Source organism: Streptomyces sp. NPDC031265 (assembly GCF_055570295.1).
On record NZ_JBVIHM010000044.1, the window covers coordinates 1 to 52,370 of the forward strand.

The window sequence follows — 52,370 nt, forward strand, 5'->3', positions numbered from 1 at the left end:
CCCCGATACTGGTTGTATCGGGGCGATCCCGACAACGCGGCGAGCGTGCGTGCCAGACGCCGCCGGGCAGACGGGACTTTCGAAACACGCCCTAGGGGGAACGCCCTGACCGCCTTCGGGCCGGAGCCCTGACGTATCCGGGGAGGATGGGGGTAGGGCACGGGAGCGAGGCGGCGTTGGCGCGTCGCCGTGTCCGCGCAGAAGGAGGAGAGCCGATGACGTACCAACAGCCGCTGCCGCACCCCGAGTCGGCGGAGGAGGGGCCCACCGAGGCCGAGCACGCGGGGCGGGCGGCAGTACGTCGCCAGGCCCAGGGAATGACCCATCATGAGGCGGCCAGCGCGTTCCACCGGCTGGCCGCGCGTGCGGACAGCCCGGCGCCGGAGGGCATCGGGGAGCCGTCGGCCGAGCCGGACGGCGGACGCCGGGTCGCCGAGCTCGCTGAGTGGGAACGCATCGTGGAACAGCTGGCCGGCCACGCGGGCACCTACGACGTCGAGTTGGACCCGTACGTACAGGGCGAACGCGCCGCTTCCGGCGAGTCATAGCGGCAGGACCTGGAACGCGGCGCGGGGCGCCGTCGCCATGACGGTGCCCCACGCAGTTGTTCGCACCGGCTCAGCGGCGCCGGCTCGCCCTGCTGTTCGCCGGGGCATCGGTGGGCGGCGCCTCCAGCTCCGGGGTACGGCGCCTGGCGTGATGCGGCACGCCGCCGGTGGCGTGTTGGGCGGGATGGTCCTGGATCGTGTGTGAGTCTTGGCCGGTTGTCCGCAGCCGCGCCGAACGGGTGGGTGCGTGATGGACCGTGCCGCCGCGGGCGAGGACTCCGCGCTTCCTGCCCTGTGCGACCTGTGCCAGACGGCGGTCGCTCCTGGACAGGCTCTCTATGGGCGGGTGCGGGACTCATCGGTTGCTGCCCGCCGGGCGGTCCAGCCGGGGCGCCGACTGGCCGCCGTGGGGTGACGGCGGCCGGTTCGGCGGTGCGGCGGCCCTGGTCGGACCGGACCCCGGCCCCTGGCGCTCAGTGCGAGGAGCGCTGAGCCAGCGGCAGCACGGTGGCGTCGGGGCCCGTACCGTCCGGCGAGCCGGGCGCCGACCGCTCGGCGCGGCGCAGCAGCAACGCCACCGCGACGGCCGCGACGACCGCCACCCGAGCCGCTCAGCAGCGCCAGGGGCATCCCGTCGGTGAACGCGGCCCAACCACGCAGCCATCATCGGCAGCAGTAGTTCCGTTTGCGGCTCGGGCGGATGGGTGTGCGGAGCGCTTCGAATCACAGGTAGGAGACGGGATCCGGACGGCTTCTGGGCGGGCGGCCTCTCACTGGTTGGCGGCATCTCCTTGGCGGCCTTGAAGCCGTTGCCGAGACAGCAAGTCCTCCAGGTCGGTGCTCAGTCTTCGGTGAGACGTCCGACGACCATCTCGCCGATCCCCGCGAATGCGTCGATCTGCTCGGCATCGAGAAGATCGATGAAGTGCCGCCGCACAGAGGCCACATGGAGCGGCGCCGCGGCCTCGATGGTGCGCAGCCCCTCTTCGGTGAGCGCGACGATCGCGCCCCGGCCGTCGGTCGCGCATTCCTCCCGGGTCACCAGGCCGCGCTGCTGCATCCGGGCCAGATGGTGGGAGAGACGGCTGCGGGACCAGAGCATCCGGTCGGCGAGCTCACTGATGCGGCGGCGGTGGTCGGGGCTGCCGCTCAGGTTGGACAGCACGTCGTAGTCCGGCTCGGAGAGTCCGCTGTCCTTTCCGAGATCGCGCGACAGCTGGGCGTTGAGCAGCAGAAACATACGGCGGTACGCCTGCCAGGCGCGCTGTTCCTGCTCCGTCAGCCAGCGTGGGTCTTGGTTCATGGCCACAGCCTAGCCAGATCTGGTTGACGTGTCACCCACCTCCTCGTACCGTCATACATGACACGTCAACCATCTGGGAGTTTCCGTGGCCAGGCCGCTGTACCTGTTCTCAGGGCTGTACTTGTTCGGCGTCAGCATCGCGCTGATGATCGCCGCGGGACTTGGCGTGCCCTCCTGGGATGTGCTGCACCAGGGCATCGCCCACCGCACCGGCCTATCCTTCGGCTGGGTCGTCAACGCGGTGGGCGCCCTGGTGCTGCTTGCCTGGATACCGCTGCGGGTCCGCCCCGGCATCGGCACGCTCTGCAATGTCCTGGTCGTCGGGCCGGCCGCCGACACCACGCTCCGGCTGCTGCCGGAGCCCAGCGCCCTGGCTGCCCGTGTCCCGCTGCTGCTGGTGGGCGTCGCGCTGAACGCGCTGGCCACCGGGCTCTACATCGGCGCCGGCCTCGGGCCCGGCCCGCGGGACGGCCTGATGACCGGCCTGGCCGCACACCGGATCTCGATCCGCGCCGCCCGTACTGTCATCGAGGCGGCCGTCCTGGCCGGCGGCTGGCTCCTCGGCGGCACGGTCGGCGTGGGCACCCTCCTGTTCGCCGTGGCGATCGGTCCGCTCGCCCAGCCGGCCATCCGCCACTTCACGCTCCGCAAGACCGCATCCCCTGTCGTGTAAAGGATGAACTCCATGTCCCGTCTGTATGTCGTCTCGGCCAGCACCCGTCCTGCCTCGGCGGGCCGCCCGCTGGCCCAGTGGGTCGCCGAACTCGCCGGTGAACACCAGGCGTTCGAGACCACGCTCGTCGACCTGGCCGAGGTCCGGCTGCCCTTCCACGAGGAGCCGGAGCACCCGTCCACGGGCAGCTATGTCCACCAGCACACCAAGGACTGGAGTGCGGCGATCGACGCCGCCGACTGCTTTGTGTTCGTGATGCCGATGTACAACGGCGGCTTCAGCGCCGCGCTGAAGAACGCCATCGACTACCTCCACAAGGAGTGGCAGAGCAAGCCGGTGGGTCTGATCAGCTACAGCTCCGGCACCTCGGGCGGGGCTCCCGCTATTGAAATGCTCCGACCGGTGCTGGCACGCGTCGGTCTGCGTCCGGCGGCCACCCTGTCGGTCCCCGGCATTGAGCACCGCAGCGATACGGAAGGCCGCTTCCTCGCCGAACCCCTGCTTGCCCAGGAAGCCCATGGGGTGCTGGACTCCGTCGCCGACGCGATGAAAGGAAGGCGTGCGTTCGAAGGCGCTCACCAGGGATGAGTGACCTTCGGGCGAGTCTGCGCCCCGGACAAGTGGGCTCTGGAGATCGCCGTGTCCACGACCAGCAGCACGCCCGCCTCCACCCCGGGCAGGCCCACGCCGTCTGCTCCGGCCTGGACGCCGTGCGCCACCCCGAAACAGCACCCCACCGGGTGGCCCAGCGCGAGCGAGCCCAGGCCCTGCACCAGCGCTGCCGCGACCTCGCCCCAGGCGAGCCCGTCTTACTGGAGGAGCAGGTGAGCGTGCCTGCTGGCGGCGAGAGTGATCACCTCGGTACGCCAGCGACCTGCCTCCGAGAGCGGACGGCCAGCTCGGTGAGCAGGCACCTGGCGCGCTCGGCACCGTCGCCGGGAGACCAGTGGACCCGGCGTTCCGGCCGAGCGACCGCTCCCGCGAGCAAGGCGGGCCATTTCTCAGGAGCGAGTGAGGGTGTCGGCATCCACATCCGGCCGACACCCCCTGCGTCGCTGGGTCAGCCGGGCCAGGTGCCGGTCAGACGGCGGGTGGCGGTGGCTCCGCCGCGGTCGACGGCGGCCTTGACCACGGCGAAGATCGCGCCCTGCAGCGCAGCGGCCAGCACCACCTCACTCCACGTGCGCTCCTCGTCGGTGGCGTCGGGGGCGTCATCGTCGTGGCGGAGGGTCTTCCACGCCTGCTTGAACAGGGCACTGGCGACCACGCCGCTGACGGCTCCAAGGGCCAGGCCGACCGGCTTGTAGAGGATCTTCGATGTCTTCATTCGGGTCACTCCTTCCGGCGGCAGGCCAGCCACAACAGCACGGCTGTGCCGACGGCCGCCAGCAGCAGGCTCCGGTTGTCACGAGCCATCCGCGCACCCTGGGCGGCCTTGTGCCGTACCGGTTCGGGGGCCGTGTCATGCCAGAGCCGGCCGGCCTCGGCGGCCTTGGAGCGGGCCCGCTCGGCGGCGTGGGAGGCCTTGTCCCTGACCGGCTCAGGCAGCTTGTCCTGCGCTTCATGGGCCATGTCGGCAGCCTTGGCCTTCAGTGCGCCGGCCTTGGCGTGGCTTGTTCCCTGGCCGCGGTGGCCTTTTCCTGGGCACGGGTTTTGACGTCGGCCTTGGCAGCGAGCGCCGCGACCGTCTCGCCGAGCTCGGCGCGGGTCTGCTCGACGTGCTCGCGCAGTTCCTCGGGCCCGGCGTCGGTGGGCTCATCGTGGGGCTGGGTCATCGCTGTGCGCTCTCCTTGATCTCGGTCACGTCGGCCTTCACGCTCTCGATCGTCCGTTCGGGAACGGGCGGCGCGGCCTGGGTGACCTGCCTCTTTCCGACGACGGCCAGCACCGCGGCGATCGCCCCCAGCACAACGGTCACGATCAGCGCCGCAGCCCAGACGGGCAGCGGCACGGCCAGCGCCGCGATGACGGTGGCCACCAGTGCCTGCAGCATCAGGAAGCCGACCACTCCGGCGCCGCCGAAGAGGCCGCCGCCCTTTCCGTAGCGTTTGCCCTTCTCCTTCATTTCCGCCGTCGCCAGGCGCATTTCACCGCGCACCAGCTCCGTCAACTGCTCCGAAGCACGGCGCACCAGCTCGCTCACCGGCTCCTGGCCGGTGCGGTGCGGGCTGTCGTCGACCCCCGCCTCCTTCGGATACGGGCCCGTCATGGCGGTCACCTCCCGTCCCTCTCGTTCCGCGGGCCGGGGAGCCCGACCCTCCCATGGCTCACGAGTACCCCGAACATCGCAGTTCAGTGGACAAGTGGTGCAGTCGGCACAGAAAACGACCGTCCGAACGGCCTCACAAGCCGCCGGGCGCACACACGGCAACCATGATCAGACCAGGGTCTCCTCATTGCGGGAGGCAGCCCACCTGCGGCCACGCACTGAACCCAACGCTTCACAAACCTCGGCGCAGCCGGTTACACCGCGGCATACGGGTTACTCGGCACGGTGACGCCTCTGGGACGCCGCGGCGGCGGCCCCGGATGGCTTGTCCCGGGTGTGCTCGGCGGTGTGGGGCTGCGGGGCACACGGCGCCGGCCCGCCCAGCAGATCCGAGCGGGCCGGCAGGCGCCTGACACGCACGCCCCTGACACGTGCCGCGCCGGCCCACACACAGGCAGACGTTTCTGCGGAGGTTGGATCGGGAGCGGACTTTCCACGTGATCAACCAACCTTCGGCTGGACCCGCCAGCGGCGAATCCACCCCGCGCACCCCACGGGGCCGTGTGGGCTCGGCCCCGGCGACGGCTGCTGCACGTGGCCTCTCCTGCAGACCACGTGCAGCGGCACGTCGGCTTCACCGCACAGCCCTGCTGCGGCGAAGCCGACCTGGCACCACCAGTGACCACCGCACCCGCGGCGAGAGCAGTCCTCCGCCCGCCCCGTCCGCAATCGTGGCCTGGCCCGGGCATCCCGCCCGTGACGGAAGGACCGCCCGGCACCACGCAACAGCACGGCCGTTCCCGACCGCCGGCTGCCTCTCCCGGCGCACGGAGCCCGCGAAGCTGCGGACGGCATAGGGCTGTTGGGCTGACTCCAGCAAGGAGACCTGGCCAGGGGCTGGGAGTCAGCGGGCGCGGGTGACGGTGACCGTGACGTCGGGGCAAGCGTGGAGGGCGCCACGCAGAGCCGCCTGTTCGGGCCGCCCTCGGCTCGGCGCCGTACCGTCTCCTCGGCTCCGGTCACGGCCAGGCCTGTCCAGTGGGCGGCGCGCCTCCCAGTACCAGGAGTGCGGCGTCGAGGCCGGCCATGGTCAGGATGACGACGAAAGGCCCCCGGCCGCGCACCAGAGCGGGCGGCCCGGCCGCCGCCAGAACGCAGAGTGCGACAGTCACCGCGATCACACCCGCGCCGGCCAGGGATACCCGGCCGGTCGGACCGACCGTCAGCACCACACAGGAGACGAGGGCCAGGATCGCGGCCGACGCCACGGATCCGCGTCGGCCCACTCTCTGCGGGAGGCCACGCACCCCGCCCTTGATGTCGTCTTCGAGGTCCGGCAGGACGTTGGCGAAGTGGGCGCTGGTCCCAAGGAGCGCCGCCGCGACGGTCAACCACAGTGGTGGCCACGGGTGGGTCGGGAGAGTCAGCGTCAGGAACGCGGGGAGCAGGCCGAAGGCAAGGGCGTACGGCAGCCAGGAGAGGACGGTACGTTTGAGCCACAGGTTGTAGGTCCATCCGGCGGCAACGCAGCCGAGGTGTACCGCGCCGGCCAGGGCCCCGGAGGCCAGCGACAGCGGGATGCACACGAGTAGGGCCGCACAGGCCGCCGTGCCCACCGTGGCGGGCCTAGCAGCCCCCGTGGCCAGGGGTTTGTCCCGACGTCCGGCAGCCCGGTCGCGCCGCAGGTCCAGCCGGTCGTTGCACCAGCCGATCGACAACTGGCCCGCGATGACCGCGGCCACTGCCGTGGCCGCAGAGGCGAAGTGCAGCCCGAACGCAGCGGACAGCAGCGCTGCGAGGACTGTCACCGCCGCCGCCGGCATCGGGTGGCTCGCCTTCAGAAGGCCCGCGACGGCCGAGTGTTGTGCCGAGCCGGGAACACCCGGGGCGGCGAGGCGGGGGTTTCCTTCATCGGTCGTGGAGGGCATCGCACCACGCTAGGCGACGGCGCGCCCACGAGCGCCCGGTTGAGGGCGCCGAGGTCTCAGTGTCCCTATGTTGGAGCAATGACCCGCGTCCTTGCGGTGAGTACGGTGTTCCCGCCGCACCGCTATATGCAACACGAGATCACCGAAGACCTCGTCGCCGGCCTGCCGCCCGGATCCGACGGGGAACTCGTGCGTCGGCTGCACGCGGCGGCCGGCGTGGAGAGCCGTCATCTCGCTCTGCCCCTCGACCGTTACCGTGATCTCGGCACCTTCGGCGAGACCAACCGCATCTTCGTCGAACTGGCCACCACCCTGGGCGCTGAAGCCGTCGAGCGGGCACTCGACGATGCCGGTGTGCGCCCGCAGGACGTCGACCTGATCGTCTCGACGACCGTGACCGGTATCGCGACCCCCTCCCTGGAGGCGCGGCTGGCCGCACGGACAGGCCTGCGGCCCGACGTCAAGCGCACGCCCCTGTTCGGGCTCGGGTGCTCCGCGGGCGCCGCCGGACTGGCCCGCATCCACGACTTCCTCGACAGCCGGCCGGGCAGCACAGCGCTTCTTCTGTCCACCGAACTATGCTCGCTCACCTTGCAGCGCGCCGACATGTCGATGGCGAACCTGGTGGCGGGCAGTCTGTTCGGGGACGGGGTCGCCGCACTCGTGGCCGTCGGCAGTGACCCTTCCCGTACGCCCTCACGTACGCCATCGCGCCGGTTCGGATCCTCCGTGCCGACGGTCATGGCGGCACGGAGCCGCCTGTATCCGGGGAGCGAGCACCTGTTGGGCTGGGACGTCGGCGACTGGGGCTTCCGCCTGGTGCTCGGTCCGGAACTCCCCGAGCTCGTCAGGCTGCATGTGAGCGAGGAGGTCGAGTCCTTCCTCGCCGGACACGACCTCAAGCCCGCGGACGTCACGGCATGGATCTGCCACCCGGGCGGCCCCAGGATCCTGGACGCGCTCGCCGATGAACTCGGCCTTCCGGACTCGGCCCTCGCGGCAAGCCGCCGCGCGCTCGCCGCCCACGGAAACCTGTCCTCCGCGTCGGTGCTGCACATCCTCAAGGACACGCAGAACGATCAGCCCCCACCCGGAACGACTGGACTGATGATCGCTTTCGGGCCCGGCTTCTCGTCCGAACTCGTACTCCTGGCCTGGTGAGAGTCCCGTGACGCCGTACACCCTCTTGGTCCTGCTGGTCGTCGCCGAGCGGTTCGCGGAACTCGCCGTGGCGCGACGCAACGGCGCCTGGAGCCGAGCCCTGGGCGGCCGTGAGCACGGTGCCGGGCACTATCCGGCAATGGTCGGCCTGCATACCGCGTTCCTCCTAGGCTGCCTCGTCGAGCCCTGGGCGGCCGACCGGCCCTTCCTGCCGCTGCTCGGCTGGCCCGCCCTCGGCCTCACGCTGGCCGCGCAAGCGCTGCGCTGGTGGTGCATCAGCACCCTCGGCCCCCGCTGGCACACCCGCGTGCTGATCGTCCCCGACCTTCCTCTGATCACTTCCGGCCCCTACCGGTACCTGCGGCACCCCAACTACGTGGCCGTCGTCGCCGAGGGCATCGCCCTCCCCCTGGTACACACCGCCTGGCTGACCGCCCTGGCCTTCACGCTGTTGAACGCGACACTGCTGACCGTGCGCATCCGCTGCGAGAACGCCGCGCTGGCGCCGTCACGGGCCCTCTCCTGCCCCGGTGACGCGTCGTGATCGACCTCCTCATCGTCGGCGGCGGCCCGGCGGGCCTGGCCGCCGCGATCCACGCAGTGCAATGCGGCTTCGACGTCATGGTCGCCGAGCCGCGCCCTTCGCCCGTCGACAAGGCATGCGGAGAGGGTTTGATGCCCTCGGCGGTGCGCGCCTTGAAAGCCCTCGACGTGAATGTGCCCGGCCAACACCTCCAAGGCATCCGCTACCTCGACGCCACCGGTGGCCGACGCGCCGAAGCCCGATTCCCCATGGGACCCGGTCTCGGCACCCGCCGGACCGTGCTGCACGAGGCACTCACCGCCCGCGCCGCCCAACTCGGCGTTCCGGTCATCCCGCACCGCGTTCGCCAGGTGGCTCAGTCCGACGCTTACGTGACCGCTGACGGCATCACCGCCCGCTATCTCGTGGCGGCCGACGGACTGCACTCCCCCACCCGACGGTCGCTCGGCCTGACCGAGCGACCGGCCGCCACCCGGCGGCGCACGCTCCGGTACGGTCTGCGGCGCCACTACGGCGTCGAGCCATGGACCGATTTGGTCGAGGTGCACTGGGCCGCCGACTGCGAGGCGTACGTCACTCCGCTCGGACCGCGGCAGGTCGGCGTCGCCATCCTCACCTCACGCCAACTGCCCTACGACGACCAGCTGGCCCGTTTCCCCCTCTTGGCCAGCCGACTTCTCACGGCCGACAGGACACCGGTCAGGGGCGCCGGGCCGCTGCGCCAGCAAGCCCGTTCCCGGGTGGCAGGCCGAGTGCTGTTCGTGGGCGACGCCGCAGGATACGTCGACGCGCTGACAGGCGAGGGCCTGACTCTCGCCCTGACCGCGGCGGACGCCCTCGTACGTTGTCTTCGCGAGGGCCGCCCGCAGGCATATGAACGCGCTTGGTGTCGCTTGTCTCGCAGCTACCGTCTCCTGACCAGCTCCCTCCTCTGGATCCGGAATCAGCCGCAGCTGGCGCCTATGGTCACCCCGGCAGCTGCCCGGTTCCCCGGCCTGTTCCAGAGCGCCGTGAACCTGCTCGCCTGACCGTCGCCGTCAGAAGGCAGGGGGAAGCAGCGGCACGACCCCCAGGCCGCGGACGGACGACATCATGAACGGCGTCAGGCTGACCCAGGCCCGGTCTTCGAACCGATCCACGACCAGTCCCCCGGGCAGCAGGCGCTGGACGGCCTCGGCCTCGTACCTCCAGTGCACCATCGCGAGCTGCTCCCACCGCATGGTCAACAGCGGGAAGGCGACGGCGCCAGGGACACGTCGGGGCGGCGTCCTCATCAACACCTTCTCCAAGCTCACAAACCGGTCCTGCCCACGGACTCAGCCACCAGGAGCACCTCGATCAGCCCTCCGGTCACTGGCCCCATGCTCCGCCGTACCGCCCTTCACAGCCAGCAGCGACACGGCCACCGTCGCCGACTCCGCGGCGCGATAACTGGAGTGCGAGCGGGTTGCTTCGCCCCCAGCGGGGTCACATTGCGCGCTGTGCGAGCCGACCGGATTCTGGACGAGGCACGCGACACGGAGGACCCCGTCCACCTCATCCGTGTCTTCGGGATCTCCACCACCACGGCTATGAAGTACCTCTACGCCGCCCACCCTCACCGAGCCGGCTCGATTCCTCGTTGACCATGGCCTAGGTACGGTGGCGGCATGGCGACGATCCTGCGGCACCCTCGCCCTGGATTCACCTGGGACCGGTGGGCAGTCGACGCCGAGGGCTTCCTGGTGCAGTTCAGCGGCGGGCCTGCCCCCGAGCACCTGCTGGCGCATGTGGACTGCGTCGACGCCGCAGCCGCGTGGGCGGAGGAACACCGCCCTTCCTGGTTCAACCTTGATCCCCTGCCGCTCCACGCTTTCCGCTGCAACGGCGAGTTGCCGACCTACACGCGGAACCGTGTCCCGGACTTCCCGTTGCGGTTGTCCGACGCACCGGCAGCCATCGCGGAGGTTGCGGTTTTGGTCGCACTTGACAAGGCAGTGAGAGAGTCCTGGACGATCTACCTCGACGAGGGTTGGGTCTAGCCAGCTCTTCCGGGTCACCTCACCGACCAGGCCGCGTTCTCGTATAGCTGCCGCCACCCGTCATGTAGCAGAACGTGATGGTCCTGGGTGCGGTTCAGCGCTTCCCTACTCTCCCCCGTCGGCGGAATGGAGCTGGAAGTCGACCACGACGCAACCAACCTGTCCGTCATCGGTGCGGCCGATCCAGACGGGGTAGGCCCCGTCGCCCCGGCCGGCACGGAAGGCGATGAGGTTCGGCTCGGGCTCCGTGCTGGGCAGTTCGACGCTGAATTGGCTGTCGAGGGGTATGAACAGGTCCTCGTCCAGCTGGTCTTCGATCACCGTCCGAGTCGCATCCATGAAAGCCGCTGTGCCGGTATCCACGCCAACCCCGTAGAACTGGCCCTCGCCGAGCAGCCCGAGGTCCTCGTCGGGCCGGAGGACCATTTCCCACTCGCGGGGCGAGATGTCCACGAACGTCACCCTGGCCGCGGCGACGCCGGCCCCGCGTGCCGTGCGCAATAGCGACAGCGTGACCGGGAACTCGCCCGGTGGCACAGCGACGGTCCGCGGGTCTCTGATCCAGCCGGGGTCCGAGACCGCCAGCTGCCCTGACGTGATCCGCAGCACGCCGGCGTCAACGGGCTCGACGACGGCCGGCCCCTCCGGAGTGTCGCACGCACCCGGACTGAACAGTTTCTCAATTCCGGTGGCGCGCAGCGGTCCGGACCCTTCGTCCACCGACACGTCGCTCAGGACTACGGTCGTGGCGGGCTCGTGGCCCTGCTGGGCGAGGAGCGGCGCGAACACCTGCCAGTCGCCGAATTCCGGTACGGGGCAGAGGAAGCTTTCGACGGGCGCCGCGAACCGCCGCACGGGGACGCTCGACGGGCCGGATGTTCGAGCGTGCAGTGGCTCCGTCGACGCCCCCCTCGGCCCGGCGAACTCGGACCTCACCTCGACCTGCCCGTCGGCCGAGACGGTCGTGGTCTCCTGAACATTCCACTTCGAGGACGAGTACTCCTGCTCGTTGGAAAACTGCCATCGGGTGTTCCGCTGAGCCAGCAACATCCCCGTGCTGTGCGGCTTGAGGTCAATCATCTGCATGCACCAGGACCTGTCGTCGAACAGATACACGCGCCACATCCGGCGCGGCCAGTATTCGACCAGTGCCAGCGGTCGCTCCCACGCGGACAGCAGAACCGCGTAATCCATCCCGGCAGCATGCTTGCGTGCCGCGAGCGCGCGCGACATCGGGTCCGGATGGGTCATTCCCCGATAGGAACCCCACATCTCGCCGTACGACACATCAAGACTGTCGAAGATCACAGCCGCGCATCTCCCCCCGTGGCACCAGCCACCCCCGAGCAGCGGCGCTCGACGGGTTACCCTGCCGCAACGCCCTGCCCTTCCGAAGCTTCGTTGTGCCGCCAGTCTGCCACTGAGGTGTGACACACAGGATCGTGGAGGCCAGCAACCTGGGGTCACCGACGTAATGGGCCGCCCCAGGTGACGAAACACAGTCGGTTCGGCGGGCCCCATCGGTGATGCGTGCGTTCGTGTCCTGTCGCACCGAACCTTGAGCGTTCTCACTGAAGGTTGAGTGGCAGGTTCGAGCGCCGTAGTTCGTGTCGGCCGACGTGGTGGTGTCAGTGGTCGGCGACTCGACGGCGGGGATGTCGCGGATCTTGCGGAGGCCGTAGGCCGTCGACTGTAACCCTCGGTGGGTATGAGGAGGCCAGAATCGATGAGGCCCGCGATAGCGGCGGCCCACTCCGGTGGGTCCCGGTCGCGGGGGGAGGCGCTTCCTCGTCGTGCGCGTGGAAGAGCGTCGTGGCGTCGAGGCCGGTGAGGGCGTCGCGTTCCAGGGGAAGGCGGGGCTTGCTCCAGGCCAGGTTGTGGTCGGCGGGGTGGAGCCAGGTCATCTGTGTGTGAGGACGTCGTTGCCTGGGCTGAGGGTGAAGCGGTGGGGCGCCGCACGGCGCAGGGCTTGGGCTGCCGCGCTCGGGGCTGCCCGGGCGTGGGCGACGGTGACGCTTCTTCGCGGACACCGGCTGACCACGAGCTCCACCGAACGAACCGGGCCCGGTCTGTACCCCGGGGCAATCCGGGTGCAGACCGGGCTCGGTCGTTGTCAGTTTCCGAGCTGGGCAACGACCTTGGCGTGGGCGAGGTCATCCCTCTGGGAGGCCCGGACCTCGGCGTCGAAGTGCAGCACGATCAGCTGGAGCTCCATCCTGTCGCGCAGGAGCTTGCTCTTCTCGCGATACTCCGTGTACGCCGGGGACCAGACGAACAAGGCGTACTTGGCGCGCTCAGAGCCGATTTCCTCAGCTTCGAAGCGGCGGTAAGCGAAACGCACATCAGTTTCGTATTGCGGGAGCATGACACCCGCATTGGCGTCGTCGGGCGCCAACCGGCCGCAGAAGGCGTCGTAGTCCGAGTCCACGCCCACGTGATCGACGGTGAGCTGACCGGGGCCGCCGTAGGCGAAGACGGCCCACGTAAGGTCGCCCGCCCTGATCGCTTCGTACGTGGGTTTGATCTCATGGTCAGGCACCGCCATCGGTTTCCTCCTACAGGTTGACTTCAGGGCTCATGTCGGGTCAGACATGCCCAAAGTGTCGTGATCACCGGGCGAGATCTCCCCCCGAGTCACCAAAGAACACTCGATCGGGTAAAGCCGCTCTCCCGCTTTTTCGTGATCGGCTACCTACCGGCTCCGGCATCGGTCGTGGCCGTACGGGCAGTGATCCACTCAACCTTCAGTGAGAACGCTCAAGGTTCCGTGCAACAGAACAGTTCGCGCCAGCGCCGACGCTCAGGAGCGGGAACGTGGGCACTCCTGAGCGGGAATCCAACCGGGCGGAAGCCACGTTACGGCTGGTCAACGAAATTCCGTCGGTTGCCCCAAAGAGGCGGAGCGACTGACCGCCTGGCTCGCAGGCTGGAAGAGGGCGGCGCCTCCATCCGCTGGAGCGCCCGAAGTTCGGCGACCTGCTGACGTGCGCGCGGCCGGGCGACACCGTGCACATCTCCGAGATGTTCCGCCTCGTACGCGGCACCCAGCACATCCTCGACGTGCTCAACGTCCTGCACCAGAGCCGCCTCGCCCTGCGCATCCACGACGGCGCGTTCTCCGCCATGGACCTCATCGCCCGCCACCCGTTGTCACTGACACGTCCAACGGACTACTCGCCCAGCCTGCTCGACCACGAACCCACCACGCTCAGAGCTGCCGATGACGCACTCACGCGCGGGTTCCTACGACCTCTGGTCCAGAAAACGGCGAACCCGCCTGCTTCGGGCGCCGGGCACCTCGCCGCCTGGACGGCGACGTGCGCCGCAGCCACAAGAGATCTTGCCGGTATCGGTGGTATCCCTCGCACAACCGGAGCGAGGCCGCCGGACGGACTGCCGCCCAGCACCGCCTGCGTGTTGAGGCTCCGCCGCGGCAGATCCGGCATGTACTGCGGCGGCCACCCTGGCGGACCGCCAATGCCCGGAAATCCGATACGGCAGCGAGCAGGGCAAGCCCGACAGTGACCGAACATCGATCGGTCCCGTATCGGACCAGCCAGCGGGCTGTCTGGCGAACGCGCTCTGTGTCCGCACGCTCCGCCACGGCCGCGATGTGCTCGTTGGGGCGATGCGGGATGCAGAGTCGTGGAAGGCATCAGCCAATTCATGGGGCAGGGTGAACCTCACCCTTGACCGGCGCGCGCACCAGGCGCCGATCCTGCCGTCTGCCTCCGCCCTACGCGGCGCCGCCGATCCCGTCCCTCAGCTGAGCCGGATGGACTGCAGGGACCGGAGCACCGCGACAACCCGGCCGAGGTCCTGCATCATCATCCCGCTCGCTTGTCGCGCAAGGACGCCATAGAGCTTCTCAGAGCCCCGTGTCGTCAGCTCTGGCTGACAAGCGCCGAGTGGGGTCTGGGTGGATATCCCACCGCCGGTCCGCGACAGCACGGGTCAGCTCCGCGTCGTACTGCTCCGCGTCGAAGTGGAAATCCAGCGGCAACCGATCCCGGTACGGCCCCTCCCAGCCGGACCAGACCACCAGTCCTCCGCAGCGTTGCACCACAGCGGACAGATACCCGCAGCAGCCGCCGGTGCACTCGGGTTCGCCCAGCCTCAGGCGGCGGGCTACGCGGGATGCCACAAGCGGACTGGGCCGATCCGTCCGCAGGACGTCCATCGCGAACGGTCCACGCCCACCCTCGTGGACCGCTGCTTCCACCACATCGCAGCCATCCACCCAGAACCGCACCTGACAAGGCCACCGAGGTCCCGGTGGCGACACGGTTATTGCGAGCCGATTGAACACACGGCCACCCTAAACCGACCAGCCTGACTTTGAATGCCGTCGCCCGTCGGTTTCAACAGCGGTCCAGGGGAGGCTCCCGAACCGGTCGTCCCTCGCGACACGGCGTTCTCCGAGAAGATCAGCACATGTGGGCCGCATAGGTGCGGGCCGCCGTCACCGCTTCCCCGCCACCTCCCGCAGATACGCGCCGAAGCGGGCGATCGCCGACGGGTTGCGGGGGCTCTCCACCAGGTCGGCGTAGCCGAGCGTGAAGATGCGCCGGTTCTTGACCGCGGAGACGTCCCGCAGGGGAGCGTAGGAGAGCAGGAACTCCTTCTTCGCCTCGGCGCTCACATCGCCGTAGTCACAGATGAGGATCACGTCGGGGTTGCGCTGGACGACGCTCTCCCAGCCCACCGTGGTCCAGGAGTCCGCCACGTCGTGCATGACGTTGACGCCGCCGGACTCGGTGATGATCTGCTCCGGAGCGGCGTAGCGGCCGGAGGTGAAGGGCTGGTCGCGGCCGCTGTCGTAGAGGAAGACCGTGGGCCGGCCGGCGCCCCGGGGGGCCTTGGCCCGCACGTCCGCGACGCGCTTGTTGAAGTCGGCGATCAGCCGGGCGGCCCGCTCCTCGACGCCGAAGAGCTTGCCCAGGTTGGTCAGGTCCGTGTAGAGCGCGTCCAGCGGCGGCATGATGCCCCGCGAGGACTTCGTACGGCTGTTGCGGCAGGACTCGGTGAGGACGTATGAGGGGATGCCGAGCTTGCGCAGCGCGTCGGGGGTGAAGCCGCCGTCTTCGCGGAAGCCGTAGCTCCACCCGGCGAAGACGAGGTCGGCCCGGGCGTCCAGGACGTTCTCCTTGGTGAGCTGGTCCTTCGAGAGCCACTTGACCCTGTCGTAGCCGCCCTTCCAGGGCACGCCGCTCAGGTCGCCCTTGTCGTCGGGCATGGCGAAGCCGGCCATCCGATCCTCAAGGCCCAGGGCCAGCATCAGTTCGGTGATGCCGACGTCGTTGGTGACGACCCGTTCCGGGACCTTGTCGTAGGTCACCTCGCGGCCGCAGTTGGTGAGGGTGACCGCCGCGGACTTGGTGTCCTCGGACTCGGACCGCTCGACGGACGCGCCGCAACCGGTGGTCACGAAGAGGCAGAGGGCGGCGGCGAGCAGCTTGCGCATGGGCGTCCTTACGGTGTGGGCCGGGTGGGCCTGGGGGTGGGAAGCAGGTCGAACAGGAGCTGGACGGCGCCCGTGAGGGGATGCCGTACGCGATGGGCGCGGACGCCGAACACCTCGGCGAGCAGCTCGGGTTGGAGGACGTCGTGCGGGGGCCCGGAGACCACGATCCGGCCCCCGTCGATGACGTACAGCAGGTCGCAGTGGGCCGCGGCGAGGTTGAGGTCGTGCAGCGCGGCCAGCACAGTCACCCCGCTCTCGCGGACCAGGGACAGGACGTCCAGCTGGTGGGCGATGTCGAGGTGGTTGGTGGGTTCGTCAAGGACGAGCACCTGCGGCTGCTGGGCGAGCGCGCGGGCGATGAGCACCCGCTGCTTCTCTCCGCCGGACAGACCGAGGATGCCGCGGTCGGCGAGGTGGGCGACGCCGGTGCGCTCCATGGCCCGCTCGCAGATCTCGCGGTCCGAGGCCGCCGTACGGCCCTGGTGCGGCAGCCGTCCCATGGCGACCACCTCGGCCACCGTGAAGTCGAAGTCGGCCGAGGACTCCTGCGGCAGCGCCGCCAGCACGCGGGCGGCGGCCCGGGGATCCATGGCGTGCAGGTCCTCGCCGTCGAGCCGGACCGCTCCCCCGGCGGGCCGCAGCGCCCGGTACACAGTGCGCAGCAGCGTCGACTTCCCGCTGCCGTTGGGGCCGACGAGCCCGACGAACGCCCCGCTGTCCGCGGTGAGCCGGACGTCGTCGACCAGCCGGGTACGAGCGGCCTCGACCGTCACGCCGTCGATGTCGATCCGCACGTCAGCGACCTCCGAACGCATGGCCGCCCCGCCGCATCAGCATGACGAACGCGGGCACACCGACCACCGCGGTGATCACCCCTACGGGCAGTTCGGTAGGGGCGAGCAGCAGTCGGGACAGCACGTCGGCCCAGAGGAGGAGCACCGCACCCGCGAGGGGCGCGATCACCAGGACGCGCCGGTGGTCGGCGCCCACCACCATCCGTACGACATGAGGCACCATCAGCCCGACGAACCCGATGGCCCCGCTGACCGCGACGACGGTCCCGGTGACGGCGGCGGTCACGAGGAACAGCTCCCGGCGCAGCCGCGAGGGCGGCACGCCCAGCGCGGCCGAGGTCTCGTCCCCCATGGCGAGCGCGTTGAGCGCTTCGGCCCGCCACCGCAGCCAGACCCACCCGGCCGCCACGGTCACGGCGGCAATCGGCAACTGCGCCCAGGTCGCCCCGCCCAGACTGCCCAGCAGCCACATCATCGCGGACCGGGCGGCCTCGCCGCGGGCCGCGCCGAACACCATGACGGTGGTGATGGCCTCGAAGCCGTACGCCAGGGCCGTGCCCGTCAGGATCAGCCGCAGCGGCGTCAGTCCATGGGACGAGCGGGCCACGGCGTACACCAGGACCATGGCCGCGAGCGCGGAGAGGAACGCGGAGACGGACAGCGCCCACACCCCGAGCCCGGCGAACGCCCCCAGCAGGATGACGGCGTTGGCGCCCACGGCGGCCCCGGAGGAGATGCCCAGGACGAACGGGTCGGCCAGCGCGTTGCGGACCATCGCCTGCACAGCAACACCGACGCCCGCGAGGCCCGCCCCGACGACCGCGCCGAGCAGCACTCTCGGCAGGCGGATCTCCCAGACGATGGTGTACGAGGCCGCGTCGGCCGCCGCCACAGTTCCGCCGGTCAGTCCGGCCCACAGGAAGCGGAGGGTGTCCGCCCAGTCGACGTCGGCGGCTCCGAGCCCGACGCCGCACACGAGCGACGCCGCGAGTAAGAGCCCAAGGCCGAGGCTGAGCGGCAGCACGGGTATCCGGCTGGGGGCCGTACTTCGGCGCACGGTGGGGACCGTCCTTCACATGGGCCGCCTGCTGGACGGCACACAGGAGACAGCCCGTACGGCCGTGGTCCGACCGCGCGGTCCCCTCTCGCAGTCCACGGCGAGCAGTCAGCGGGTCGCAGGCCCCCCACGGGCGATCGGGCTCGCACGGAGGCCGTCGGGGCAGCCGTGCACACCGTTGCGGGTCAGCGCCGGAATCCCACCGGACTTCCCCCACAGGAGACGAAGGGAGCCTAACAAACGCCGCGCGCGGTGTGTTTGCGGACGGCGTATGCGGCCGATGGGTTATGCGTCGTGCATTCGGCGGCGGTGAAGACGCCCTGGATGAGGGTGGCGAGGATGGCGTCGACCGGTTCGTGGCGCGGTGTGTCGTCCCCCTGGCCGCCCCTCCCAACCCGCCTGGAGCAGGGCCCCAAACGTACGGCGGGCCCACACCAGGGGCAGGGTGGCGCCGGCGGTCTCGCGCACCCGGTCGAGGACCGCGTCAAACGGGGCCCGCGGCGTGCCTCACCGCGGGCCCCGCCCACTGGGCCTTCGGTGCCTGGCGCGCATATCGCGATCGCATACCGGACCAGCGCGGACCCTGAGAGGTCCACTTCACGCAATGGCCCTTGGGAGCCGGCCCCTCGAAGTGGGGTGTTGCCGGGCGGCATGACGCGATCAGTTCGATCAGCCGCCTCCTGGCCGCCGTCAAGGAAAGGGGCGAAGCTGCCGCACCCACCTGACCGCCACGTGCACGGTGCCGCGCGCTCCGGTTCCTCGTTTGACGGGTGTCGAAGACGGCCTCGGCTGCCGTGTCGGAAGCGGGGAACCGAGAGGACTTGAACGGAGCACTATCGTTATGGTCATGTCACGCCGATCAACGGCGGGGGACGTACGGAGGTCGCCGTGAACAGTTCGACTGCCGGTCCGCTGTGCTTCCTCGATGTGGACGGCCCGCTCAACCCGTACGCGGCCAAGCCACACCGACGCCCCGCCGGGTACACCACGCATCGGATGATGCCGCCGAGTTGGGAGGCTCGGCAGGCGCACAAGCCTGTGGCACGCCGTAAGCCCTTGAGGGTTTGGCTCAATCCCGGGCACGGGCCGGCACTTCTGGCGCTCGCCGACCGCTTCACCCTGGTGTGGGCGACAACCTGGATGGGCGAGGCCAACTCCTTCATCGGCCCGGCGCTGGGCCTGCCCGCCCTGTCCTACGTCGATTTCGGCGACGCGGCGGACGCCCAAGCGCGGCACGGCGGGCTGCACTGGAAGACAAAGCCGCTGGTGGCCTACGCGGCAGGGCAGGCCTTCGCATGGGTGGACGACGAGCTCACCGACCAGGACCGGGCATATGTCGCCGCTCACCATCCCGGGTCCGCCTTGGTGCACCCCGTCGATCCCCGGCTCGGGCTGCTCAAGGATGACTTCGCTGCGCTGGCGGCCTTCGCGGGTGCGGCCGACTCCGTATCTGCAGCCTGAACTTGGGGGTGTGGTGATTGCACCGCAACACCCTCCACCCTGCGTGTCAAAGGGCTCGCAGAACCGCAACGACCTTGCCCGGCACTGCAAGCAGCGCCGGGCGTCAAGAAGGCCGGTACGCCTACCGCGTGGCGAGTTCACGTACCGTCGCCATGTCGCTGAACGGCAGCAGTTCCCCGTTGACGATCTGGTAGGGCTCGCTGCCTTTGCCCGCGATCAGGATGACGTCGCCGTGCCCTGCGGCGGAGAGGGCGAAGGAGATGGCGCGGCGGCGGTCGGCGAACCGCTCGAAAGTGGTGCCGCTCGCGAGCAGGCCCGGGACGATCTGATCCATGATCGCCCGGGGGTCTTCGTTCCGGGGATTGTCCGAAGTGAGAACGCACAGATCGGAGTAGGTGCCGGCGATCTCCCCCATCCGGGCGCGCTTGGTGACGTCCCGGTCCCCGCCGCAGCCGAAGACCGTGACGACCCGGCCAGAGGCGAAGCCGCGGATGGTGGTCAGCACCTTCTCCAGTGAGTCCGGAGAGTGCGCATAGTCCACGATGACGGAGGTACCGTCCGGGGTCTCGTAGCGTTCGAACCTTCCCGGGATCGGAGGCATCTGCTCGAGTGCGGCAACCAGTCCGGCCAGATTGTGCCCGAGGAGGTGGCAGGCTGCGACAGTGGCCAGTGCGTTGGAGACGGCGAACCGTCCAGGCAGGGGGATCGCCGCCGGATACTCGTGGCCGGCGTGATGCAGGGTGAAGCGGGTGCCGACGGCGTCCATGACGAGGTCGGTCGCCCGGTACTCCGCCTCCGCGTCGATGCCGTACGCGACGACCGCGCCGGGCATCATCGCCCGGATGCAGGCTCCGACCGGGTCGTCGGCGTTGACCACCGCACGTCGGCAGAGCCCCTGGAACAGACGCAGTTTGGCGTCCCGGTAGTTCTCCATGGTGCCGTGGTCGTCCAGGTGATCCTGCGTCAGGTTGGTGAACACCCCTACGTCGATGAACGAGTGGTCGAGGCGGTGGGTCAGCAGGCCCATCGACGTGGCTTCGAGTGCCACGGTGTCGACACCGCGGTCGCGCATGCACCCGAGCAGATACTGGAAGTCCGGCGACTCCGGTGTGGTCAGTACCGATCTCGGCATCGGGATCAGTTCGTCGCCGATCCGGCTGCCGCCCGTTCCGATGACCCCCACCCTGGCGTGCTCGGCGACCCTCAGCACCGACTCCACCATGGAGGAAACCGACGTCTTCCCGTTGGTGCCCGTGACAGCCACCATCTTCATCTGCCGGCCTGGCTCCCCGTGGTAGCGGGAGGCGACGACCGCGGCCGCCTTGCGCGTGTCCGCGACGGCTACGACGCATACACCAGCTGCCGACGCCCAGGTCCCGACCGGAAGTCGCGCCGTCGCGGAGTCGATGAGTATCGCCACCGCGCCGCGTGCCAGAGCCGGTCCGACGGACTCGGGGCCGCCCTCGCGATGACCGGGTACCGCGATGAACAGGGATCCCGGAGCGACGCGGTGGGCGTCGAAGCAGGTGCCTCCGGTGATCCTCGTCTCCGGATCGCCCTCGATGACTTCATGATCGTGCCCGGCGAGCAGCTCGCTCAACTTCACAAGGGTCCTCTCGAAGATGCACCGGCTGCCGGTCGTCCGGCGGTCGGCGCGCAGGCGGCGCCAGGGCACCAAAGGATGACAAAGCAGGAAATCGTGGCGAGGACCGTCGCCGTGCGGTTACAGAGGCGGGGAGGGGTGGTCGCGCAGAGAATGGTCCGCCTGCAGGGGCGGAATGATCTGGGAAATGCCGAGAATGCCCGGAATCGCTAGCCGTGGCCGTGCAACGCGCGACAGTAGATCGCCGGCGCGTTCACCGGGTCGACGGCCGTCCCGCACGCGGCGGACGGGCCCAGGGCATGAGCGGCCCGGAACAGGCACTCCCTCACTGCGCATGTGCGACCCATGTGTGGAGTGTACGTCCAGCCACGGGGGCGATCGCCCGCCGCTCGTTCGCACATCTGCGTTACTGCTGTCGCGCTGTCTCCGGCACCGACGCCGCGAGGAACGCCGTGCGGTGGCGCAGCCGGTTGCCCGGCGACTCGTACAGCCGGATGGCGTCGGTGTTGCGCGCGGAGGTGTGCAGGAAGGGCCAGCCTCTCGTGGCGGGCACGGACGCCGGGGAACCACCGCCAGGACCAGACGGGCGGCCAAGCCCTGCCCGCGGAAGGCCGGGTCGATGCCGACCGCACTGATCTCCGTCGCCGGAGCGGATCCCGGTTCGCCGCAGCGAACTGGACGCGCTCGCCTAGGAGCTGGCCAAGCAGCTGCAGGAAGTGCGGGCCGAGCGGGAGGAACCGGTGATCGCCGAGCGGGGCCCTGGTCCGGCCGGCCGAGCAGGACCGGGGCCGCCGCGGCCGCCGCCCCGGCTCCAGCCCGGGTGGCGGGGCGGCCGGTGCTGTTGGTCCCGCACCGCAGCGAGACCCCCGACGAGGCCGCCCTGCCCGGCGACTACCGCGTCCTCGCACTCGCGGTCCACGGACTCGCCAAGGCTGTGGGCGGCGGCGATGACGGGGTGGTGCATGCGCCCTCGGCGGGGGTGGGCGCGGACGGCGACGGATCGGGCCTCCCGGCCGCCGGGAACGGATCCGGGGCAGGGGCCGGCGAGGGGAAGCGGAAGGGCGGGAAGGTGGCACCGATCAAAGACCTCGGGCTCGTCAAGGCTTCGGGGTTGCCTGCACCCGGCAGGTCAGGCTGGCAAGGCGTCCGGGTTTCGACTGAATCCCGCGGCCGAGCGGTCACTCGTCACGTGTCAGCCCGTGGCAGCGAGTACGCGCCCGGTGAGCTTCCCGTCGGGGGTGAGAGTGAAGGCGGTGGGGTCCATGCTCGTGGTGCCGTGGGCGTCCTCGCCGTACGCCTTGAGCGTGATCGACTCGGCCTTGCCCATGTGGATCTCCGCCTCGGCAGCGTGCGCCCACGTGTTGACGCGGATATACGCCGACCAGTGCAGCACATCCTCGGACCGCCAGCCGCTCCACGACGCCTCGGGAAGGAGGCCCGCCGCCGGGCCCTGCCGGACCGCAAAGGCGCCGCTGGCCAGCAAGACGGCGGCCAGGACGAGGTAGATCGCCGTCACGCGGGACGGGTGGCGCAGCACGGGCACGGAGGGCTCCTGTCGGTCGGTCCACGGTGGCCGGCTCTCGTCGCACCATCCGGGGGGAGAGACGGCAGTGCGAGGGCGAGCGTTCCCGATTGACGGCGTGGCCTGGTCGCGGACGGAGTCAGCCGGCCCGAGCCAAGGCTTCGAACCGGTGCCGACGTCCCTCCGTGCTACCGCTTCCGCAGTGACATCCCTGATGTCCAGCCCACTGACAGCCGGTGCCCAACCTGCCCCGCCCGGGCAGGGCGAGGCCATCGAGCCGACCCACGCGGTGGACCTGGCAGAGGGGTGGGCGGCAGGGAGGTCAGCGGGCGCGGGAGATGCTGATCGGCTCGTCGGGACAGCGCGTCAGCGTCTCACTCAGAGCGGCTTGTTCGGCCGGGTCGATACTCAGTCCCCAGCGGATCGAGTCGACCGCCCAGTCCACGACGTACCGGCACCGGCAATCCACGGCCGACGGCAGCCCCGTCGACGGGTCCTGGTCAGCCTTGGACCGGTTCGGCTTGGCCGACACCGCGATCAGAGCGCGGTCGCCGCGGAGTCACTCCGGGGCCGGCGGATGAACACCAACCGCTAGGTCATCATGAACGGCCCCAGCTACGGCCCGAATCAAGCGCCTCAAAACCCCACCGACAAGCCCCCTGGCAAATGCCCGGTCTCAGTCCCACCAGTTGAACATCAGCTCGCCGACCGTGCTCGGGCGCCAGTAGCCCACCTGTTCCAGCTCTTCTCCGGCGAGCTCACTGGTGTCAGCCGAGGCCAGCGGCATGCTCAGTTCATCGACGTCCAGCAGCCGGAAGCCGCCCATCTCAAACGCGGCCGCCCACGCCGGCGGGGGTGTGAAGTCCGGCAAGGGCGCACCAGCCTGCGGCGGGCTCGCCACAAAGGCGACAACCGGGAGCACCTCGTGGCACAGGACTGTGAACGACCAGATCCTCGGCTTCACGGGCTGTCTCAGCCTCCTGCGCAAATACATCAACCAAGGCCGCGCGGACGCCGACCGCAGCCACATCTCCCCGCGCCGGCCCGCCCGGATACTTCTCACCCGGCCCGACAACCTCAAAGCCGGGCAATCACGACCTCCTGGCCAAGCTCACCGCCGCCCGCACCGAGATGCCCCAACTTGCCGCCCACATCCGGGCCTTCGCCCAGCTCCTGAAAACTCACCAGGAAAACACCGAAGCGCGTCGAGCAGTGGATCACCCAGGTCCGCACAGCCGATCTGCCGCATCTGCACGCCTTCACCCGGGGACTGGAACGCGATCGCAACGCTGTGATCGCCACGGTGTCAGTTCGCGCCCGGGTCCCGTCACGGTCGCCGCTCCCCCGGCTCTGTTGTGGACGCGACCGGAGAGCGTCACCCCCGGGGAAATCAGGAGTACCGGATTCCCCAGTTCTGGGTGGCGGGCACAGGAGAGGCGCAGTTCCACAGTGTGATCACGGTGCCGTTGGACGTACCGTTGCCATGGCCGGTGAAGCACTTGCCGGAGTTGGCCGCCGGGCTGACGGTGCTTTCCGAGTACGCGTGGGCGGGAGGCCGGCGAGCGGTTCGCGCGGGGTGAGAAGACCTCGGTGATCGCGAAGGAATTACGGGTGAGCGAGCGGTCGGTGGAACCGTCGGCGAAAGCGACTTCCGACATGAGCGCGGCGGCGATCTGGTGCCGTGAACGCAGCCGCCCGCGCAGCGCGACGGCGGTCTCCAGCAGCGCGTTGCGGACCACGGCTGGTCCTTGCCAGTGGCGTCTGTGGGGCCTCCCGCACCCCTTTCGGCGGCGGTTGAACCGGGCTCAGGCACGTATCTCCTGAGGACGATCAACAGGCCTGTCGCTGGTTACTGGGAGTGACTCCGTGCGCCAGACCTTCGGTTCGCGCCGGGACGCGGTCCATCGTGCGGCTCATTCGATGGCGTAGGTGATGAGGACCGCGCTCAGCGGACGGCCTGGGCCTGGACCGTCCACGTGGTGTGAAACGTCATCCCTTGGCAGCGGATGTCGGAGTCTTCCTTCAACTTCACAGCGGCAGGCAGCACGAATGGCAGGTTGGCCTGGCTGAGGTCAAGCGTGGGCAGGGGGCCCACGCCGACTGCGGACAGTTCGATCTGATCGTGGCAGTACGTCATGTCGTCGGCGTTCGCAACGGTGTCGATAACGACATCGCCGGCGGCAATGGAGGTCAGTTGGGCCCTTACGTTGCTGTTCGGGTTGGTGAAGGTGAGGGTGACGTCTGCGGTTTCACCGGGCAGCAGCGTGGCGGTTTGCGAGCCGGTGACCGTGATGGGGATGAAGTGCTCGGTGGAGCCTGTCACTGGGCCCGATGTGCTCTGCTGGATGAAAGGCATGATGTGCCTCCTGCTCAGACGGACTGGATGTGCGTGGGAACGGTCTGTCCTCGGCGGCCCGTGCTTCACCGACGCTCGTCAGCGATCAGTGGGCGCTGCTGTGGATTTCCTTGCCGGGGCCTGGAGTCGGCGGCTCACAGCCGCCCGGGAGCCCGATCAGCCGACGTGGCCACATCGGCCTATGGGCCTGGGAAGGGGCCAGCGCTCTGTCGCCGAGAACGCGGACGGCCCTCCCGCTCAGGCCGATCGAAACAGGGGTGAGGGAACACGCCGACCCGAAACCGCTGCCTCTGCGGGCATTCAGGAAAACGGTCAGGACGGCAGCCGAATCCCGGCCTGGAACGCTGTCCCTGGGCCGACAGTGGGCCAGCTGCCACTCTCCCGTGGAGGGACGGGCGGCCCACCTGTTCGGATGCGTACAGTAACCCATTTGCACCACATCGTTGACAAGCATATTGACGTCACGTCACCCGAACGGTGGAGCGCTCGGAGTCGGCAGCCCGCGGGAAGTGCGCCCTTCGGGTCGTCCCGCATGCGATGGCCTGACAGGGCCTGGCCGGGGCGCGCCCGCGACATGGGTGAGGGCCGGCCGACGGCCGTCGCTCCCTGAGCCGGCCCCTGTGTCTTGTATGCGGCCGTCATGCCCTCACGGGCGGCCGGTTCACGGGTATTGAAGCTTTTCGTTTTAGCGTCAGATTTGGGGTGATGGTCAGTCCGGTCTCTGCCAGGCAGCCGTCGATGAGGTCGGGGCGGTGCTGGATCTGGCTCAGTGCCCGGCGCAGGGTGCGGGTGAGGTGGTCGGGGTCGGTGAAGGCGACGTTGGCCAGGGCTCCGCGCCGTCACGAAAATCGCAGGCCGACGAGGCAACTCTGCGTATGCATCCCTGATGCGTCCGAGCGCGTGGAGGACCTGCCACCAAGAGTGATGGTCCTTCGATGGGACCACTGTCCACCGAGTAGCCCAGCGACCGCCGACACCTCGCCCGGAATCCCCCAGCCAGGCCTGAGGATCTACCGTGCCGACCGCCTGTCCTGCGGTGGTGGGCCCGGCGTGCCGTCGCTGACGCCTCAGCCAGCCCCGGCCGCCGGGAGGCTCGCGCCTGATGAAACAGACTCCGGCGCGCCTCCTGCGCCTCCGTGCGCCTCGCGCCATGGCTGGATCCACGACCGCGGCCCCACACTCGTACCCACCTCGCTGTTCGCACGGAACCCGACGCTCTCCGCCGTCCGCACGATCCGCTGCCGGTGCGCCCTGTGCTCGTCCGCCAGCACCGCCTGGTGCCGCGCCTCGTCCTCGGACCGCTCGTGCACAGCCTCCCGACGGCCATTTCGCTCCCGCAGGTACATCCACGCTGATCTGGTCAGCGGTCAGGCCCTCGAAGGCGTCCTTGGGCTTGGACGGGCTCGCGCTGGGAGACCTCTGCCCGCCGAAATCCGCCGGACAGCGCCCCGAGCAACCCCGGATGAGACACGCCCCGTACGACCACGCCGGAAATCCCGGACACCCGCCCCGGCCGCGACCCGCAACTCACCCTCTGGTGAATCGCGGATCGGTCTTAGCAGCGGGCGAGTGTCCCGCTCTCCAGGGTGGATTTGTCGCTGAACAGCCAGCCCTCGGTGTTCGTGCCCTGGATGCGGGCGTAGATCCACTTGTTGCCCTGGGCATTGGCGGCGTAGCAGTGGTAGTAGACCTTCACTCCGGACTTGACCGCCGTCACATAGGAGCACGCCGCGTACGGCCCGGTGTAGAGGTGGGTGTTCTGGGCCACGTAACCGTAGCCGTCGCTGCGGTTCGAGTGGGCCCAGCCGGTGCATGCCGTCGACACCGGGACGGGCTCCTTCACCTTGGAACTGGGCGTTGCCTTCCGCGATTCGGACGGGTCGGCGGCCGACTCGCCTCCGTCCTTGCCGGGCTTCGGTGTGGGACCTGCCTCTCGGTCCCCGTCCTTCTTCGCGGGGGTGCTGGACGGCGTCTCGCTGGGGTTGATGCGCGTCAGGTCTCCCGGGGAGGTCGGGCCGTCGGTCGTGCCACCCGTGTCGGACATGTCACCGTCGGCGGGGGTACTCGCCGTGGAAAGCGCCGGGTTCGACCCGCCGCCCGCGTCGCCCTGCATGTCCACTAGAGCGCAGGCGACTCCGCCGCAGGTGACGACGGTGGCGGCCGCCACCGCGACGACGGTACGGGTGCGGCGGCGGCGCGTGCGGACGGTCGTGGCACGGGTCTCGGAACGGCTGTCGTGACCGGCGGGCGTGCCAGGCGCCATGCCCGACTGCGGAGGGGCGCCGTAGGCGCCGGTCGGTGTGTAGGAGGCGACGGTCTGAGGGGTGGGCTGGGAGAACGGCGCGGCGGCGGGACCGAAGGCCGACGGAGTGACGGGCTGGAGGGCCGGTGCCGGCGCGAGGTCCACCGTCCTACCCCCGGCGACCGCCTCCAGCATCTCGCGCGCCTGCCCGGCGTCGGGCCGCTGCATCGGGTCCTTGGCCATCAGCGCCTGCAGCACCGTGGTGAGCGGTCCGGCTCGCCGGGGCTCCGGCAGTGGTTCACCGACGATCGCCGCCAGCGTGGACCACACCGACGTACGGCGGAAGGGCGAAGAGCCCTCCACCGCCGCGTACAGCGTCATGCCGAGCGCCCAGATGTCCGACGCGGCACCCGGTTCCCGGCCCTGTGCGCGCTCCGGCGGCAGATAGTCGAGGGAGCCGACGATCTGACCGCTCTGGGTCAGCTTGGCCAGGGCCTCATCGCCGGAGGTCTCCATGGTGGCGATGCCGAAGTCGGTGAGCACGACCCGGCCGCTGCGCTCAAGCAGTACGTTGCCGGGCTTGACATCCCGGTGGAGGACCCCGGCCCGGTGTGCCGCGTCGAGCGCGTCCATCAGCTTGGCGCCGATCGCGGCCGCTTCGCGCGGGTCCAGCGGGCCGCGCTCCGCCAGCACGTCGTCGAGGGAGGGCCCGTCGACCAGCTCCATGACGATGACCGGCAGCCCCTGCTCCTCGACCACGTCGTGCACCGTGACCACACCGCTGTGCCGGATACGGGCGGCGGCCTGCGCCTCCCGCTGCATCCGGACCCGCAGATCGGCCAGTTCGACCGGGGAAGCGTCGGTGTAGGCCCGCAGGACCTTGACGGCGACCTCGCGGTTCAGCAGCTGGTCCACCGCCCGGGCGACCACACCCATGCCACCGCGCCCGATTGTCGCGGTCACGCGGTATCGCCCGCCCAGAACCTCTCCGACCAGCTCCGCGCCGTTCGCCCCCGTCACCTGTCACGCTCCGTTCGTCGCACTGTTCCAAGATCCGCCACGTGTCGGGCACCAGCGTAGGGGTCCACGTGCGGGCGGGTTCACACGGCCCGCCCCTCGGCGCGCAGGTGCACCTTCCAACAGTCATGATCATCCAGTTGTCTGACGCAAGATCATGAGACTCATGCCGTTCCCCCCGCGAGCCCGCCCGTTCGACCAGGAGCCAGCCCGCCGGAGCCATTGCGACTGCGGCCCCCTGCTGCCCGCAATGCGGGAGGCGGTTCGGCAGGGCATGGCCCGAAGCGGTGCGACCCAAGGGTTCCTGGAGGTACTGGAGCTAGGGCGTGTTTCGAAAGTCCCGTCTGCCCGGCGGCGTCTGGCACGCACGCTCGCCGCGTTGTCGGGATCACCCCGATACAACCAGTATCGGGGCGACCCTCCGCCTTGCGATCGCACGCACCAGACGCCGCCGGGCCCGCCCTTCGGGCGGACGACGCTACTTTCGAAACACGCCCTGGTGTCCTGCACGGAGTGGGGTCCACCTCATGGCGGACGGTCGCCGGGAGCGTTCACACACCTCAGGGGCTGGTCCCGGCGAGTGGACTGTCACCGTGGCCTCACGCAATGGCGACTGGTGGCACTACACCGGGGGCGCGTTTCAATTCCTCGCGGACCTGATCAGCGGATCTTTGGAACTGTGGGAGCTACCTTCAGTACGGCCTCACGTCGAGGCCTTCTGAGCGAACAACGCCTCTACGACTCGCTCGTGTTCAGCGTGTCGTCGCCCACGAAGCGACAGCAGCGACAGCCCGGCCCCAGATACCACCTCGTCCCGTGTACAACGGGAGTGTTGCCGTCACCCCGCTTCATCGCCACGCTGAGAGGCGTCCGACGATCGCGAAATCCGAGCCGGGCTTGCCCCGTCGGATCGCCACGGTGCGCGTCCCAGCTCCTGGGGGACGGCGCCGGGCCGACAGCCTCTGTCGGGAGGGTGCCCGCTGACAGCGGGGCGGGGCCCTGACACGGGAGTACCCAGGGGCGGCGGGTGTCGACGCCTTCTACCGGTGGGCGGGAGTGCCTGGCACGTCAGGGCCCGGGCAGGGTCGTGGCCGTTACGCCTGCTCTGCCTCGCGATGGTCTACCGCCGCCCTCGACTGATGGTCCGGTGTGAGGCGGTTGATGCGGTATACGTCCGGAACGCAGAGGTTGAGGATGACCGCAGCAGCGATCAGCGCGGCGCATGCCAGGAGCACTGCCTGGCTGTTCCACGAGTGCGCCGCAAGGGCGGTGATGAGGTAGCCGAGAGGGATGGCGAGGCGCTCCCCGACACCGTTGAACGCGCTCATACGGCCCTGTTCCGACTGGGGCACATGCTGTTGAAAGGCGGTAGTCCAGGCAACGATCGCGACATCGAGCCCTACCCCTGCCAGCAAAGCAGTCACCAGGACGAGCGTCAGCGGCGCGCTGCAGGCCATGGCGGCCAAGGGGAGCGCGAGGGGCCCGCTTGTGGCGACCGCGACGGTGAGCAGTCGGTAGGGTTTCCAGCGCAGGCATATGAGGGTTCCCGCCAGCAGGCCGAAGGCGAAGGCCGCCTGGATGAGGCCCCAGTCGCGTGCCCCGGCGTACTGCCGTGCGGCGACGAGGGGGCCGAGGAGCTGGAAGCCCGCCAGCCACGCCGCGACGAGGACCGTGCCGGCGGCCGTATAGGTCCACAACCAGGTACGCGACCAAAAGCTCGTCCAGCCCGCCCGCAGGTCGGCCAGGGCGCTGTCGGTTGTGGTGAGCGGGGCATCCAGGCGCAGACCGAGAAGCAGGACGGCCGCAGCGGCGAACGTGAACGCGTCCCAAGCCAGGGCCCACGCCGCACCACTGGCAGCGACGACGAACCCGCCGATGACCGGACCCAGCACCTTGACCGCATTGGTCGGCAGCCTGAGCAACGCGTTGGCCTGCTGCAGGTGTTCCGCTGGAACGATCTGCGCAACGGCACCCTGCGTGGCCGGCACGATGAACGACGCCGCGGTTCCCGAGACGAAGCCGCATGCTGCGATCGACACCGTCGTCGCATGCCCGGCTGCCACAATGACGGCCAGCACACCCTGCGCGCCCGCCGCCAGCAGATTGCCGAGGCCCAGCAGCCGGCTTCGGGACAGGCGGTCCGCGAAGAGCCCTCCCACCAGGAGGAACACGATCGTGGGGACCATGGTCGTGGCAAGCACGAGGCCGAGAGACCCAGCCCCTCCGCCCTGCCCGATGACGGAGTATGCCAGTGCGACGGGGGCCATCGCAGATCCCGTAGCCGAAATCAGATTGGCTGACACGAACCGTCGGAAAGCCGCGACCTTCAACGGCGTGCTGATGACCATCGGTGACTCCGGGGCAGCCTTCATGATCTCCCTGGTGCTCCGCGCAGCGAGCACCCTAGTGGAGCCGGACACCGTGTGGAGCGCGATTGAACACAGTTGGCCGACAGCCCCCCTGGGCCCGAGGCGCAGACTGCCGCCAGCACCGCCACCACTGCGGCACCCGTCCGCCACCACCCCCGCATCACCATGCGAGGCGATGCTAGCGGGCGGCGGGTGCGGTCGGCCGCGCCCCCGCTATTCAGTCGGCGGCGCGCCGGGCGAAGGACCGGTGCTACAGCCGGTCCTGGAGACCGCGGCGCGCGGGCCTGTCCCTCCCTGGGTGCCCTGTCGGGGCCCCGCGCCGTCCGGGCAATTCGGAACCTGGGGCGCCGCGGAGAGGAATGACGCTCTGTGGCTCGGAGAATGACTTGATGCCTCCAGGGTCCCGGGCCCGATTGTCAGAACCGGCCTTTAGAGTCCCGACGGATGGGGCCGGTACCGGGGCCACCAGCACCGCAGACACGGCGCCTCCCTGGTCTGCTCGGGGGTGGCCACAGACGAACCAGCGTCCAGGCTTCGCAGAGGGCCACGCGTGCGGCCCGCCGGCCCCGGCCCCATCCCCACTCGCGCGCCGGGCCAGCGTGACATCTCCAACGCGGAGCTCGTCCAACTCGGTACGTCCCGCACTCCGCTGAGCCGCTGGTGCGCCGCCCCCGCATCAGGCCGCGGCACAGGACGCATCGCGCACGGCCGCGACAACGGCCCAAAGGGTATCCGAGCCTGGCTGCACCTGCGCCACCGCGCCCTCGGCTCGGAGCTGGCGCTGGGGTTTTCCTCCGCCTCCTCCGAGTGCGCCACGGTTCGGTGTCCGCCCTCGACATCGTGTGCACCAAGCTGGAGCAGCTCGGCCTGGACGTGGGCCATCGCCGACGGGACGGTGCGGACCGCGGCGCTGCACCGCGGGCCGGCCCTTCCGACGGCCGAGGAGCTGATGGTCACCGCCCCGTTCCACATCCGGAACAAACAGGTGGACCACTTCGGGAAGGAGTGGACCGCGTACCAGCCTGCTTCCGAACAGGCGCTGCGCGAACGGCTCGTGAACCACCACGAGACCGTCGGCCTCACCCCCTCCCAGAGCCCTGCTTCCCGTAGGGATGGTGGCCCCTCACCGCGCTCGCTTTCCTGTCCCACGGCTGGCAGCTGGAGACGCGGCCCGCCTGTCTGCCCGAATCACTGCTGGGCAGCCCGCCGCAGCAACCGCCCCCTCCCCCGCGCCCCACGGGCCGGATCCCGCCCAGCAGACAGGGCAATGAAAAGGTCAAGCGTTACCCATCCAGGTCAAGATTCGTGCTCCTACGGAATTCACCGGTGCCCATCGGAATAGTCGCCTGGGGAAACAGGTTTGAGTCACACGTACCCAGCCCAGGTGCAGCCGTCGACCTCTTCCCGCCTCCGGAGGCCCCGTAATGTCCCAGCCGACGACCGACCAGGAGGCCGCACCGCGCGGCATACGCGGTGTCGTCCCCGTACTCGCCTTCGCCGGCATCACGGTCGCGGTGATGCAGACGCTGCTCGTGCCGGTCATCAAGGACCTGCCCGAGCTGCTCAGCACCTCACCCTCCAACGCCACCTGGGTCATGACCTCGACGCTGCTCGCCGGCGCCGTGGCCACCCCGATCATGGGCCGACTCGGCGACCTGTACGGCAAGCGCCGCATGCTCCTGTCCAGCCTCGCCATCATGGTGGTCGGCTCGCTGATCGCCGGCTTCACCAGCGAACTCCTCGTGATGATCGTCGGCCGGGCCCTTCAGGGCTTCGCCATGGGCGCCATCCCGCTCGGCATCGGCTTGATGCGCGATGAGCTGCCCCGCGAGAAGCTCGGCTCGGCGATGGCCCTGATGAGCTCCTCCATAGGCGTCGGCGGTGGACTCGCACTGCCGGTCGCGGCCCTGGTCGCCCAGCACATGAACTGGCACACCCTGTTCTTCGGCTCCGCGGGCCTCGGCGTAGTGGCCATCCTGCTCACCCTCCTGTTCGTACCGGAGAGCAAGGTCAAAGCGGAGGGCACCTTCGACGTGCTCGGCGCGCTCGGCCTCTCCCTGGGTCTGATCCTGCTGCTGCTCCCGATCACCAAGGGCAGCGACTGGGGCTGGGGATCGACCACCACGCTCGGCCTGCTCGGCTCGGCGGTCCTCGTCCTCGTCCTGTGGGGCGTGATGGAGCTGCGCGTCAAGGCGCCGCTGGTGAACCTGCGCACCACCGCCCGGCGCGAGGTGCTGCTCACCAACCTCGCCTCCATGATGGTCGGCGTCGCCTTCTACGCCATCTCACTCGTGCTCCCGCAACTGCTCCAGCTGCCCTCCGCCACCGGGTACGGCCTCGGCCAGTCGATGGTCGTAGCCGGTCTGTGCGTGGCCCCGCTCGGCCTGACGATGATGCTGACCGCCCCGGTCTACGCCCGCCTCTCGGCCAAGTACGGCCCCAAGACCACCCTCATCCTCGGCATGCTGATCATCGCGATCGGATACGGGGCGGGTCTCGGCCTGATGAGCGCGGCCTGGCAGACCATCGTCATCTCGGTCGTCGTCGGCGCGGGCATCGGGCTCGCCTACTCCTCGCTCCCCGCGCTCATCATCGGCGCGGTCGACCCGTCCGAGACGGGCGCGGCCAACGGCCTCAACACCCTGATGCGCTCGATCGGTACATCGGTGTCGAGCGCCGTCATCGGCATGGTCCTCGCCAACACGTCGCAGAACTTCGGTTCCGTCGCGCTCCCGACCATGCACGGCTTCCGCGTCTCCTTCCTGATCGCGACGGCCGCGGTGGCCGGTGGGCTGGCGTTCGCCGTCTTCCTGCCCAAGGGCCGTCCCGCCGCCCAGCCGCAGCTCCGGGCCAGCAGCGAAGAGGACGCGGCACTCGAACGGGCCGCCGAGGTACTGGCACCTTCCACGGCCGCGTCGCCGGCGCGGCCGGCGCGGCCGTAGCCCACCCCAAGGCCACTCTCGGCGCGACCTGCTCATCCTCGAATTAAGGAGGCCGTGCCTCGGGTTGGAGTATCGAACCACTTCGATTGGGCTCGCCTCGACGACTCCTGGGGGTGAGATGTGCGGCCGGCACGCGAGAGGCACCCGCTGGGTCCGGCTCTGCAGGGGCGCTTCCGGGCGTGGAGCGGGGGACCTCGCGTCGGGGTGTCGGACTCAGGCCGGGTAGGGAACGTCGGCCTCACCGGTGCCGGCGGGGTTGACGTGCAGGGCGCCGTCCGGGCCGCCGATCCGCAGCTGCCAGGGATGCGGGCAGTCGGTGGTCACCCGGAGGCGGTCGCCCGTGCGGCGCAGCTGGAAGCGGGCAGCCTCACCAGGGCCCTCGGTGCGCGGGATCACGACGGTGCGCTCGGCGCCGTCGGCGAAGGCGTGGACGCGCAGCTCGACTCCGTCGGCCCAGGCGGAGACCGGGTGCTGGTCGTCCGCCCCGAGCGGGATGACGGAGTCGGGGCGGGCGAGGAGCGGCAGGGTGTGGAAGCCGTGCCGTTCACGGACCCAGCGCGGGCCGGTGACCTGGTCGCCGGTCAGGATGTTGGTCCATGTCCCCTCGGGCACGTAGTACTCGACCGTGCCGTCCTCGGTGAAGACCGGGGCGACGAGCAGGTCGTCGCCGAGCAGGTACTGCCGGTCGAGCGTGGCGGCGGCCGGGTCGTCCGGGAACTCCAGCACCATCGCGCGCATCACCGGGAGGCCGGTGGCGTGCGCCTGCTGGGCCGCGTGCTGGAGGTAGGGGGCCAGGCGGTGCTTGAGCAGCGTGAACTCGCGGGTGACCTCGACGGCCTCCTCGCCGTAGTCCCACGGGACTCGGTAGGACTTGCTGCCGTGCAGTCGGCTGTGCGAGGAGAGCAGGCCGAACTGCGTCCAGCGCTTGAAGACGGCGGGGTCCGGAGTGCCCTCGAAGCCGCCGATGTCGTGGCTCCAGAAGCCGAAGCCGGACAGGCCGAGAGAAAGTCCGCCGCGCAGCGACTCCGCCATGGCGTTGAAGTGTGACTCGCAGTCGCCGCCCCAGTGCACCGGGTACTGCTGGCCACCCGCGGTGGCGGAACGGGCGAACAGCAGCGCCTCCCCTTCCCCGCGCTCTTCGCGGAGCAGCTCGAACACCGCCTGGTTGTACAGGTGGGTGTAGTAGTTGTGCATCCGCTCCGGGTCAGAGCCGTCGTGCCAGACCACGTCGGTGGGGATGCGCTCGCCGAAGTCGGTCTTGAAGCAGTCCACGCCGATGGCCAGCAGGGTGCGCAGCTTGCCGGTGTACCAGTCGCGGGCGGCGGGGTTGGTGAAGTCCACCAGGGCCATGCCCGGCTGCCACAGGTCCCACTGCCAGACGCTGCCGTCCGGGCGACGCACCAGGTGGCCCTCGCGCATGCCCTCGGCGAACAGCTCCGACTTCTGCGCGATGTAGGGGTTGATCCAGGCGGAGATGCGCAGGCCCTGCTGCTTGAGCCGGGCCAGCATGCCGGCTGGGTCCGGGAAGGCCGCCGGATCCCACACGAAGTCGCACCACTGGTACTCGCGCATCCAGAAGCAGTCGAAGTGGAAGACGCTCAGCGGGATGCCGCGCTCGGCCATGCCGCCGACGAAACGGGTGACGGTGGCCTCGTCGTACTCGGTGGTGAATGAGGTGGTCAGCCACAGGCCCAGCGCCCACGCCGGCGGCAGCGCGGGGCGGCCGGTGAGCGCGGTGTAGCGCTCCAGGATCCGCTTGGGGGTCGGTCCGTGGACGACGAAGTACTCCAGCGACTGGTCCTCGACGCTGAACTGCACTTGGCCGACGGACTCCGAGCCGATCTCGTAACTGACCCTGCCGGGGTGGTTGACGAAGACACCGTAGCCCCGGTTGGTCAGGTGGAACGGGACGTTCTTGTAGGCCTGTTCGCTGCTGGTGCCGCCGTCCGCCTGCCAGATGTCCACCACCTGCCCGTTCCGGATGAACGGGGTGAAACGCTCTCCCAGACCGTAGACCAGCTCGCCGACGCCCAGGGAGAGTTGTCCGAGCATGTGGTGGCGGCCGTCGCCGTCGGTGGCGAAGCCGGTGCCGCGCTCGCCCACGGAGGTCAGCACCCGCCCGTCGGCGCTGAACTCCAGCTGCCACGGCTTGGCGGTGTTCACTCGCAGCCTCAGTTCGCCGGCGCAGAGCTCCACCACGTCGCCGTCCCGGCGCACCTTCCCGGTGCCCTGTTCGGAACCGGGCAGCGCGAACTCCGGCCCGCGCCGCAGCGAGCCGGCGTGGTGGGTGGTGCGCACCCCGATCACGCCCTCGGCCGGGGACCAGCACTCGATGGTCAGCAGGGGGCTGTTGAGCGTGTCACCGCGGCCACGCACGTGCTTCACGGGCGCGTAGAGGGTCATCCGGTCCTCGTCGGTCCGGACGTCAGCGACCTCGGTGGCGTAGCGCGCGGTGACACCCGGGCGCATCAGCCAGTAGCCGTCGGTGAACTTCATCGGGCAGGTTCCTCCGTCCGCGCGCGGTGCGCGGTGATCAGGCCCCGGTACCAGCGGTAGCTGTCCTTGGGGGTTCGGGTCAGGGTGTCGTAGTCGACGTGGACCAGGCCGAAGCGCTGCTCGTAGCCGCGGGCCCATTCGAAGTTGTCCAGCAGGGACCACACGTAGTAGCCGCGTACGTCGACCCCGGCCGCGACGGCGTCGGCGACGGCGGCGAGGTGGCCGGCCAGGTAGTCGATCCGTTCCGCGTCGTGGACGCGGCCGTCGGGGGCGACGCTGTCGGCCTCGGCGGAGCCGTTCTCGGTGATCCAGAGCGGCGGGAGCCGGGGGTAGCGGGAGTGGAGGTCGCAGAGCAGTTCGGTGAACGCGGACGGGACGACGGGCCAGCCCATGGTGGTGAGCCGGGTACCGTACGGGTTCGGCTCGGCGACGCCGATGTCCATGGCGGTGCGCAGGCCGGGGTCGTCCTCGCGGTGCGGGGCAGCCGCGATGGTGATCGGCCGGTAGAAGTTGATTCCGACGAAGTCCAGCGACCCGCCGATCAGTTCCAGGTCCCCCGGCCGCCGCCAGGGGCCGTCGGCCAGCCCCTCCCAGGTCTCGGCCTCGTGCTCGGGGTAGCGCCCGGCGAACAGGGGCCCGGTCCAGACCTCGTTGTGCAGAACCTCGGCCCGGCGCAGGGCTGCCAGGTCCTCGGGGCGGTCGGAGACGGCGTGCAGGCGGTCGAGGTTGAGGGTGATGCCGACCTCGCGGGCGCCGGCCGCGCGCAGCTCCCGGACCGCGAGGCCGTGGCCGACCAGCAGGTGGTGGGCGGCCGCCAGCGCCCCGCGGCCCTCCTGGGCACCGGGGGCGTGCCGGCCCTCGGCGTAGCCCACGAAGGCAGAGCAGAACGGCTCGTTGAGGGTGATCCAGCGCTCGACCCTGTCCCCATAGCGCTCGGCGGCGACTGCCGCGTACTCGGCGAACGCCTCGGCGCTCCCCCGCACGCGCCAGCCGCCCCGGTCCTCCAGGGCCTGCGGCAGGTCCCAGTGGTACAGGGTGACGGCGGGGGCGATCCCGGCGGCGAGCAGTTCGTCGATCAGCCGGTCGTAGAAGTCCAGGCCCTTCGGGTTGACCGGGCCGGTTCCCTGCGGCAGGAGGCGCGGCCAGGCGATGGAGAAGCGGTAGCCGTCGACGCCGAGGTCCCGGAGCAGGGCGACGTCCTCGGGGTAGCGGTGATAGTGGTCGCAGGCGGTGTCACCGGTGGCGCGGCCGAGGGTACGGCCCGGGGTGTGGCTGTAGGTGTCCCAGATGGACGGGCCGCGGCCGTCCGCGTCGTGGCCGCCCTCGATCTGGTACGCGGCGGTGGCGGCGCCGAAACGGAAGTCGCGGGGCAGGTCCGGGAAGGCTGGGATGCTCATTCGGCGGTACCTCACGGGTCTTTCGGGGATCGTCGCGGGGCCGGCCGGCGGGAGGCCGGATTCCGCGCACGGCGGTCACAGCTGCGGCGCCAGCCCGAGGTCGAGCAGCCAGGAGAGCTGGGCGGGCGGGTTGGAGCCACAGCCGCCGCCGTGGTCGGCGAAGGGCCACACCGTCATGGTCCGGTCGTCGCCCGCGTAGTGGTTGAAGGCGGCGTAGACCGTGGAGGGCGGGGAGACCGGGTCCATCAGGCCGACGCTGAACAGGGCCGGTGCGGTGGCTCGTTGGGCGAAGTGGACGGCGTCGAAGTAGTCGAGCGTGGCGAAGGTCGGCTCCACTCGGTGCCGGCTGTGCCAGCGCAGGTACTTGGCGATCTCCGGGTACGGCCCCTCGCCGGCGATCTGCGCGGCATGGCGGAAGTGGCACAGGAACGGAACGTCCGGCATCACGGCCGCCACGCGGTCCCCGCTGAGGCCGGCGACTGCGAGGGCCAGGCCGCCGCCCTGGCTGCCGCCGCTCACCACGACCCGGTCGCTGTCGAGGCCCGGAAGCTGCGCGACTGCGTCCACGGCGCGCACGCAGTCGGTGATCAGCCGCCGGTAGTAGTAGTTCTCGGGGGAGTCGATACCCCGGGTCATGAAGCCCTCGACCCACTGGGTGCCGTCGCCCATGTCCCGGTCCGGGGTGTCATGGCCCTGACCGCGACTGTCGACCACGAGTTGGGCGTATCCCGCAGCGGACCAGAACAGGTGCTCGGTGGGCAGCCCGCGGCCACCGCAGTAGCCCATATAGGTGATGACGACGGGCAGCGGCCCGTCCACGCCGCGTGGGCGCAGCAGCCAGGCGGCCACCCGCTCGCCGCTCCAGCCGGGGAACCGTATGTCGTCGACCTCGACGGTGCGCAGCGCGTACTGCGAGGTGACGCGTTCGGCCTTGACCGCCGCGCCGTGCGAGCGGGCGTCGGCGAGGGTTCGCCGCCAGAACTCGTCGAAGTCCTGCGGGACGGTCAACTCGGGCCGGTAGCTGACGAGTTCGTCAAGCCCGAAGTCAGTGAGCGGCATGGGCGATTCCTCCGGGTGGAGCGATGACGAGCTGATGTGGTGGGACGTGAGCAGCGACTGGGGGCCACCTCCGGGCGGCCGGGCGACGGGAGTGGAACGGACTCGGTATGAGGGCGCCTCGTGGCGTCGGGCCTCCCTGCGTCGGGCACCGGGCGAGGGAGGTGGCGGCCCGCCCCCCTCGGCGGGCCGCCGGTCTGGGGGCGACGGGCCTCAGTCGGCCGTGCCGAAGCGGACGGCGCAGAGCCGGAAGTCGCCGTGCAGGGTCAGGCTCAGGTCGTGCACGCCGTCGAGCGGGGCGGCGAGCTCGGCGGTGGTGCCCGTCCCCGCGTAGCGGTCGCCGGTCACGGGCACGTCGATCTCGGCCAGGACCCGGGCGCCCAGCCGGACTTCGAGCCGCGCCCTGCCCGTACCGACACCCTCGCGGGTGGTCTCGACCTCGACCCTGGCGGCCCCGGAGAGGTCGATGTCGCGGAAGAGGAGCGTCGCGGGCCGCGCGGGATCGGTGGGCGTGACGGCGTCACCGTCGGAGCGGGTGGCGTCGACGATGGTGACGTCCTCGTAGTCGTCGAAGTCGACCGCCGGGATTCGGCGTCCGACGCCCACCCGGGGCGCGGCGCCGGCCCCGGTCACGGTGAGCGGCGCGGACAGGGCCGGGTGGTCGGCGCAGCGGGCGACGATCACCTCGTAGCCACCGGGATCGACGGCGAAGGCGCCGGTGGTGACGGACCAGTGGGCAAGCTGCTCGGCCGAGAGCCGGAACGTCAGCCCGCGGCTCTCCCCCGGCTCCAACCGCACCTTGCGGAAGTCGGCCAGTCGCAGCCGGGGTGCCTCGTAGCGGGCGTCCAGGGCCCGGACGTAGAGCTGGACGACCTCGCTGCCGGCCCGTGGGCCGGTGTTGGCCAGGTTCACCGTTACGTCGAGTGAGCCGTCCTGGGCGATCGACGGCTGCGACAGGCGCAGGTCCCGGTGGGCGAAGTCGGTGTAGGACAGCCCGTGGCCGAAGGGATAGAGGGGGGCCGTCCGGTGGTACTGGTAGGTCCAGCCCGCCTTGATGATGTCGTAGTCGAGCGGGGCCGGAAGCGGGTCGTCGCCCCGGTACCAGGTCTGCGGCAGGCGGCCCGCGGGCTCGGCCTCGCCGAGCAGGACGGCGGCCAGCGCATGTCCTGTCTCCTGCCCGCCGTGGGACGTCCACACCACGGCGGGCAGGTGCTTGTCGGCCCAGTCGAGGGCGAACGGGTAGCTGCTCATCACGACCAGCGCCGTTTCCGGGCGGACGGCCGCGACGGCGCGCAGCAGCTCCTCCTGCCCCTCGGGCAGGTCGATGTCCGCGCGATCCTCCGTCTCGCGGCCGTTGACCATCGGGTGGTTGCCGAGGACCACGACCGCGACGTCGGCCGCCACGGCGGCCTCCCGCGCCTCGGCCAGGCCGTCGCGCAGCAGTTCCCGCTGCCAGCGCTCGGCGTCGTCCGCGGTCTCCGCGGTGACCGTCACCCGGCCATCGGTCGGGTCCACGGCGGCGTAGCGCCCGGTGAACAGGGAGCGGAGCAGCACGGTGTCCGCACCGGCCGGTTCGAGCCGGAAGGTCTCCTTGACGAACCAGCTCTTGATCACTACCTGGTCGTCGGCCAGGGCGTCGTCGTCCTGGAGGCTCAGGTAGCGTCCGGTGTCGGCGGCGCGCAGCGTGAAGGCGCCGCCGCCCCAGTCGGTCACGTCGAAGGCGCACTTGCCGAGCAGGTCACCCGTGGTGCGCGAACGCAAGGTGATCCGGTCGGAGCCTTCGACGCGGACCACCTCGCCGCCGTGGGCGCCGACGGCCGTGGCCAGTCCGGCGGCGATGCTCACCTGGTACGGCATGGTGCCGCTGTACCAGTCCTCGTACAGCGTGTCGGCGAGCGGGCCGATGACGGCGACCCTGGGCGTGCGGTCCGGGTCGAGCGGCAGCAGGCCGTCGTTCTTGAGCAGCACCGTCGACTCGATCGCGGCGTACCGGGCCAGGGCGCGGTGCTCCGGGCTGTCGATCACCTCGGGGCCGGTGCCGGCGTAGGGGTCGAGGTCGGGGTCGAACTCACCGACGCGGAAGCGCACTTCCAGCTGCCGCCGGACCGCGCGGTTCACGTCGGCCTCGTCGATCAGACCGCGCTCCAGCGCCTCGCGCAGTCGGCCGATCGGCGTCCCGCTGTCCTCGCCATGGTCGGTGAAGCTGTCGATGCCGGCCTTGAGCGCCGCCGCGTGGGACTCGACGTGGTCGTCGAAGTAATGCTCCGGGTCGACCAGGTTGGACGGAGCCTCGGCGTCGCTGACCACGAACAGCTCGTGACCGGTCGGCTCGGCCCAGCGGCGCAGCTCCGCCTCGATCAGCGGACTGACGTGGCAGGGGCGGCCGTTGACGAGGTTGTAGGCGGCCATCGTGCCGGTCGCGGCGCCGGAGGCGACGACGGGGCGGAAGGCGGCCAGGTCGTACTCGTGCAGCACGCGCGGACGCAGTCCGGAGGAGGTGGTGCAGCGGTCGTCCTCGTTGTTGTAGGCGAGGAAGTGCTTGAGCACCGGGGCGGCCCGCAGGTAGGTCGGGTGGTCGCCGGCGAGGCCCCGGCAGAACGCCTCACCGATCCGGGCGGTGTGCACCGGGTCCTCGGAGTAGGCCTCCTCGTTGCGGCCCCAGCGCGGGTCGCGCAGCAGGTTGAGCACGGGGGCCCAGGCCTGCAGTGAGTTGGCTCCGCGCTCGGCCGTGCTGATCGTCGGGGGACGGTGGTAGTGGAAGGCCCGCAGCTCGGTCGAGACCGCGTCGGCGACCCGGCGCACCAGGTCCTCGTCCCAGCTGGCGCCGAGGCCGACGGCCTGGGGAAAGACCGTCGCCACCCCGAGCCAGGAGACGCCGTGCAGGGCCTCGCTGCCGGTGCGGAAGGGAGCGAGGCCCAGACGCGGCACGGCCGGCGCGTACTGGTGCAGCATCGCGAGCCGTTCGTCGAGCGTGAGCCGTTCGACCAGGTCGTCGACACGCTTTCGCACCGGCAGCGCGGGATCACGGAAAGCAGGCAGGTCGGCTGCGGACACGGGAACGGAACTCACGTGGAAAACCCCTCGGCGGGCCGGTTGCAGGAGATGTTCATCGAAGCGATTCGACGCTGACATGATCCGATATTGCTGTCAACTACCCAGCACACAAAGGATTTTGGATTTGTTCAGTCTCTTGCTCAATCGGTAACGGCGTCATTACTCTCGCCGAAAATCCAAGCGCTTCGACGCATCGACGGAGAGGGGCCATGCCACCATGAGATCCGGGTTGAACCGCAGGAGCTTTCTCAGCACCACCGCCACGATCGCGGGAGCCGCCGCGATGACGCCCCTGCTGACCGCCTGCGGCGGATCGACCGGGAAGTCCGGTGCGAACAGCAAGGAGGGCCTCAAGGCGGCTCTGCCGACCTATGTGCCGAACAGCAGCGCGGTCAAGCCGGACATACCCCCGGTGCGCGGTGGAACCGACGCCGCGACCGACCCGGCCTACCTCACCTACCCCGCGTCCCCGCCCACGAGTGTCTCCGGCGTTCCGGGCAAGGGCGGCCGCTACACGGCGGTCACGCCGCTGTGGGGCACCAACCCGCCGGTCGGCAACTCCTTCTACCAGGCCATGAACAAGGCCCTCGGGGTCGAGCTCACCATCAAGCCGGCGGACGGGAACAACTTCAACACCATCGTCCCGACGATGACCGCCGCCAAGAAACTGCCGGACTGGATCAACCTGCCGTCCTGGTGGAACCCCAACTTCAACACCGGCAGACTGACCGGCACACAGCTGGCGGACCTGACCCCGTACCTGTCCGGCGACAACATCAAGAAGTACCCCCACCTGGCCGCCCTCCCCACCGGCGCCTGGCAGGTCGGTGTCTGGGGCGACAAGCTCTACGGAATCCCCTGCCTGTCCACCGGCTTCGCCATCGCGGGAACCGTCTACTACCGCCGGGACATCCTCGAGTCCCGGGGCATCACCGCCGACCAGGTGAAGTCCGCCGACGACCTGATGAACCTCGGCAAGGAGTTGACCGACGCCAAGCGGGGCGTGTGGGCCTTCGACGACGTGTGGACCTACCTGTACACGGCCTGGGGTGCCCCCCAGAAGTGGAAGGTCGACAACGGCAAGCTGGTCCACGCCTTCGAGACCCAGGAGTACCTGGAGGCCCTCGACTGGCACCACCGCCTGGCCACCTCCGGGTACATACACCCGGACGCGCTCGCGGGTGACAACGCCAACGCCACCACCCGCTTCTACAGCGGAAAGACCCTCATCCAGGGCGGCGGAACCGGCGCCTGGAACCTGACCGACTACCAGTCCGGTGTCGCCGCGGACCCGCACTACCGGCGCGGCGCCTTCAACGCCCTGGCCGCCGACGGCAAGAGCACACCCGTGATCTACATGGCTCCCTCCACCAGCATGATCAGCTACCTCAACGCGAACCTGAAGCCCGCTCAGATCGAGGAACTGCTCGCCGTCGCGAACTACCTCGCAGCTCCCTACGGCACCGCCGAGTACACCCTGATCAACTTCGGCGTCGACGGCGTCCACCACAACCGGGTGAACGGCGTGCCGACCTTCACGAGCGAGGGCAAGAAGGACGTCCAGCCACAGACCTTCCCGTTCCTGGCCGCTCCCTCGGCCGTAATCAGCAACCCGGACGGCGACATCGTCACCAAGGACTACGCGGCCTGGCAGGGCGCCAACGTCAAGACGCTCACCAAGCCGCTCTTCTGGGGCGTGAACTACGGCATGCCGCAGGCGATCGCCGCGGCCGAAGCCGCGCAGAGCGTCAACGACACCGTGAAGGACTGTTACCACGGCAAGAAGAAGGTCTCCGACGTGCAGGCCGCCATCGCGAACTGGAGGTCCGGCCCCGGAGAGCGGCTCAAGCAGTGGCTGACCGACAACGTCCTCAACAAGTACGGCACCGGCCAGTGAGTACCACGCGGTCGGAGCGCCCGGCAGGGCCGGCGCGGCTCAACTGGCGGATCAAGCTGCGACGCGACAAGTCGCTCCTGCTGATGACCGTGCCCGCGGCCGTCCTGCTCCTGGTGTTCAACTACGTACCGCTGTTCGGCGTGGTCACCGCCTTCCAGGAGTACGACCCGCTGGTCGGGGTCTGGCACAGCCAGTGGGTCGGGTTCGACCAGTTCCAGCAGCTCTTCCACGACCCGGCGTTCTGGGACGCGCTGAAGAACACGCTGTACCTCAGCTTCGTGCAGCTTGTCCTCTTCTTCCCGATCCCGATCGTTCTGGCCCTGCTGCTCAACTCGGTGGTCAGCGAGCGGCTGCGCAACTTCTTCCAGTCCGTGGTCTACCTGCCGCACTTCTTCTCGTGGGTACTGGCGATCACGATCTTCCAGCAGATGCTGGGCGGCGCCGGCGTGCTCAACCAGTTCCTGCGCCAGCACGGCCTCGGCGCCTGGGACATCATGACCAACCCGGACACCTTCGCGCTGCTCATCAGCTCCCAGGCGATCTGGAAGGAGGCGGGCTGGGGGATCATCGTCTTCCTCGCCGCCCTCAGCGCGATCAACAGCGAGTTGTACGAGGCCGCGGCGGCGGACGGCGCGGGGCGGTTCCGGCGGATGTGGCACATCACGCTGCCGGGCCTGCGCGGGGTGATCGTGCTGATGCTGGTGCTGCGGCTCGGCAACGCGCTGTCGGTCGGCTTCGAGCAGTTCCTGATCCAGCGGGAAGCGGTCGGCCACGAGGCCGCGGACGTACTGGACACCTTCTCCTTCTACTACGGCATCGCCAGCGGCGGCTACAGCTTCGGTGCGGCGGCCGGGCTCTTCAAGAGCGTGGTCTCGCTGCTGCTCATCTGGGGTGCCAACCGGCTGGCGCACGCTTTCGGCGAGGACGGGTTGTACCGAAAATGACCAACGTACTCACCATCGGTTCCCGGCGCGAAAAGCGGGATGCGCGAAGGGGAACCGCGCGGCGCGGGGCCCGGTCCGTCCGCCCGTCCTGGGAGGAACCGCCGACCGCCGTCGGCCAGGCGGCCAAGGGACTCACGCTCGGCGGCATGCTCGCCGTCGTCCTGGTCCCGCTGTGGATCATCCTGGTGACCAGCTTCTCCACCCCCGGGGCCGTCAACCGGGCCGGCGGCCTGGTGGTCTGGCCGGACGGCCTGACCACCGAGACGTACCGCCAGATGCTCAGCGACTCGACCGTCCGCACCTCGTTGCTGGTGAGTCTCGGCATCACCGTGGTCGGCACCGCGATCTCCATGGCCGTGTCGATCCTGTGCGCCTACGGCCTCTCCCGGCCCAGGTCCCTCGGGCACCGTTTCGTCCTGATGCTGTTGATCGTCACGATGTTCGTCAGCGGCGGCCTGATCCCGAGCTTCCTGGTCGTCACCGAGCTCGGCGGCTACGGCCAGTGGTGGGCACTGATCCTGCCGAGCGCCGTCTCCGTCTTCAACATCCTGGTACTGCGTGCCTTCTACCAGGAGACCTCCTCCGAACTCATCGACGCCGCCCGGATGGACGGCGCCGGGGACTGGCGCATCCTGTGGTCCGTCGTCCTGCCCACCTCACGCGCCGTCACGTCCGTGACCGCGCTCTTCTACGCCGTGGGCTACTGGAACTCCTTCTTCAACGTCATGCTCTACATGCCGACGGACAGCCAGAAGTGGCCCCTCCAGTACGTGTTGCTCACCTACGTCAACCGGGGCAACGGCCTGCCCGGTTCCGTCAACTCCGGCTTCGGCAGCACCCATGCGCAGACCGCGCCGCTGTCGCTGCAGATGGCGGTAGTGGTCCTCACCCTGGTACCACTGGTGATCGTGTACCCGTTCGTACAGAAGCACCTGCGCGCCGGTGTGCTCACCGGCGCGATCAAGGGCTGATCCGCGCGGGAACCGAGGCCCCCACGGGCCGGGAACGGTCCCCCGCGGACCGCCCGCCGCACGACCGGGGACCGCTCCCCACCGGCACCGAAACGAAGGAAGCAGAGCGATGGTGACACTCGCCGATGTGGCCAGGCACGCCGGCGTCTCGTCGAGCACGGTCAGCTACGCCCTCAGCGGCAAGCGCCCGATCTCCGACGAGACCAGAGTCCGCATCGAACGGGCCATCACGGTCCTCGGTTACCACCCCAACGCGGGCGCCCGGGCTCTGGCCGGCAAGCGCTCGCACATCATCGCCCTGGTGGTGCCGCTCCACCCCGAGGTGCACGTGCCCACGATGATGGAGATCGCCATCGCGGCCACCGTGGCCGCCCGCGAACACGGTTACGACGTCCTGCTGCTCACCAACGACGAAGGTCCCGAAGGGGTCCGCCGGGTCGCCGCCACGGGCCTCGCCGACGGGGTCATCCTGATGGACGTCCGGCTGGACGACGACCGCATCCCGGTCCTGCGGGCCAAGGACATCCCGGCCTCACTCATCGGCCTGCCCGACGACCCCGCCGGACTCTCCTGCGTCGACCACGACTTCGCCACCGCGGGCGCCCTGTGCGCCGACCACCTGGCCGACCTCGGCCACCGCGACGTCGCCTTCATCGGCTACAGCAGCGGCGTCTACCGGCGGCACGCCGGCTACGCCGAGCGCACCCTGAACGGCTTCCGCGCCCGTGCCGAGCGGCGGGACCTGCGCTTCCTCCACCGGCCGTGCGAGGGCACGTACGAGAGCACGGCCGGCACCCTGGCCCGAATCCTCGCGGACCGACCGGACACCACCGGGTTCGTCGTGCAGAACGAGACCGCGATCGGCCCGCTGCTCAGCCTGCTGCGCGCCAGCGGACGGACCGTGCCGGAGGACGCCTCCGTCATCGCCATCTGCCCCGATCCGCTCGCGGAGCAGCACTCGCCCCAGCTCACCTCCGTGACCGGTCCGAAGAAGGACCTCGGGCAGGTCGCCGTCGACCAGGTCATGGCCAGGATCACCGCAGCTGCCGCGGGCGAGGAACCGCAGGACCAACTCGTGCTGACGCCACCGGAACTGGTGGTCCGCGAAAGCACCGCACCAGCCCCGCACCGCAGTTGACACCACGACCTGAGGACGGTTCCCAGATGGACATACGCCGACTCACGGACCGCCTCGGCGGCCTCGCCTTCGGCGGGGACTACAACCCCGAGCAGTGGGACGCGGAAGTGTGGAAGCAGGACGACGAGCTGATGCGCCGGGCGCGGGTCAACCTCGCCACCGTCGGCGTCTTCTCCTGGGCCCTGCTGGAGCCCGAGGAGGGCCGCTACGACTTCGGCCCGCTCGACGCCCACCTCGACCGCCTGCACACGAACGGCGTCGCCGTCGACCTGGCCACCCCGACTGCCTCCCCACCTCCCTGGTTCACCCTCGCCCACCCGGACGCCCTGCCGGTCGGCCCCGACGGCACCCGCCTGACCCACGGCAGCCGGGACACCTACTGCCTCGCCGCCCCCGCCTACCGCCGGGCCGCCCTCCGTATCGCCGACGCCCTCGCCGAACGCTACGGCGACCACCCGGCGCTCGCCCTGTGGCACGTACACAACGAGTACGCGACCCTGTGCTGGTGCGACCACACCGCGGCCGCCTTCCGGGTCTGGCTGCGCGCCCGCCACGGCTCCCTCGACACCCTCAACGAGGCCTGGGGAACGGCCTTCTGGAGCCAGCGCTACACCTCCTGGGATCAGATCCTGCCGCCCCGCGCCAGCCAGTGGCACCACAACCCCGGCCAGACCCTGGACTTCAGCCGCTTCTGGTCCGACGAGACGCTCGCCGCCTACCGCGAGCAGCGCGACGCGATCCGCGCCCACAGCGACCGCCCGGTGACGACCAACCTCATGCTGCCCTCCTACCAGAACCTGGACCTGTGGGCCTTCGGCCGCGAGGTCGACCTGGTCGCCGTCGACCACTACCCCACCGCACCCGGCATCGACGCCGCCGCCGACACCGCCTTCTGCGCCGACCGGGCCCGCTCCTTCGGCGGCGGCGCCCCCTGGCTGCTGATGGAACAGGGAACCAACACCGTCTACGCGACCGGCCGCGTCCTCGCCAAGGAGCCGGGCGAGATCCTGCGCCACTCGCTCGGCCACATCGCCCGCGGCTCGGAGGGCGCGCTCTTCTTCCAGTGGCGCCAGTCCCGGGCCGGCGCCGAGCAGTGGCACTCGGCGATGGTCCCGCACGCCGGGCCGGACAGCCGTACCTTCCGCGAGGTCACGGCGGCCGGAGAGGCCATCACCCGGCTCGGCGAACTCGCCGGCTCCACCGCCCGGGCCCAGGTCGCCGTCCTGCACGACTCCGACGCCTGGTGGGCGATGCGGGTCGACGGGCTGCCGTCGTCCGAGCTCGACTACCACGCCGCGCTGTGCCGCGCCCACCGGGCGCTGTGGGACGCCGGCCCGACGGTCGACTTCGCCCATCCCGAACACGACCTGAGCCGCTACCGGCTGGTCCTCGCACCGGCCCTGTTCCTGCTCACCGACGCGGGCGCCGAGAACCTGCGCCGCTACGTCGAGGGCGGCGGCACCCTGCTCGTCCAGCACTTCAGCGGCGTGGCCGACGAGCGCCTCCACGCCCGGCTCGGCGGCTACCCGGCCGCACCGCTGCGGGAGGCGCTGGGCATCCGGGTCGAGGAGTACCGCCCGCTGCGGCGGGACGAGGAGGTCGTCCTCTCCGACGGCTCGACGGCCACTTCCTGGAGCGAGTCCCTGCGCACCGAGGGCGCCGAGGCACTCGCCGCGTACACCCACGGCATGCTCGCCGGCAGCCCGGCGCTCACCCGCCACGACTTCGGCTCCGGCCACGGCTGGTACCTCTCCACCCGCCTCGACGACGCCGGCTACGCCGCCCTGGTCGGCCGGCTGCTCATGGAGGCCGGTACCGGCCCCGAGCTGCCCGGCCTGTCGCCCGGCGTCGAAGCCGTCACCCGGCACGCCCCCGACGGCCGCGCCTGGCAGGTGCTGATCAACCACCGCTCCGAGGCCGTACCGCTGCCGCAGCCAGGCCACGACCTGCTCACGGGCGGGCCCCTGCACCAACTGCCGCCCGGCGGCTGCGCGGTCCTGCGCGCGCACTGAACGCCCCCGTCTCCCCCACCGAGGAAGGCCGCCATGACCGACCCGCACTCGACGATCCGCTGGGGCCACCAGATTCTGGAGCTGGAGATCGGTCCGGGCGAGCACGGCACCCCCCGCCTGGTCCGCATCGGCACGCCCGGCGACCTCACCGGGGACGCCCCGGCGGCCCTGGACAGCGCCGACCTGCTGTGGGCGGAGAACGACTCGTGCCGGAGGACCGCGGCTTGGTCCACGAGGCGGTGGCCGTGTACAAGCCATCCGCCGACCTCCACTCGATCAGCACGGCCCAGACCGGCAGCCCGAGCACCCAGACCGTGCCCGCCTACGGCGTCACCGTCGTCCAGACGCACCCGACCAGCGCGAACTGCCGGGTCGTCCACAACAAGAACGAGTGGCCGGGCGGCCTGATCGGCACCGTCACCGTCGTCAACAACAACCTCGGCCAGGTCAACGGCTGGGACCTCGGCTTCGACTTCCCCGGCGACATCCACATCAGCAACAGCTGGAGCGCCTCGGTGTCGCAGAGCGGCCCGAGCGTCGACGCCGGGAACGCGTCCTTCAACGCCGCCGTGCCGCCCGGCGGAAGCGTCCAGTGGGGCTTCAAGGCCACGTGGTCCAAGAGCGACGCCAACCCATCCGCCTTCTGGTTCAACGGCGCGTCCTGCGCGATCGGCTCAACCCCGACGAAGCGGTGCCCCGAACCCTCCGACGGTCCGGGGTACCGCCTCCGAACGTGCACCGAAAGGAACCGACCACGTGTCAGACCAGCCTCAGCAGGGCGACACCGTCCCCAACCCGGTGATACCCGGCTTCCATCCCGACCCCAGCGTCTGCCGGGTGGGCGACGACTACTACCTCGTCTGCTCCAGCTTCGAGTACTTCCCCGGCATCCCCGTCTTCCACAGCCGCGACCTGGTGAACTGGACGCAGATCGGCAACGCCCTGGACCGGCCGAGTCAGCTGCGTCTGCCGCGCGACATGCCCTCCTCCGGCGGAATCTACGCTCCCACGCTGCGCCACCACGACGACCGCTTCTGGCTGATCGTCACCAACGTCGGCGACGGCGGCAACATGCTCTTCACCGCCACCGACCCGGCCGGCCCCTGGTCCGACCCGGTCCGGCTGCCCGGAGTCCCCGGCATCGACCCGGACCTCGCCTGGGACGAGGACGGCACCTGCTACTGCACCGTCGCCGGGGTCTCCCAGGTCCGCATCGACCCGCACACCGGCGAGACCCTCGGCGAGCCCCACCGGCTGTGGTCCGGCACCCCCGGCGCCCTCGCACCCGAGGCGCCACACCTGTACCGGATCGGCCCGTACTGGTACCTGCTCATCGCCGAGGGTGGTACCGAACGCGGCCACGGCGTGTCCATCGCCCGCGGCCGCACGCCCTCCGGCCCGTTCGAGCCGTGCCCGGCCAACCCGATCCTGACCCATCGCGGCACCAACCACCCGATCCAGAACACCGGCCACGCCGACCTCGTCCAGGCTCCCGACGGCTCCTGGTGGATGGTCCTGCTCGGCGTACGGCCGCGCGGCGGCACCCCCGGCTGGCACGTACTCGGCCGGGAGACCTTCCTCGCCCCGGTCGAGTGGGTGGACGGCTGGCCGCTCGTCGGCGAGCTGTCCCCCGAACTGCCCACCCCCGCCTGGCCGCTCCATCCCGCCCCCGCCGCACCGGTCCGGGACGACTTCGACCACCCCGAGCTGCAGCCCCGCTGGATCTCCCTGCGCGAGCGCCCGGAGCGGCTCTGCACCACGAAGGAACGATCCGGCTGGCTGACCCTCCGCGCCGCCGGGGCCTCGCTCGACGAGAACGACGCGGTGTTCGTCGGCCGGCGCCAGCAGCACCTCACCTGCCGCGCCCGCACGCTGATCGACCCCGCAGACGGCCGCGGCGGCCTGGCCGTCCGACTGGACGAGGAGCACCACTACGAGATCGAGGCGGCCGCCGGCGAGGTGACGGTGTTCGCCCGCATCGGCTCGCTGCGCGCCGAGGTCGCCTCCCGGCCGTTGCCCGCCGCAGCGGTGGTGCTCGGCGTCGAGATCACCCCGGCACCCCCACGGGACGCGCGGACCGGGCCGGACACCCTCTCCTTCGGCATCGAGGAGCCGGACGGCACGTTCACCGTGCTCTCCGCGCTCGATGGCCGGCACCTGTCCACCGAGGTGGCCGGCGGCTTCACCGGCCGGGTCATCGGCATGTACGCCACGACCGGAACCGTCCACTTCGACTGGTTCGACTACGGGCCCCTTCCGCTTCCCTGACCATCCATCAGCCCCTCAGCTGTTCACACGAAAGGGACGACACGTGAACGAAGCACAGCAGCCCGCGCGCCCGCGCAGCCGCCGGCCCGGCCGGACGGCCGGCATCGTGGTGGCACTGGCCACCACGGGCAGCCTCGCCTGCGGCACCGCCATGGCCGCACCGGCTCCGGCTCGGCCGGCAGCGGACAAGGTCCCGCACAGGGCGATGGACGCCATGGCCCAGATGCAGCCCAGCTGGAACCTCGGCAACACCCTGGACGCGATCCCCGACGAGACCTCCTGGGGCAACCCGCTGACCACCAAGGCCCTGATCGACCACATCCGGGACGAGGGCTTCCGCAGCGTCCGCATCCCTGTCAGCTGGTACCCCCACCAGTCCGAGACCGCTCCCTACACCATCGACGCGGCGTACATGAAGCGGGTCAAGCAGGTGGTCGACTGGGCCCTGGAGGACGGCCTCTACGTCGACCTCAACGTGCACCACGACTCGTGGAGGTGGATCGCCGACATCTCCACGAACCACGACGCCGTAGTCGCGCGGTTCAACTCGACCTGGCAGCAGATTGCCACCACCTTCAAGGACGAGCCGGGCAAGCTGCTCCTGGAGAGCGTCAACGAGCCGGTCTTCAACAACGCGACCGACGTCCAGAAGACCCAGTACCTGAACGAGCTCAACACCTCGTTCCACTCCGTCGTCCGCAAGTCCGGCGGCAAGAACAAGGACCGCCTGCTCATGCTGCCGACCCAGGCCGGCTCGGGGACCCAGCCCCTCATGGACGACCTGTCCAAGACGATCAACTCACTGCACGACCGCAACCTGGTCGCCACCGTGCACTACTACAGCTTCTGGCCGTTCAGCGTGAACGTCGCGGGCTACACCACGTACACCGCCGACACCCGCAAGGACATGCTCGACTCCTTCGCCCGGATGCGCGACACCTTCATCTCCAAGGGCGTCCCCGTCTACCTGGGCGAGTACGGCCTGCTCACCCGGCCCACCGAGGGCTACGTCGAGCACGGCGAGATGCTGAAGTACTACGAGGAGCTGGGCTACCAGGCCCGTATCAGCGGTGTCACCACCGCGCTGTGGGACGACTTCGCCTTCCTCAACCGCGCCGACCTGAAGTGGCGGAACCCGGAGCTGATGGACCTCATCAAGCGGTCCTGGCAGACCCGCTCCGGCACCGCCTCCACCGACAACCTCTTCCTGCCGAAGTCCGGCGCGATAAAGGCCCAGACGGTCACCCTCAACCCGAACGACACCAAGCCCCTGGCGGTCTGGCACGGCAACACCCCGCTGCGCGAGGGCCCCGACTACACGATCAAGGGCAACGAGCTCACGCTGACGGCGGACGCGCTCACCCGGCTGGCCGGCGACCGTCATCTCGGCGTCAACTCGACCGTGGAGGTCTGGTTCTCCCAGGGCGTGCCGTGGCAGCTCAACGTGAACACCTCCGACAAGCCGCAGCTGTCGACCGCCACCGGCACCGCCGCCTCGCTCGACATCCCCACCCGGTTCAACGGTGACCTGCTGGCCACCATGGAGGCCAAGTACGCGGACGGCACCAACGCCGGCCCGGCCAGCTGGACCCCGTACCAGCAGTTCGGCTACTCCTTCGCCCCCAAGTACGACGCCGACGCCACCGCCCTCACCACCGACTTCCTCAAGTCCCTCAAGGACGGCGCACCGGCGACGCTCACCTTCCACTACTGGAGCGGCGCCACGGTGACCTACCGGGTGACCAAGTCCGGCGACTCGGTGACCGGCACCGCCTCCTGACCGAAGCCTCCTCGCCCCGGCCGCCGAACCCGGCGGCCTGGGGCCTCCCCTATCTAGGGTTCCCCATGTTCCCTCTCCCCCCCCCCTTCCCTTTTTGTTTCGCCTCCCCCCCCAAGCGCAAACCATACGAGCGGATCCAAAAA

At 70.2% G+C, this 52,370-nt stretch carries 40 protein-coding genes and 5 pseudogenes; 20 read left to right on the forward strand and 25 right to left on the reverse strand.

Annotated elements, in window-relative coordinates:
* Positions 1 to 215: 215 nt before the first annotated feature.
* On the forward strand, positions 216 to 548 hold the full coding sequence (locus tag ACZ499_RS37315) for a hypothetical protein (protein ID WP_385534359.1): 333 nt from the start codon (positions 216 to 218) through the stop codon (positions 546 to 548).
* A 473-nt stretch (positions 549 to 1,021) separates the two neighbouring features.
* Here ACZ499_RS37315 and ACZ499_RS37320 read toward each other — a convergent pair whose 3' ends face one another.
* The gene (locus ACZ499_RS37320; RefSeq protein WP_468681301.1) at positions 1,022 to 1,150 is read right to left on the reverse strand and encodes a hypothetical protein; all 129 of its coding nucleotides are present in this window, start codon (positions 1,148 to 1,150) and stop codon (positions 1,022 to 1,024) included.
* Between the two features lie 239 nt (positions 1,151 to 1,389).
* Positions 1,390 to 1,851, reverse strand: a complete 462-nt coding sequence (locus tag ACZ499_RS37325; protein ID WP_468681303.1) for a MarR family winged helix-turn-helix transcriptional regulator — start codon at positions 1,849 to 1,851, stop codon at positions 1,390 to 1,392.
* An 85-nt stretch (positions 1,852 to 1,936) separates the two neighbouring features.
* Between ACZ499_RS37325 and yczE the strand changes: the two genes are divergently transcribed.
* On the forward strand, positions 1,937 to 2,524 hold the full coding sequence (yczE, locus tag ACZ499_RS37330; protein ID WP_468681305.1) for a membrane protein YczE: 588 nt from the start codon (positions 1,937 to 1,939) through the stop codon (positions 2,522 to 2,524).
* Positions 2,525 to 2,536: 12 nt separating this feature from the next.
* Complete coding sequence (locus ACZ499_RS37335) at positions 2,537 to 3,112, forward strand: NADPH-dependent FMN reductase (protein ID WP_468681307.1); 576 nt, start codon at positions 2,537 to 2,539, stop codon at positions 3,110 to 3,112.
* Positions 3,113 to 3,584: 472 nt separating this feature from the next.
* On the opposite strand, the gene ACZ499_RS37340 is transcribed toward ACZ499_RS37335, so the two are convergent.
* The 4 genes and pseudogenes from ACZ499_RS37340 to ACZ499_RS37355 all read right to left on the reverse strand — a co-directional run bounded on the left by ACZ499_RS37340 (position 3,585) and on the right by ACZ499_RS37355 (position 6,661).
* Positions 3,585 to 3,851: a DUF4235 domain-containing protein gene (locus ACZ499_RS37340; protein ID WP_468681309.1), complete on the reverse strand. Its 267-nt coding sequence runs from the start codon at positions 3,849 to 3,851 to the stop codon at positions 3,585 to 3,587.
* A 5-nt stretch (positions 3,852 to 3,856) separates the two neighbouring features.
* Positions 3,857 to 4,299, reverse strand: a pseudogene (locus ACZ499_RS37345) (DUF3618 domain-containing protein).
* A complete protein-coding gene (locus ACZ499_RS37350) occupies positions 4,296 to 4,733 on the reverse strand; it encodes a phage holin family protein (protein WP_468681366.1) in 438 nt (145 codons plus the stop codon). Before ACZ499_RS37350 ends, ACZ499_RS37345 begins: the two are co-directional and overlap by 4 nt.
* Before the next feature lie 1,019 nt (positions 4,734 to 5,752).
* A complete protein-coding gene (locus tag ACZ499_RS37355) occupies positions 5,753 to 6,661 on the reverse strand; it encodes a UbiA family prenyltransferase (protein WP_468681310.1) in 909 nt (302 codons plus the stop codon).
* Between the two features lie 78 nt (positions 6,662 to 6,739).
* On the opposite strand from ACZ499_RS37355, the gene ACZ499_RS37360 reads away from it, so the two are divergent.
* The 3 genes from ACZ499_RS37360 to ACZ499_RS37370 are packed head-to-tail and all read left to right on the forward strand — an operon-like array spanning position 6,740 to position 9,394.
* The gene (locus ACZ499_RS37360) at positions 6,740 to 7,822 is read left to right on the forward strand and encodes a type III polyketide synthase (protein WP_468681312.1); all 1,083 of its coding nucleotides are present in this window, start codon (positions 6,740 to 6,742) and stop codon (positions 7,820 to 7,822) included.
* A 7-nt stretch (positions 7,823 to 7,829) separates the two neighbouring features.
* Positions 7,830 to 8,366, forward strand: coding sequence for an isoprenylcysteine carboxyl methyltransferase family protein (locus ACZ499_RS37365; protein ID WP_468681314.1), 537 nt, complete (start codon positions 7,830 to 7,832; stop codon positions 8,364 to 8,366).
* Entirely contained in the window at positions 8,363 to 9,394 is a 1,032-nt protein-coding gene (locus ACZ499_RS37370) for an NAD(P)/FAD-dependent oxidoreductase (RefSeq protein WP_468681316.1), read from the forward strand. The genes ACZ499_RS37365 and ACZ499_RS37370 overlap by 4 nt, the downstream gene beginning before the upstream one ends.
* A 9-nt stretch (positions 9,395 to 9,403) precedes the next feature.
* Here ACZ499_RS37370 and ACZ499_RS37375 read toward each other — a convergent pair whose 3' ends face one another.
* Entirely contained in the window at positions 9,404 to 9,640 is a 237-nt protein-coding gene (locus ACZ499_RS37375; RefSeq protein ID WP_468681318.1) for a DUF2071 domain-containing protein, read from the reverse strand.
* A gap of 207 nt (positions 9,641 to 9,847) precedes the next feature.
* Here ACZ499_RS37375 and ACZ499_RS37380 point away from each other — a divergent pair, with 207 nt between their 5' ends.
* Positions 9,848 to 9,991 carry a hypothetical protein gene (locus ACZ499_RS37380; protein WP_468681320.1) on the forward strand — a complete coding sequence of 48 codons (144 nt, stop codon included), beginning with the start codon at positions 9,848 to 9,850 and terminating at the stop codon, positions 9,989 to 9,991.
* A 24-nt stretch (positions 9,992 to 10,015) separates the two neighbouring features.
* Positions 10,016 to 10,387: a hypothetical protein gene (locus tag ACZ499_RS37385; RefSeq protein ID WP_468681322.1), complete on the forward strand. Its 372-nt coding sequence runs from the start codon at positions 10,016 to 10,018 to the stop codon at positions 10,385 to 10,387.
* A gap of 105 nt (positions 10,388 to 10,492) precedes the next feature.
* Here the strand turns inward: ACZ499_RS37385 and ACZ499_RS37390 are convergent, their stop codons facing one another.
* Complete coding sequence (locus ACZ499_RS37390) at positions 10,493 to 11,695, reverse strand: DUF4241 domain-containing protein (RefSeq protein ID WP_468681324.1); 1,203 nt, start codon at positions 11,693 to 11,695, stop codon at positions 10,493 to 10,495.
* Positions 11,696 to 12,500: 805 nt separating this feature from the next.
* On the reverse strand, positions 12,501 to 12,932 hold the full coding sequence (locus ACZ499_RS37395; RefSeq protein ID WP_468681326.1) for an actin depolymerization factor/cofilin- and gelsolin-like domain-containing protein: 432 nt from the start codon (positions 12,930 to 12,932) through the stop codon (positions 12,501 to 12,503).
* A gap of 407 nt (positions 12,933 to 13,339) precedes the next feature.
* Between ACZ499_RS37395 and ACZ499_RS37400 the strand changes: the two genes are divergently transcribed.
* Positions 13,340 to 13,912 carry a recombinase family protein gene (locus ACZ499_RS37400; protein ID WP_468681368.1) on the forward strand — a complete coding sequence of 191 codons (573 nt, stop codon included), beginning with the start codon at positions 13,340 to 13,342 and terminating at the stop codon, positions 13,910 to 13,912.
* A gap of 937 nt (positions 13,913 to 14,849) precedes the next feature.
* On the opposite strand, the gene ACZ499_RS37405 is transcribed toward ACZ499_RS37400, so the two are convergent.
* The 3 genes from ACZ499_RS37405 to ACZ499_RS37415 are packed head-to-tail and all read right to left on the reverse strand — an operon-like array spanning position 14,850 to position 17,702.
* On the reverse strand, positions 14,850 to 15,851 hold the full coding sequence (locus ACZ499_RS37405) for an ABC transporter substrate-binding protein (RefSeq protein ID WP_468681328.1): 1,002 nt from the start codon (positions 15,849 to 15,851) through the stop codon (positions 14,850 to 14,852).
* Between the two features lie 8 nt (positions 15,852 to 15,859).
* Positions 15,860 to 16,645, reverse strand: coding sequence for an ABC transporter ATP-binding protein (locus ACZ499_RS37410; RefSeq protein WP_468681370.1), 786 nt, complete (start codon positions 16,643 to 16,645; stop codon positions 15,860 to 15,862).
* Between the two features lies 1 nt (position 16,646).
* Entirely contained in the window at positions 16,647 to 17,702 is a 1,056-nt protein-coding gene (locus ACZ499_RS37415; protein ID WP_468681330.1) for a FecCD family ABC transporter permease, read from the reverse strand.
* An 888-nt stretch (positions 17,703 to 18,590) separates the two neighbouring features.
* On the opposite strand from ACZ499_RS37415, the gene ACZ499_RS37420 reads away from it, so the two are divergent.
* The gene (locus tag ACZ499_RS37420; protein ID WP_468681333.1) at positions 18,591 to 19,163 is read left to right on the forward strand and encodes an HAD domain-containing protein; all 573 of its coding nucleotides are present in this window, start codon (positions 18,591 to 18,593) and stop codon (positions 19,161 to 19,163) included.
* A 121-nt stretch (positions 19,164 to 19,284) separates the two neighbouring features.
* Here the strand turns inward: ACZ499_RS37420 and ACZ499_RS37425 are convergent, their stop codons facing one another.
* The 5 genes from ACZ499_RS37425 to ACZ499_RS37445 all read right to left on the reverse strand — a co-directional run bounded on the left by ACZ499_RS37425 (position 19,285) and on the right by ACZ499_RS37445 (position 23,252).
* A complete protein-coding gene (locus ACZ499_RS37425; protein ID WP_468681372.1) occupies positions 19,285 to 20,769 on the reverse strand; it encodes a UDP-N-acetylmuramoyl-L-alanyl-D-glutamate--2,6-diaminopimelate ligase in 1,485 nt (494 codons plus the stop codon).
* A 403-nt stretch (positions 20,770 to 21,172) separates the two neighbouring features.
* A complete protein-coding gene (locus ACZ499_RS37430) occupies positions 21,173 to 21,319 on the reverse strand; it encodes a hypothetical protein (protein ID WP_468681334.1) in 147 nt (48 codons plus the stop codon).
* Positions 21,320 to 21,958: 639 nt separating this feature from the next.
* On the reverse strand, positions 21,959 to 22,309 hold the full coding sequence (locus tag ACZ499_RS37435; RefSeq protein WP_468681336.1) for a hypothetical protein: 351 nt from the start codon (positions 22,307 to 22,309) through the stop codon (positions 21,959 to 21,961).
* A gap of 301 nt (positions 22,310 to 22,610) precedes the next feature.
* On the reverse strand, positions 22,611 to 22,820 hold the full coding sequence (locus ACZ499_RS37440; RefSeq protein WP_468681338.1) for a hypothetical protein: 210 nt from the start codon (positions 22,818 to 22,820) through the stop codon (positions 22,611 to 22,613).
* A 144-nt stretch (positions 22,821 to 22,964) separates the two neighbouring features.
* Positions 22,965 to 23,252 (reverse strand): hypothetical protein, encoded by a 288-nt coding sequence (locus tag ACZ499_RS37445; protein ID WP_468681376.1) that lies wholly within the window; start codon positions 23,250 to 23,252, stop codon positions 22,965 to 22,967.
* On the opposite strand from ACZ499_RS37445, the pseudogene ACZ499_RS37450 reads away from it, so the two are divergent.
* Positions 23,242 to 23,600: pseudogene (locus tag ACZ499_RS37450) on the forward strand (transposase); the annotation flags it as partial. The gene ACZ499_RS37445 and the pseudogene ACZ499_RS37450 sit on opposite strands and share 11 nt — an antisense overlap.
* 633 nt (positions 23,601 to 24,233) lie before the next feature.
* Here ACZ499_RS37450 and ACZ499_RS37455 read toward each other — a convergent pair.
* The 4 genes and pseudogenes from ACZ499_RS37455 to ACZ499_RS37470 form a co-directional block, all read right to left on the reverse strand.
* Positions 24,234 to 24,644 (reverse strand): hypothetical protein, encoded by a 411-nt coding sequence (locus tag ACZ499_RS37455; RefSeq protein WP_468681340.1) that lies wholly within the window; start codon positions 24,642 to 24,644, stop codon positions 24,234 to 24,236.
* 638 nt (positions 24,645 to 25,282) lie between these two features.
* Positions 25,283 to 25,483, reverse strand: a pseudogene (locus ACZ499_RS37460) (hypothetical protein); the annotation flags it as partial.
* A 716-nt stretch (positions 25,484 to 26,199) separates the two neighbouring features.
* On the reverse strand, positions 26,200 to 27,822 hold the full coding sequence (locus ACZ499_RS37465) for a serine/threonine-protein kinase (RefSeq protein WP_468681374.1): 1,623 nt from the start codon (positions 27,820 to 27,822) through the stop codon (positions 26,200 to 26,202).
* Positions 27,823 to 28,997: 1,175 nt separating this feature from the next.
* Positions 28,998 to 30,251 carry an MFS transporter gene (locus ACZ499_RS37470; protein ID WP_468681341.1) on the reverse strand — a complete coding sequence of 418 codons (1,254 nt, stop codon included), beginning with the start codon at positions 30,249 to 30,251 and terminating at the stop codon, positions 28,998 to 29,000.
* A gap of 1,445 nt (positions 30,252 to 31,696) precedes the next feature.
* Between ACZ499_RS37470 and ACZ499_RS37475 the strand changes: the two are divergent.
* Positions 31,697 to 33,258: pseudogene (locus ACZ499_RS37475) on the forward strand (MFS transporter); the annotation flags it as partial.
* Positions 33,259 to 33,427: 169 nt separating this feature from the next.
* On the opposite strand, the gene yicI reads toward ACZ499_RS37475, so the two are convergent.
* The 4 genes from yicI to ACZ499_RS37495 all read right to left on the reverse strand — a co-directional run bounded on the left by yicI (position 33,428) and on the right by ACZ499_RS37495 (position 41,232).
* On the reverse strand, positions 33,428 to 35,710 hold the full coding sequence (yicI, locus tag ACZ499_RS37480; protein WP_468681343.1) for an alpha-xylosidase: 2,283 nt from the start codon (positions 35,708 to 35,710) through the stop codon (positions 33,428 to 33,430).
* A complete protein-coding gene (locus ACZ499_RS37485) occupies positions 35,707 to 37,107 on the reverse strand; it encodes a GH1 family beta-glucosidase (RefSeq protein WP_468681345.1) in 1,401 nt (466 codons plus the stop codon). The genes yicI and ACZ499_RS37485 overlap by 4 nt, the downstream gene beginning before the upstream one ends.
* A 75-nt stretch (positions 37,108 to 37,182) precedes the next feature.
* Complete coding sequence (locus ACZ499_RS37490; protein WP_468681347.1) at positions 37,183 to 38,166, reverse strand: acetylxylan esterase; 984 nt, start codon at positions 38,164 to 38,166, stop codon at positions 37,183 to 37,185.
* A gap of 210 nt (positions 38,167 to 38,376) precedes the next feature.
* On the reverse strand, positions 38,377 to 41,232 hold the full coding sequence (locus ACZ499_RS37495; RefSeq protein ID WP_468681349.1) for a glycoside hydrolase family 3 C-terminal domain-containing protein: 2,856 nt from the start codon (positions 41,230 to 41,232) through the stop codon (positions 38,377 to 38,379).
* A gap of 202 nt (positions 41,233 to 41,434) precedes the next feature.
* Here ACZ499_RS37495 and ACZ499_RS37500 point away from each other — a divergent pair, with 202 nt between their 5' ends.
* The 8 genes and pseudogenes from ACZ499_RS37500 to ACZ499_RS37535 all read left to right on the forward strand — a co-directional run bounded on the left by ACZ499_RS37500 (position 41,435) and on the right by ACZ499_RS37535 (position 52,227).
* The gene (locus tag ACZ499_RS37500) at positions 41,435 to 43,114 is read left to right on the forward strand and encodes an ABC transporter substrate-binding protein (protein ID WP_468681351.1); all 1,680 of its coding nucleotides are present in this window, start codon (positions 41,435 to 41,437) and stop codon (positions 43,112 to 43,114) included.
* Positions 43,111 to 44,058 (forward strand): ABC transporter permease, encoded by a 948-nt coding sequence (locus ACZ499_RS37505; RefSeq protein WP_468681353.1) that lies wholly within the window; start codon positions 43,111 to 43,113, stop codon positions 44,056 to 44,058. Before ACZ499_RS37500 ends, ACZ499_RS37505 begins: the two co-directional genes overlap by 4 nt.
* Positions 44,055 to 45,029, forward strand: a complete 975-nt coding sequence (locus tag ACZ499_RS37510) for a carbohydrate ABC transporter permease (RefSeq protein WP_468681355.1) — start codon at positions 44,055 to 44,057, stop codon at positions 45,027 to 45,029. Before ACZ499_RS37505 ends, ACZ499_RS37510 begins: the two co-directional genes overlap by 4 nt.
* A gap of 109 nt (positions 45,030 to 45,138) precedes the next feature.
* A complete protein-coding gene (locus ACZ499_RS37515) occupies positions 45,139 to 46,167 on the forward strand; it encodes a LacI family DNA-binding transcriptional regulator (protein ID WP_468681357.1) in 1,029 nt (342 codons plus the stop codon).
* Positions 46,168 to 46,193: 26 nt separating this feature from the next.
* A complete protein-coding gene (locus ACZ499_RS37520; RefSeq protein ID WP_468681360.1) occupies positions 46,194 to 48,179 on the forward strand; it encodes a beta-galactosidase in 1,986 nt (661 codons plus the stop codon).
* A gap of 314 nt (positions 48,180 to 48,493) precedes the next feature.
* Positions 48,494 to 48,784 (forward strand): annotated as a pseudogene (locus ACZ499_RS37525) (cellulose binding domain-containing protein); the annotation flags it as partial.
* 151 nt (positions 48,785 to 48,935) lie between these two features.
* Positions 48,936 to 50,447, forward strand: a complete 1,512-nt coding sequence (locus ACZ499_RS37530) for a glycoside hydrolase family 43 protein (RefSeq protein WP_468681362.1) — start codon at positions 48,936 to 48,938, stop codon at positions 50,445 to 50,447.
* Positions 50,448 to 50,490: 43 nt separating this feature from the next.
* Positions 50,491 to 52,227 (forward strand): cellulase family glycosylhydrolase, encoded by a 1,737-nt coding sequence (locus ACZ499_RS37535; RefSeq protein ID WP_468681364.1) that lies wholly within the window; start codon positions 50,491 to 50,493, stop codon positions 52,225 to 52,227.
* Positions 52,228 to 52,370 lie beyond the last annotated feature (143 nt).

Excerpts from the sequence above, each read along its gene's own strand:
- ACZ499_RS37315 (WP_385534359.1), top strand. The coding sequence starts at position 216 with ATGACGTACCAACAGCCGCTGCCGCACCCCGAGTCGGCGGAGGAGGGG.
- ACZ499_RS37325 (WP_468681303.1), bottom strand. The coding sequence starts at position 1,851 with ATGAACCAAGACCCACGCTGGCTGACGGAGCAGGAACAGCGCGCCTGG.
- ACZ499_RS37335 (WP_468681307.1), top strand. The coding sequence starts at position 2,537 with ATGTCCCGTCTGTATGTCGTCTCGGCCAGCACCCGTCCTGCCTCGGCG.
- ACZ499_RS37340 (WP_468681309.1), bottom strand. The coding sequence starts at position 3,851 with ATGAAGACATCGAAGATCCTCTACAAGCCGGTCGGCCTGGCCCTTGGA.
- ACZ499_RS37350 (WP_468681366.1), bottom strand. The coding sequence starts at position 4,733 with ATGACGGGCCCGTATCCGAAGGAGGCGGGGGTCGACGACAGCCCGCAC.
- ACZ499_RS37355 (WP_468681310.1), bottom strand. The coding sequence starts at position 6,661 with ATGCCCTCCACGACCGATGAAGGAAACCCCCGCCTCGCCGCCCCGGGT.
- ACZ499_RS37360 (WP_468681312.1), top strand. The coding sequence starts at position 6,740 with ATGACCCGCGTCCTTGCGGTGAGTACGGTGTTCCCGCCGCACCGCTAT.
- ACZ499_RS37375 (WP_468681318.1), bottom strand. The coding sequence starts at position 9,640 with ATGAGGACGCCGCCCCGACGTGTCCCTGGCGCCGTCGCCTTCCCGCTG.
- ACZ499_RS37385 (WP_468681322.1), top strand. The coding sequence starts at position 10,016 with ATGGCGACGATCCTGCGGCACCCTCGCCCTGGATTCACCTGGGACCGG.
- ACZ499_RS37395 (WP_468681326.1), bottom strand. The coding sequence starts at position 12,932 with ATGGCGGTGCCTGACCATGAGATCAAACCCACGTACGAAGCGATCAGG.
- ACZ499_RS37405 (WP_468681328.1), bottom strand. The coding sequence starts at position 15,851 with ATGCGCAAGCTGCTCGCCGCCGCCCTCTGCCTCTTCGTGACCACCGGT.
- ACZ499_RS37455 (WP_468681340.1), bottom strand. The coding sequence starts at position 24,644 with ATGCCTTTCATCCAGCAGAGCACATCGGGCCCAGTGACAGGCTCCACC.
- ACZ499_RS37465 (WP_468681374.1), bottom strand. The coding sequence starts at position 27,822 with ATGGGTGTGGTCGCCCGGGCGGTGGACCAGCTGCTGAACCGCGAGGTC.
- ACZ499_RS37470 (WP_468681341.1), bottom strand. The coding sequence starts at position 30,251 with ATGGTCATCAGCACGCCGTTGAAGGTCGCGGCTTTCCGACGGTTCGTG.
- yicI (WP_468681343.1), bottom strand. The coding sequence starts at position 35,710 with ATGAAGTTCACCGACGGCTACTGGCTGATGCGCCCGGGTGTCACCGCG.
- ACZ499_RS37485 (WP_468681345.1), bottom strand. The coding sequence starts at position 37,107 with ATGAGCATCCCAGCCTTCCCGGACCTGCCCCGCGACTTCCGTTTCGGC.
- ACZ499_RS37490 (WP_468681347.1), bottom strand. The coding sequence starts at position 38,166 with ATGCCGCTCACTGACTTCGGGCTTGACGAACTCGTCAGCTACCGGCCC.
- ACZ499_RS37500 (WP_468681351.1), top strand. The coding sequence starts at position 41,435 with ATGAGATCCGGGTTGAACCGCAGGAGCTTTCTCAGCACCACCGCCACG.
- ACZ499_RS37510 (WP_468681355.1), top strand. The coding sequence starts at position 44,055 with ATGACCAACGTACTCACCATCGGTTCCCGGCGCGAAAAGCGGGATGCG.
- ACZ499_RS37515 (WP_468681357.1), top strand. The coding sequence starts at position 45,139 with ATGGTGACACTCGCCGATGTGGCCAGGCACGCCGGCGTCTCGTCGAGC.
- ACZ499_RS37520 (WP_468681360.1), top strand. The coding sequence starts at position 46,194 with ATGGACATACGCCGACTCACGGACCGCCTCGGCGGCCTCGCCTTCGGC.